At 73.8% G+C, this 54,340-nt stretch carries 54 protein-coding genes and 1 tRNA gene (1 of these 55 cut by a window edge); 24 read left to right on the top strand and 31 right to left on the bottom strand.

Going from position 1 to position 54,340, the window contains the following annotated elements; genetic code table 11:
• Nucleotides 1-110: 110 nt before the first annotated feature.
• The 6 genes from ACFRCR_RS00005 to ACFRCR_RS00030 form a co-directional block, all read right to left on the bottom strand.
• Complete coding sequence (locus tag ACFRCR_RS00005; protein WP_377674355.1) at nucleotides 111-557, bottom strand: arsenate reductase ArsC; 447 nt, start codon at nucleotides 555-557, stop codon at nucleotides 111-113.
• Nucleotides 558-582: 25 nt separating this feature from the next.
• Nucleotides 583-1,593, bottom strand: coding sequence for a metalloregulator ArsR/SmtB family transcription factor (locus tag ACFRCR_RS00010; RefSeq protein WP_377674357.1), 1,011 nt, complete (start codon nucleotides 1,591-1,593; stop codon nucleotides 583-585).
• A complete protein-coding gene (gene arsB / locus ACFRCR_RS00015; RefSeq protein ID WP_377674359.1) occupies nucleotides 1,590-2,711 on the bottom strand; it encodes an ACR3 family arsenite efflux transporter in 1,122 nt (373 codons plus the stop codon). The genes ACFRCR_RS00010 and arsB overlap by 4 nt, the downstream gene beginning before the upstream one ends.
• 118 nt (nucleotides 2,712-2,829) lie before the next feature.
• Nucleotides 2,830-3,111 carry a DUF2510 domain-containing protein gene (locus ACFRCR_RS00020; protein WP_377674361.1) on the bottom strand — a complete coding sequence of 94 codons (282 nt, stop codon included), beginning with the start codon at nucleotides 3,109-3,111 and terminating at the stop codon, nucleotides 2,830-2,832.
• 34 nt (nucleotides 3,112-3,145) lie between these two features.
• A complete protein-coding gene (locus ACFRCR_RS00025; RefSeq protein WP_377674363.1) occupies nucleotides 3,146-3,592 on the bottom strand; it encodes a hypothetical protein in 447 nt (148 codons plus the stop codon).
• A gap of 123 nt (nucleotides 3,593-3,715) precedes the next feature.
• A complete protein-coding gene (locus tag ACFRCR_RS00030) occupies nucleotides 3,716-4,666 on the bottom strand; it encodes an alpha/beta fold hydrolase (protein WP_377674365.1) in 951 nt (316 codons plus the stop codon).
• A gap of 169 nt (nucleotides 4,667-4,835) precedes the next feature.
• Here ACFRCR_RS00030 and ACFRCR_RS00035 point away from each other — a divergent pair, with 169 nt between their 5' ends.
• Entirely contained in the window at nucleotides 4,836-6,014 is a 1,179-nt protein-coding gene (locus tag ACFRCR_RS00035) for a sensor histidine kinase (protein ID WP_377674367.1), read from the top strand.
• Nucleotides 6,011-6,679 (top strand): response regulator, encoded by a 669-nt coding sequence (locus tag ACFRCR_RS00040; RefSeq protein ID WP_377674369.1) that lies wholly within the window; start codon nucleotides 6,011-6,013, stop codon nucleotides 6,677-6,679. The genes ACFRCR_RS00035 and ACFRCR_RS00040 overlap by 4 nt, the downstream gene beginning before the upstream one ends.
• Nucleotides 6,680-6,766: 87 nt before the next feature.
• Here the strand turns inward: ACFRCR_RS00040 and ACFRCR_RS00045 are convergent, their stop codons facing one another.
• The gene (locus tag ACFRCR_RS00045; protein WP_377674371.1) at nucleotides 6,767-7,378 is read right to left on the bottom strand and encodes a histidine phosphatase family protein; all 612 of its coding nucleotides are present in this window, start codon (nucleotides 7,376-7,378) and stop codon (nucleotides 6,767-6,769) included.
• Entirely contained in the window at nucleotides 7,375-8,676 is a 1,302-nt protein-coding gene (locus ACFRCR_RS00050) for a PEP/pyruvate-binding domain-containing protein (protein ID WP_377674373.1), read from the bottom strand. Before ACFRCR_RS00050 ends, ACFRCR_RS00045 begins: the two co-directional genes overlap by 4 nt.
• 57 nt (nucleotides 8,677-8,733) lie before the next feature.
• Between ACFRCR_RS00050 and ACFRCR_RS00055 the strand changes: the two genes are divergently transcribed.
• From ACFRCR_RS00055 to ACFRCR_RS00075, 5 genes are all read left to right on the top strand, one after another.
• A complete protein-coding gene (locus ACFRCR_RS00055) occupies nucleotides 8,734-9,165 on the top strand; it encodes a DNA-binding protein (protein ID WP_377674375.1) in 432 nt (143 codons plus the stop codon).
• Nucleotides 9,162-9,797 carry a transcriptional regulator gene (locus ACFRCR_RS00060; RefSeq protein WP_377674377.1) on the top strand — a complete coding sequence of 212 codons (636 nt, stop codon included), beginning with the start codon at nucleotides 9,162-9,164 and terminating at the stop codon, nucleotides 9,795-9,797. Before ACFRCR_RS00055 ends, ACFRCR_RS00060 begins: the two co-directional genes overlap by 4 nt.
• Nucleotides 9,798-9,907: 110 nt before the next feature.
• Entirely contained in the window at nucleotides 9,908-10,360 is a 453-nt protein-coding gene (locus tag ACFRCR_RS00065) for a hypothetical protein (protein ID WP_377674379.1), read from the top strand.
• 81 nt (nucleotides 10,361-10,441) lie between these two features.
• Nucleotides 10,442-11,128, top strand: a complete 687-nt coding sequence (locus tag ACFRCR_RS00070; protein ID WP_377674381.1) for a DUF6766 family protein — start codon at nucleotides 10,442-10,444, stop codon at nucleotides 11,126-11,128.
• 103 nt (nucleotides 11,129-11,231) lie between these two features.
• Complete coding sequence (locus ACFRCR_RS00075; protein WP_377674383.1) at nucleotides 11,232-11,810, top strand: Dps family protein; 579 nt, start codon at nucleotides 11,232-11,234, stop codon at nucleotides 11,808-11,810.
• A gap of 75 nt (nucleotides 11,811-11,885) precedes the next feature.
• On the opposite strand, the gene helR is transcribed toward ACFRCR_RS00075, so the two are convergent.
• The 6 genes from helR to kynA all read right to left on the bottom strand — a co-directional run bounded on the left by helR (nucleotide 11,886) and on the right by kynA (nucleotide 22,277).
• Entirely contained in the window at nucleotides 11,886-14,084 is a 2,199-nt protein-coding gene (gene helR, locus ACFRCR_RS00080) for an RNA polymerase recycling motor ATPase HelR (RefSeq protein WP_377674385.1), read from the bottom strand.
• A 182-nt stretch (nucleotides 14,085-14,266) separates the two neighbouring features.
• Complete coding sequence (locus tag ACFRCR_RS00085; protein ID WP_377674387.1) at nucleotides 14,267-16,654, bottom strand: ATP-binding cassette domain-containing protein; 2,388 nt, start codon at nucleotides 16,652-16,654, stop codon at nucleotides 14,267-14,269.
• 125 nt (nucleotides 16,655-16,779) lie between these two features.
• Entirely contained in the window at nucleotides 16,780-18,933 is a 2,154-nt protein-coding gene (locus ACFRCR_RS00090; protein WP_377674389.1) for an MMPL family transporter, read from the bottom strand.
• A gap of 112 nt (nucleotides 18,934-19,045) precedes the next feature.
• Nucleotides 19,046-20,323, bottom strand: coding sequence for a kynureninase (locus ACFRCR_RS00095; protein ID WP_377674391.1), 1,278 nt, complete (start codon nucleotides 20,321-20,323; stop codon nucleotides 19,046-19,048).
• On the bottom strand, nucleotides 20,320-21,417 hold the full coding sequence (locus ACFRCR_RS00100; RefSeq protein WP_377674393.1) for an amidohydrolase: 1,098 nt from the start codon (nucleotides 21,415-21,417) through the stop codon (nucleotides 20,320-20,322). The genes ACFRCR_RS00095 and ACFRCR_RS00100 overlap by 4 nt, the downstream gene beginning before the upstream one ends.
• The gene (gene kynA / locus ACFRCR_RS00105) at nucleotides 21,414-22,277 is read right to left on the bottom strand and encodes a tryptophan 2,3-dioxygenase (RefSeq protein WP_377674395.1); all 864 of its coding nucleotides are present in this window, start codon (nucleotides 22,275-22,277) and stop codon (nucleotides 21,414-21,416) included. The genes ACFRCR_RS00100 and kynA overlap by 4 nt, the downstream gene beginning before the upstream one ends.
• A gap of 76 nt (nucleotides 22,278-22,353) precedes the next feature.
• On the opposite strand from kynA, the gene ACFRCR_RS00110 reads away from it, so the two are divergent.
• Together ACFRCR_RS00110 and ACFRCR_RS00115 are read left to right on the top strand one after the other, a co-directional pair.
• A complete protein-coding gene (locus ACFRCR_RS00110) occupies nucleotides 22,354-22,902 on the top strand; it encodes a GNAT family N-acetyltransferase (RefSeq protein ID WP_377674396.1) in 549 nt (182 codons plus the stop codon).
• Nucleotides 22,903-23,195: 293 nt separating this feature from the next.
• A complete protein-coding gene (locus ACFRCR_RS00115) occupies nucleotides 23,196-24,404 on the top strand; it encodes a beta-ketoacyl-[acyl-carrier-protein] synthase family protein (RefSeq protein ID WP_377674398.1) in 1,209 nt (402 codons plus the stop codon).
• A gap of 57 nt (nucleotides 24,405-24,461) precedes the next feature.
• On the opposite strand, the gene yidC is transcribed toward ACFRCR_RS00115, so the two are convergent.
• Nucleotides 24,462-25,415: a membrane protein insertase YidC gene (gene yidC / locus ACFRCR_RS00120; RefSeq protein ID WP_377674400.1), complete on the bottom strand. Its 954-nt coding sequence runs from the start codon at nucleotides 25,413-25,415 to the stop codon at nucleotides 24,462-24,464.
• Nucleotides 25,416-25,523: 108 nt separating this feature from the next.
• Nucleotides 25,524-25,901: a hypothetical protein gene (locus ACFRCR_RS00125; protein WP_377674402.1), complete on the bottom strand. Its 378-nt coding sequence runs from the start codon at nucleotides 25,899-25,901 to the stop codon at nucleotides 25,524-25,526.
• A gap of 138 nt (nucleotides 25,902-26,039) precedes the next feature.
• On the opposite strand from ACFRCR_RS00125, the gene hrpB reads away from it, so the two are divergent.
• The 4 genes from hrpB to mgtE all read left to right on the top strand — a co-directional run bounded on the left by hrpB (nucleotide 26,040) and on the right by mgtE (nucleotide 30,848).
• Nucleotides 26,040-28,511, top strand: a complete 2,472-nt coding sequence (gene hrpB, locus ACFRCR_RS00130) for an ATP-dependent helicase HrpB (RefSeq protein WP_377674404.1) — start codon at nucleotides 26,040-26,042, stop codon at nucleotides 28,509-28,511.
• Between the two features lie 66 nt (nucleotides 28,512-28,577).
• Nucleotides 28,578-28,802 carry a hypothetical protein gene (locus ACFRCR_RS00135; protein WP_377674406.1) on the top strand — a complete coding sequence of 75 codons (225 nt, stop codon included), beginning with the start codon at nucleotides 28,578-28,580 and terminating at the stop codon, nucleotides 28,800-28,802.
• 49 nt (nucleotides 28,803-28,851) lie between these two features.
• On the top strand, nucleotides 28,852-29,412 hold the full coding sequence (locus ACFRCR_RS00140) for a dihydrofolate reductase family protein (RefSeq protein ID WP_377674408.1): 561 nt from the start codon (nucleotides 28,852-28,854) through the stop codon (nucleotides 29,410-29,412).
• A 107-nt stretch (nucleotides 29,413-29,519) separates the two neighbouring features.
• Complete coding sequence (gene mgtE, locus ACFRCR_RS00145; RefSeq protein WP_377674410.1) at nucleotides 29,520-30,848, top strand: magnesium transporter; 1,329 nt, start codon at nucleotides 29,520-29,522, stop codon at nucleotides 30,846-30,848.
• A gap of 19 nt (nucleotides 30,849-30,867) precedes the next feature.
• Here the strand turns inward: mgtE and ACFRCR_RS00150 are convergent, their stop codons facing one another.
• Together ACFRCR_RS00150 and ACFRCR_RS00155 are read right to left on the bottom strand one after the other, a co-directional pair.
• Nucleotides 30,868-31,995: a CAP domain-containing protein gene (locus tag ACFRCR_RS00150; RefSeq protein WP_377674412.1), complete on the bottom strand. Its 1,128-nt coding sequence runs from the start codon at nucleotides 31,993-31,995 to the stop codon at nucleotides 30,868-30,870.
• Between the two features lie 150 nt (nucleotides 31,996-32,145).
• Complete coding sequence (locus tag ACFRCR_RS00155) at nucleotides 32,146-32,430, bottom strand: Ada metal-binding domain-containing protein (RefSeq protein ID WP_377674414.1); 285 nt, start codon at nucleotides 32,428-32,430, stop codon at nucleotides 32,146-32,148.
• Between the two features lie 190 nt (nucleotides 32,431-32,620).
• Between ACFRCR_RS00155 and ACFRCR_RS00160 the strand changes: the two genes are divergently transcribed.
• From ACFRCR_RS00160 to ACFRCR_RS00175, 4 genes are all read left to right on the top strand, one after another.
• On the top strand, nucleotides 32,621-34,402 hold the full coding sequence (locus tag ACFRCR_RS00160; protein ID WP_377674416.1) for a SulP family inorganic anion transporter: 1,782 nt from the start codon (nucleotides 32,621-32,623) through the stop codon (nucleotides 34,400-34,402).
• A 160-nt stretch (nucleotides 34,403-34,562) separates the two neighbouring features.
• Nucleotides 34,563-35,231 carry a GAP family protein gene (locus tag ACFRCR_RS00165; RefSeq protein WP_377674418.1) on the top strand — a complete coding sequence of 223 codons (669 nt, stop codon included), beginning with the start codon at nucleotides 34,563-34,565 and terminating at the stop codon, nucleotides 35,229-35,231.
• 298 nt (nucleotides 35,232-35,529) lie between these two features.
• Nucleotides 35,530-35,628: transfer RNA gene (locus ACFRCR_RS00170), tRNA-OTHER, on the top strand.
• A 68-nt stretch (nucleotides 35,629-35,696) separates the two neighbouring features.
• Nucleotides 35,697-36,158, top strand: coding sequence for an HNH endonuclease (locus ACFRCR_RS00175; RefSeq protein WP_138824454.1), 462 nt, complete (start codon nucleotides 35,697-35,699; stop codon nucleotides 36,156-36,158).
• Between the two features lie 3 nt (nucleotides 36,159-36,161).
• Here the strand turns inward: ACFRCR_RS00175 and ACFRCR_RS00180 are convergent, their stop codons facing one another.
• Nucleotides 36,162-36,362 (bottom strand): hypothetical protein, encoded by a 201-nt coding sequence (locus ACFRCR_RS00180; RefSeq protein ID WP_377674420.1) that lies wholly within the window; start codon nucleotides 36,360-36,362, stop codon nucleotides 36,162-36,164.
• Nucleotides 36,363-36,509: 147 nt separating this feature from the next.
• Here ACFRCR_RS00180 and ACFRCR_RS00185 point away from each other — a divergent pair, with 147 nt between their 5' ends.
• Nucleotides 36,510-37,238: a PAS and ANTAR domain-containing protein gene (locus tag ACFRCR_RS00185; RefSeq protein ID WP_377674422.1), complete on the top strand. Its 729-nt coding sequence runs from the start codon at nucleotides 36,510-36,512 to the stop codon at nucleotides 37,236-37,238.
• Nucleotides 37,239-37,320: 82 nt separating this feature from the next.
• Here the strand turns inward: ACFRCR_RS00185 and ACFRCR_RS00190 are convergent, their stop codons facing one another.
• The 3 genes from ACFRCR_RS00190 to ACFRCR_RS00200 form a co-directional block, all read right to left on the bottom strand.
• Nucleotides 37,321-38,085: a GAF and ANTAR domain-containing protein gene (locus ACFRCR_RS00190; protein WP_377674424.1), complete on the bottom strand. Its 765-nt coding sequence runs from the start codon at nucleotides 38,083-38,085 to the stop codon at nucleotides 37,321-37,323.
• 116 nt (nucleotides 38,086-38,201) lie between these two features.
• Nucleotides 38,202-38,621 (bottom strand): cyclic nucleotide-binding/CBS domain-containing protein, encoded by a 420-nt coding sequence (locus ACFRCR_RS00195; protein ID WP_377674426.1) that lies wholly within the window; start codon nucleotides 38,619-38,621, stop codon nucleotides 38,202-38,204.
• A 147-nt stretch (nucleotides 38,622-38,768) separates the two neighbouring features.
• Nucleotides 38,769-39,569 (bottom strand): SDR family oxidoreductase, encoded by an 801-nt coding sequence (locus ACFRCR_RS00200; protein WP_377674490.1) that lies wholly within the window; start codon nucleotides 39,567-39,569, stop codon nucleotides 38,769-38,771.
• A gap of 287 nt (nucleotides 39,570-39,856) precedes the next feature.
• Between ACFRCR_RS00200 and ACFRCR_RS00205 the strand changes: the two genes are divergently transcribed.
• Nucleotides 39,857-41,692, top strand: coding sequence for an FAD-dependent oxidoreductase (locus ACFRCR_RS00205; RefSeq protein WP_377674428.1), 1,836 nt, complete (start codon nucleotides 39,857-39,859; stop codon nucleotides 41,690-41,692).
• Between the two features lie 171 nt (nucleotides 41,693-41,863).
• On the opposite strand, the gene ACFRCR_RS00210 is transcribed toward ACFRCR_RS00205, so the two are convergent.
• Complete coding sequence (locus ACFRCR_RS00210) at nucleotides 41,864-42,616, bottom strand: endonuclease/exonuclease/phosphatase family protein (protein ID WP_377674430.1); 753 nt, start codon at nucleotides 42,614-42,616, stop codon at nucleotides 41,864-41,866.
• Between the two features lie 100 nt (nucleotides 42,617-42,716).
• Between ACFRCR_RS00210 and ACFRCR_RS00215 the strand changes: the two genes are divergently transcribed.
• Together ACFRCR_RS00215 and ACFRCR_RS00220 are read left to right on the top strand one after the other, a co-directional pair.
• Nucleotides 42,717-43,337 carry an L-threonylcarbamoyladenylate synthase gene (locus ACFRCR_RS00215; RefSeq protein WP_377674432.1) on the top strand — a complete coding sequence of 207 codons (621 nt, stop codon included), beginning with the start codon at nucleotides 42,717-42,719 and terminating at the stop codon, nucleotides 43,335-43,337.
• 69 nt (nucleotides 43,338-43,406) lie between these two features.
• Nucleotides 43,407-44,816, top strand: coding sequence for a UTP--glucose-1-phosphate uridylyltransferase (locus ACFRCR_RS00220; protein WP_377674434.1), 1,410 nt, complete (start codon nucleotides 43,407-43,409; stop codon nucleotides 44,814-44,816).
• Between the two features lie 179 nt (nucleotides 44,817-44,995).
• On the opposite strand, the gene ACFRCR_RS00225 is transcribed toward ACFRCR_RS00220, so the two are convergent.
• On the bottom strand, nucleotides 44,996-45,667 hold the full coding sequence (locus tag ACFRCR_RS00225; protein ID WP_377674436.1) for an IMPACT family protein: 672 nt from the start codon (nucleotides 45,665-45,667) through the stop codon (nucleotides 44,996-44,998).
• Between the two features lie 117 nt (nucleotides 45,668-45,784).
• Between ACFRCR_RS00225 and ACFRCR_RS00230 the strand changes: the two genes are divergently transcribed.
• Nucleotides 45,785-46,441: a tyrosine-type recombinase/integrase gene (locus ACFRCR_RS00230; protein WP_377674438.1), complete on the top strand. Its 657-nt coding sequence runs from the start codon at nucleotides 45,785-45,787 to the stop codon at nucleotides 46,439-46,441.
• A 25-nt stretch (nucleotides 46,442-46,466) separates the two neighbouring features.
• Here the strand turns inward: ACFRCR_RS00230 and ACFRCR_RS00235 are convergent, their stop codons facing one another.
• From ACFRCR_RS00235 to ACFRCR_RS00265, 7 genes are all read right to left on the bottom strand, one after another.
• Complete coding sequence (locus tag ACFRCR_RS00235; RefSeq protein ID WP_377674440.1) at nucleotides 46,467-46,919, bottom strand: VOC family protein; 453 nt, start codon at nucleotides 46,917-46,919, stop codon at nucleotides 46,467-46,469.
• A gap of 222 nt (nucleotides 46,920-47,141) precedes the next feature.
• Nucleotides 47,142-47,699: a hypothetical protein gene (locus ACFRCR_RS00240; protein ID WP_377674442.1), complete on the bottom strand. Its 558-nt coding sequence runs from the start codon at nucleotides 47,697-47,699 to the stop codon at nucleotides 47,142-47,144.
• On the bottom strand, nucleotides 47,696-49,033 hold the full coding sequence (locus ACFRCR_RS00245; protein WP_377674444.1) for a DUF58 domain-containing protein: 1,338 nt from the start codon (nucleotides 49,031-49,033) through the stop codon (nucleotides 47,696-47,698). The genes ACFRCR_RS00240 and ACFRCR_RS00245 overlap by 4 nt, the downstream gene beginning before the upstream one ends.
• Nucleotides 49,030-50,019: an AAA family ATPase gene (locus ACFRCR_RS00250; protein ID WP_377674446.1), complete on the bottom strand. Its 990-nt coding sequence runs from the start codon at nucleotides 50,017-50,019 to the stop codon at nucleotides 49,030-49,032. The genes ACFRCR_RS00245 and ACFRCR_RS00250 overlap by 4 nt, the downstream gene beginning before the upstream one ends.
• 72 nt (nucleotides 50,020-50,091) lie before the next feature.
• Nucleotides 50,092-50,631 (bottom strand): hypothetical protein, encoded by a 540-nt coding sequence (locus ACFRCR_RS00255; protein ID WP_377674448.1) that lies wholly within the window; start codon nucleotides 50,629-50,631, stop codon nucleotides 50,092-50,094.
• On the bottom strand, nucleotides 50,628-51,392 hold the full coding sequence (locus ACFRCR_RS00260) for a DUF4129 domain-containing protein (protein WP_377674450.1): 765 nt from the start codon (nucleotides 51,390-51,392) through the stop codon (nucleotides 50,628-50,630). Before ACFRCR_RS00260 ends, ACFRCR_RS00255 begins: the two co-directional genes overlap by 4 nt.
• Nucleotides 51,389-52,561 carry a DUF3866 family protein gene (locus tag ACFRCR_RS00265; RefSeq protein ID WP_377674452.1) on the bottom strand — a complete coding sequence of 391 codons (1,173 nt, stop codon included), beginning with the start codon at nucleotides 52,559-52,561 and terminating at the stop codon, nucleotides 51,389-51,391. Before ACFRCR_RS00265 ends, ACFRCR_RS00260 begins: the two co-directional genes overlap by 4 nt.
• Before the next feature lie 119 nt (nucleotides 52,562-52,680).
• Here ACFRCR_RS00265 and ACFRCR_RS00270 point away from each other — a divergent pair, with 119 nt between their 5' ends.
• A complete protein-coding gene (locus tag ACFRCR_RS00270; protein ID WP_377674455.1) occupies nucleotides 52,681-53,655 on the top strand; it encodes a helix-turn-helix transcriptional regulator in 975 nt (324 codons plus the stop codon).
• A protein-coding gene (locus tag ACFRCR_RS00275; RefSeq protein WP_377674456.1) for a helix-turn-helix transcriptional regulator crosses the window boundary here: on the top strand, nucleotides 53,648-54,340 show its 5' portion. The gene runs 312 nt beyond the window's last position; the window shows 693 of its 1,005 coding nt (coding positions 1-693); its start codon is at nucleotides 53,648-53,650; the stop codon falls past the right edge of the window. The genes ACFRCR_RS00270 and ACFRCR_RS00275 overlap by 8 nt, the downstream gene beginning before the upstream one ends.

Consider the following 54,340-nt stretch of genomic DNA (forward strand, 5'->3'; position numbering starts at 1 on the left):
TCCCCGCCCACGCCGGGGGGGGGGGGGCGGACCCCACGCCCCCACCAACGTGGTTCGGCCCTCCCGAGGGCCCGCCCCCCCGCCCCCCCGCCCCTTCGGTGAGCCTGGGGTCAGGCGGTGGCGGGGGCCTCGACGGGCTCGACGCCGAGCTCGGTGAGCAGGGTCAGGATGCGGGTGCGGATCTCGTCGCGGATGTGGCGCACGGACTCGATGCCCTGCCCGGCGGGGTCTTCGAGCTTCCAGTCCTCGTAGCGCTTGCCGGGGAAGATGGGGCACACGTCGCCACAGCCCATGGTGATCACGACGTCGGAGGCCTGGACGGCTTCGGTGGTCAGGACCTTGGGTATCTGGGTGCGGATGTCGATCCCGGCTTCGAGCATGGCTTCGACGGCGACGGGGTTGATCTGGTCGGCGGGCATGGACCCGGCCGAGCGGACCTCCACGGCCCCGCCGGACAGGGTGCGCAGGAACCCGGCGGCCATCTGGGAGCGGCCGGCGTTGTGGACGCAGACGAACAGGGCGGACGGCTTGTCGGCGGGGGTGTTCCGGGTGGTCATGAGGTTCTCCGGGAGGGCGGTGTGGTCAGGCGGGCAGGCCGAGGTCGGGCAGGAGGTCGGTGAGCAGGGCACGGACCCGGGTGTCGAGCTCGTCGCGGATCGCGGCGACCCCGGTGGGGGAGGCCAGGGCGGGGTCTCCGACGAGCCAGTCCTCGTAGCGCTTGCCGGGCAGGACCGGGCACACGTCGCCGCAGCCCATGGTGATCACGACGTCGGCCGCGCGGACCGCGTCGTCGGTCAACGGCTTGGGGAACGCGTCGTGAGCGGAGCCCAGGTCGTCGAGGGCTGCGCGGACCCCGGCGTGGATCTCGGCGGCGGGGGTGGAGCCGGCCGAGCGGACGGTGACGCGGTCACCGGCGTAGTGGCGCACGAGCGCCGCGGCGAGCTGGGAGCGGCCGGCGTTCGCGACGCACACGAACAGCACCTGAGGCTGGCCCGTCGGCTCTCGGGTGGTGTCGGCCAGTCGTTGGTGGGCGAAGCGCTCGGTGAGGGGGACCAGGTGAGCGGAGGCCCTCGCCGAACGCGCCAGGTCGGTGTAGGACTCGCGCACGACGCGTTGGACGACGTCGAGACGCACGCCGGGGAACGTGGTCGCGAGCTCGGTGGCCAGGTGGTCCAGGGCCGGGTCGACGTCCTTGAGCCCGCCAAGGACTTCCTGGGTCACCGATGCCTCGAGCGCGGCGGGGGCGAAGGAGTCCAGCAGGGTGGTCACGGCCGCCTTGTAGCCGGGGGTGATGCGGTACCAGACCCACGTGCCGCGCCGCTCGGAGGCCAGGACCCCGACGTCGCGCAGCACCCTGAGGTGGTGGGAGACGGTCGGCTGGGACACGTCGGTCAGGGCCGCCAGGTCGCACACGCACGCCTCCCCGGCCGGGGCGGTGGCGATGAAGGACAGCATGCGCAGTCGCAGCGGCTCGGCCAGGGCCTTGAGCACGGTCGCGACGACCGTGGCGATGTCGGCGCCGATGGCGTGGGACTCGAACTGGGGGCCGCAGTCCGGGTCGCGCACCGTCAGGGGCAGGGGAGCGGTGGTCATGGGGTCACCTTCTCGGGTTCGGCCACCGGTGCGGTGGCGTAGGGGTCGACGGCGAACCAGCGGCGGGCGATCCACAAGGAGACGTAGACCAGGCCCACCAGGACCGGGACCTCGATCAGTGGCCCGACGACACCGGCCAGGGCCTGACCGGAGGCGGCACCGAACGTCGCGATCGCCACCGCGATCGCGAGCTCGAAGTTGTTCCCGGCCGCGGTGAAGGCCAGGGTCGTGGACTTCGCGTACCCCAGGTGCAGGACCTTGCCGGTGACGATGCCCACGCCCCACATCACGGCGAAGTACACCAGCAGCGGCAAGGCGATGCGGGCGACGTCGAGCGGGTGGGAGGTCACGGCCTCGCCCTGCAGGGCGAAGAGCAGCACGATCGTGAACAGCAGCCCGTACAAGGCCCAGGGGCCGATCACGGGCAGGAACGTGTCCTCGTACCAGGCCCGGCCCTTGGTGCGCTCACCGATCAGACGCGATGCGAACCCGGCCACGAGCGGGATTCCGAGGAAGACCAGGACGTTGAGCGCGATCTGCCCCATGGAGATGTCGAGCCCGGCGGTGTCCAGGCCCAGCCAACCGGGCAGGATCGTGAGGTAGAAGTAGCCCAGCAGCGAGAACGCGAGGACCTGGAAGACGGAGTTGATCGCGATCAGGACCGCCGCGGCCTCTCGGTCCCCGCAGGCCAGGTCGTTCCAGATGACGACCATCGCGATGCACCGGGCCAGGCCCACGATGATCAGGCCGGTGCGGAACTCGGGAAGGTCCGGCAGGAAGATCCATGCCAGGGCGAACATCAGCGCGGGGCCCACGAGCCAGTTCAGGACCAGGGACGAGACCAGGAGCTTCTTGTCTCCGGTGACCGAGGCGACCTTGTCGTAGCGGACCTTGGCCAGGACCGGGTACATCATCACGAGCAGGCCGATCGCGATCGGCACCGAGATCCCCCCGACCTCCATCGAGGCCAGCACGTCCGACAGGGCCGGGACGAACCGGCCCAGCAGCAGGCCGGCGACCATCGCGAGACCGATCCACACGGGCAGCCACCGGTCGAGCGTCGACAGGCGCCCGGCACTCGGATTGCTCGTGGACGTGGACATCTGCACGGCTTGCATCGACATATCTCTATATTGGCATGTATCAATATAGATCGCCAAGGCTCCGTCGAGATCGGACCCGGCAGGCTGTGTGCTTCGGGATCCGCCGGCGAACGTCTGCCGCTGGCGTGAGGATCTAGGTGCAGTAGTGCGGGGCCTCGCCGCACACGACCCCTTGGACGATGTCGGCGAAGCCTGCGAGCACGGCGACGACGGCGACGACCACGAGCACCATCGCCACCAGGAGCACGAGTGCGCCGATGACGACGAGCGCGATCGTGCCACCGCTCATCGTCCGCGGCCGTGCGGGGCGCGCGACCGTGGCTGGCTGCCAGTGCTCGGTCCAACGGTTCCCGTCGAACCAGCGCACCCGCCGCTGATCCTGAGGGTCGGGATACCAACCCGGCTGGTACGTCACGTGTCTCCTCCTCGCCTCCACGTCATGGAGCGGCTCACGATCGTTCGTCGGTCGCGGGGTCGTCGCCGCCTCGCCGTCGTGCTCGACGCCTGTCCATGATCGTCGAGACCGTGACGGCCACGAAGACCACGAGGGTCCACAGGGCGAGCATCTGGGCCTCGCCGACAGTGTCGGGCGCCTTGCCCGAGCCCGGCGAGACCAGGACCGCCGGAACGACGAGACCGAACACGACGACGCAGGCGAAGAACGCCACGATGCACGCTCGCCCGAGGAACTCCGCGACCCGGTACAGGCGGTCGCGGTGCGGCGAGGGCAGCGTCAGGGCGACCGATCCGGTCGTCCCGACCAGGCAGAGACCGAGGAGGAAGAGCACCGCGAAGTTGCCCGACACGATCTCGTCCCCGCCCCGCCAGACGACGAGAGCGCCGAGACCCACACAGACCGCGGTCGTCAGCAGGCCTGCCCGGCGCGTCTGCGCCACGGGGGCTAGCGGTCGTCGACCGACCGTGCGTCCTCGTCTCGTTCCCCGTCGGGGCGATCGTCCGTCCACCCGCACACGGTACCCGCCGTTCCGGGAGCGCCCTGCGCCGTCGCGCCACAACGCTCAGCTCGTCGTCAGCCCGCGGTCAGCCGCCCACTCCCGGAACCCGGCCGCGATGTCCGGTGCGTGCGTGTGGTGCAGGTAGTGCTCTCCGGGGACGGGAACCACGGTGCCGTCGTCGACGGTCGCGGCCTGCTCCTCGTGCAGCGCCAGCCAGTCCGGGTTGTTGGCGTTGTCGGCCTCGACGAACAGCAGCAGCGGCAGGTCCGCCGGGAACGTCGTCCCGAGAGCGCGCTCGAAGTTCGAGCCGATGTGCTCCATCTCGTCGAGGTACGTGGGGCGCATCGAGTTCCGGTGCGTGAACATCGTCATCTGCTCGCGTGCGTGGTCGGAGTACACGGAGCCGTCGAGCGCGCCGTCACCGAATGCTGTGACGACACGGAGCAGGCCGAGGTTCTTGGCCGCGGCCAGGAGGCCCGTGGGGAACTCGGTGTCCATGTTCGGCTGCCCGGGGACGCTCGTGTCGATCCCGACGAACGCCGTCACCTCGTCGGGGTAGCGCGCGGCGTACTCGATGCCGTAGATCCCTGCGATCGAGTGCCCCATGAGGACGTAGCGGTCGAGGCCGAGCTCCTGGAGCGCCGCGTGCACCTCGGTCACGACGTTCTCCGTGGTCCGCTCCACGTCGGTGCCGTCGCTCAGGCCGTAGCCGAAGGGTTCGACGACGACGACCCGGTGGTCCTGGGCGAGGTCCGAGACGAGCGGCTCGAAGTCGAGGACGGGCGAGGGGGTCCCGAACCCTGGCAGGAGGACGACGTCCACCGGGCCGTCCCCGGTGACGAGGACGTTCATCTCCCGTCCGTCGACCGTCACCTTCTGGCCGTAGGACTCGATCCGGTCGCTCTCGCGGCCGGTCGCGACGGCGTTCACGACGCTCGTCGTGGCCAGGGTCACGGCCACCACGGCGCCGATCGCGGCCACGGTCACGAGCGCTCTCTTCACAGGCTTCTTCACACGTTCCTCTCCACGGAGCACCCGGTGCGCCCCGCCGTCGGTCCAGCATCGAGGCCAGGCCGTCCGTGCGCGTCAGCCCTGCGCGGACACCTGTGTACCGCGATCGCGGTACGCGCACGTCACCCTCGCGGGCGATCCGCGGGCCCGGACGGGCCGGGATACTGGGGAAGTGACGTCTCCTCGCTCTTCCGCAGCAGCGGTCCCCGTCGGCGACGTCGTCGCGATCGCCGTCGTCGTGCTCTTCGGTGTCCTGCCGTTCCCCGACGAGGACTTCCGCACGCGGGGTCTGCTCGTGCTGATCGCGCTCGTGCCCGTCGCAGTGGTGCCGCTGCGCCGACGACGGCCGATCGTCTCGCTCGGGGTGAGCGTCCTGTGCACGGTCGCGGTCGCGCTCGCGGGCACGATGGCCCCGGGGGCGCTGGTCGCCGTCATGATCACGGCCTTCTCGGTCGCGAACAGGACGCGCCGCACGGTCGGGCTCGCGTGCGTGGGCATGGCCGCGCTCGTCGTGTTCCTCGTGAGCGCCGTCCCGTTCGACGGCGAGTACTTCGACCCGGGGGCGACGCAGTTCGTCACGCTCGTCGTCCTCGCCGGAGCCATGGGTGATGCGACCAGGTCGCGGCGCGAGGCGCTCGCGGCCGTCACGGAGCGGGCGGAACGTGCGGAGCAGGGGCGTGACGACGAGGCCCGACGCCGCGTGGTCGAGGAGCGGGTGCGCATCGCCCGCGACCTGCACGACGTCGTCGCGCACCAGATCTCCGTGATCAGCCTGAGCGCGGGCGTGGCGTCGTCGTCGCTCGAGACCCGGCCCGAGCGTGCGCGCGAGGCGCTCACGACGATCCGCAGCGCGTCACGCACGGTCCTCGCGGACATCGGCGGACTCATGGCCCTCCTCCGCGCGGAGGGAGACGGCGAGCGGCAGAGCCTCCATCCGCAGGCCGGGCTCGACCAGCTCGACGCCCTGGTCGCACGGTTCGCCGACGTCGGCCTGCACGTCGACCTCCGGAGAGGACCAGGGAGCGGTGCACTCTCCCCGGCGAGCGACCACGTCGCCTACCTCGCCCTGCAGGAGGGGCTCACGAACGCCCACAAGCACGGCGCGGGCGACCGGGCCGTCGTGGAGGTCCGTCACCGCGACGGCGTGCTCGCCCTGACCGTCACGAGCCCGCTGCGCGTGGGAGTCGCCGAGGTCCTCACCGGCGGGCACGGGCTGCGCGGCCTGCGCGAGCGGGTCGCGTCGGTGCGGGGACGGGTCGAGACGTCGAGCGCCGACGGCGAGTTCCGGCTCGACATCGAGATGCCCGCCGAGCGGACCGCGGGCATCGCAGCGAGCGGGTCGCAGCGATGATCACCGTGCTCGTCGTCGACGACCAACCGCTGGTGCGCCAGGCCGTGCGCGACATCCTCACCGACAGCGGCGGGATCCTCGTCGTCGGCGAGGCGTCGAACGGCCGGGAGGCCGTCCGGGCCGCCGCGGCGTCGGCCCCCGACGTCGTCCTGATGGACATCCGGATGCCCGAGCTCGACGGGATCGCGGCCACCGAGCAGATCTGCGCGAGCCCGGCGGGCAGCGCGACGCGGGTGCTCGTCCTGACGACCTTCGAGGAGGACGAGTACGTCGTCGCGGCCCTGCGCGCGGGCGCGAGCGGATTCATCGGGAAGGGCGCCGAGCCCGAGGACATCGTGCGTGCCGTGCACACGATCCACCTGGGGGACGCGTTGCTGTCGTCGGCCGCGACGCAGGCGCTCGTCCAGCGCTTCGTGCACCGGCGGACGCCGCGAGCGGACGCGTGGGAGGGCGGGGGGCTCGCCCGCCTCACCGAGCGCGAGCGCGAGGTGTTCCTCCTCGTCGCCCGCGGGCTGACGAACCAGGAGATTGCGACCGAGCTCGTGATCTCGACCCACACCGCCAAGACGCACGTCAACCGCATCATGGCGAAGGTCCACGCGCGCGACCGCGCGCACCTGGTGATCCGGGCCTACGAGTCAGGGCTGGTCACCGCAGGGTCATGAGGCCCGACGGCGTCGCACGGGTCGCGCGCCCACGCCTCGCTCGCGGGAGCGCGACGACCTGGGGCGGCGGTACGTCCACGTCGCGAGCTAGGGCCGCGTCTCGCCGCCCGGGAACCCCGTCCAGCGCAGCTCGTCCGGCAGGTGGCTCAGGTCGTTGAACATCACGAGCGTCGGTGGCACGCCGGGACGGAGCTCGATCACCGTCAGCGCCGTGTTCGCGCTGTTCAGGCCGAGCCACCGCTCGGGCGGCGCGCCGAGCGCGTGGCGCACGAGCCAGGCGACCGGGTAGTCGTGCGTGATCAGGACCTCGTGGACGTCGGCGCTGCCCGCGCCGGGGTCCGGTGGTGTCGCGAAGCGCGCGACCAGCGCATCGGCCGTCCGCCGGCCCACCGCCGCGTCGGCCTCGTCCCAGCCGTCGAAGAACCCCGCCCAGGACGCCGGCGTCTCGGAGCGCGGGGGGACGTACGGCACGTGGTCGACGAGCTCGGCCGCCTCCGCGACCCTCGCGCCCGGCAGGTGCTGCGCGACGACGGCGGCGCTCGCGGCCGCCCGGGGGAGCGGCGAGTGCCAGACAGCGGCCACGGGCACCCGCGCGAGACGCTCGCCCAGCAGGTCCGACTGTCGGCGCCCGACGTCGGTCAGCTCACCGAAGGCGTCGGCCGCCCCGTGCTGAGCGAGGTAGAGGTGCCGGGCGCTCATCGGGGTCCTCCTGGGGTCGACGGGCCGTCGTCGCCCCGGGGCGGTGACGACAGGGTGCGTGGGTCCGCGACGGCGACCGTCCCGGCCTCGCCGTCGACGGTCAGCAGGCTGCCCTCGGCGATCAGACCGGTGGCCCCCGCGACCCCCAGGACGGCGGGGATGCGGCGCTCGCGGGCCACGATCGCCGCATGGGACAGCGCCCCTCCCGTCTCCGTGACGACGCCCGCGGCGAGGCGCAGCAGGGGAGTCCAGGCGGGGTCGGTGACGGGGCAGACCAGGACGTCGCCGGGGCTCACGCGTGAGAAGTCGGCCGGGCCGCGGACGACCCGGGCGGGTCCCGTCGCCACGCCGATGCTGCCCGCGGTCCCGCGCAGCAGGCTCCTGTCGCCGAGCCGTGGCGCGCTTCCCGCGACGTCGGTCGACGGGGCCGGGAGCGACGCCGTGACGGGGCGGGCCTGCACGATCCAGAGCGTGCCGTCCGCGAGCGCCCACTCGACGTCCTGCGGCCCGCCGAGGAGGTCCGCTGCACGCCACCCCAGCCGGGCGAGGCGGAGGGTGGTCGCGTCGTCGAGCGTGGGGCGTCGCCGGTGGTCGGGGGGCACGTCGCGCGTGACCAGGCGGGTGCCGTCCCGGTCGAGACGTGTCCGCTTGTCGGCGACGTCGCGCGAGGCCACGCGAACGGCCCTGCGACCGAGGGTCCCGTGGGCCGCGACGCGGTAGGTGTCCGGTGTGACGGCGCCGCCCACGACCGAGGGTCCGAGCCCCCAGGACGCCTCGATCACGGTCGTGCCGCCCGGACTGTCGGTCGCGAACATGACCCCGGAGACCTCGGCGTCGACGAGGCGTTGCACCAGGACGGCCATGGCCGGCTCGTCGGAGGCCGAGCCCGCACGGTCGCCCGTCGCGCCGCCTGCCTCGCCGTGCGTCCCGCCCTCGAGCCCTGCCCGGTAGTCGACCGCCCGGGGCGAGTGGAGCGAGGCCCAGCAGGTGCGGACGGCGCGCGCGACGTCGTCGGGACCCTGGACCGCGAGCACGCTCTCGTGCTGCCCAGCCGCCGATGCCTGGGTCGTGTCCTCGCCCGCTGCCGAGGACCGGACCGCGACGGGTGGTGAGCCGAGGGCGTGCAGGGCGGGGGCGAGCGCGTCGCGCAGCACGTCGTCGGGGAGCGCTGCTTGGTGTGCGTCGAAAGGGACCACGAAGCCGTCGGGGACCGGTAGTCCTGCCCGCAGGAGCGCGCCGAGCGCGGTGGCCTTGCCGCCGCACGTCGCGCGTGCGGCCTCTTGCAGTGGAACGAGCACGTCGACCGCCTTCAACAGATCGTTGACAACATTTCGTTGATTGTGCAGGATCGTCGCATGCCACGCAACGACGACACCGCTCCCGAGGTTCAGGACGCGCCGACCGCGCGGGCCGACCGCACCACACGGGCCGACCACGCCCAGGCCCGACGCGAGCAGGACGCCCGCAACCACCTGCTCGCTCGGGGCGCGGACACGCTCGCCCCCCGGCCGTGGCAGCCGTCGTCCGTGCCGCCGTCGGCCGTGGACCTGGCACGGTTCGCCCTCTGGCGGTCCGCCGACCTGCCGCCCGGGCACCTCCTCGACGCCCTCGCGCTGCTGCCCGCCGCGCGCGCCGAGATCGACGGCCTCGAGAGCGGCCTGCTGTTCACGGCCCGCAGCGCAGGCCTGACGTGGGCCCAGATCGCCGACGCGATGGGTTTCAACTCCCCGCAGGCGTGCCAGCAGCACTTCCACCGTCTCTCGGCACGGCAGGAGGGCCGCTCATGACCCAGGACTCGCCGGTCGACCTGCTCGTCCTGCACGCGGTCCGCGTCTGCGGGTTCGCCGACGCCGCGACGCTCGCCCGCCGCTTCGCCCTCGACCCGGCAGAGACCGACGAGCTGCTCGGTGACTTCGAGGCGTACGGGTGGGTGCAGCGGTCCGCGTTCGCGGACCTGAGCGGCTGGTCGCTGACCGAGGCAGGGCGGGGCGAGGGCGAGCGCCGCCTCGCCGCCGAGCTCGCCGCCACGGGCCGGGCCGACGACGTCCGCGACGCCTACCGCGAGTTCCTGCCGCTCAACGCGCGTCTCCAGCGGGCGTGCACCGACTGGCAGCTGCGGCCCGTGCCAGGAGCGCGACTCGCCCCGAACGACCACGCCGACCCCGACTGGGGCGCCGCGGTCCTCGACGAGCTCGCCGCGACCGGCGACGCCCTCGCCCCGCTCGCGCGTCGGCTCTGCGGCGTCCTCGCCCGGTTCGGCGGCTACGACGACCGTTTCTCGGCGGCCCTGTACCGGGCCCGCGCGGGGGAAGGTGGCTGGGTCGACGGGACGGAGGTCGACTCGTGCCACCGTGTCTGGTTCGAGCTGCACGAGGACCTCGTCGCGACGCTCGGGATCGACCGCGGGTCCGAGCCGTAGGATCCCAGGATGGGTGAGCGCAGGCTGCGGGCGGTCGTCGTCGGAGCGGGCCACACCGGACCGCGGCCCTTCGTCGGGCGGAGGGTCGCCCGGGCCGCTACGGTCCGGGTATGTCCGTCCTGAGGCGTGAGGGGCGAGGGCGCGCCGCCTTCGCGGGGGTGACGGTGGGCGTCGTGCTCGCCGGGTGCAGCCCGGGGCCGACCGCCGACGACGCCGTCGCGGTCGCCCAGGAGTTCTTCGCGGCGTTGACCGCCCACGACCCGTCGACGGCGTGCGGCCTGCTCGCCCCCGCGACGCGCGAGTCGTTCGAGCAGGATGCGGTGTCGTCGTGCGACCAGGCGCTGCTCGACGGGGAGACGGGGCTCGTGCTGGGCCCCGTGGCCCGGCGCGTCGAGGAGTCGCCGGCCGACTCGTCCGTCACCGTCGCCGGTCGCCAGGCGCAGGTCCTCCTGGGCGGCGAGGTGACGTTCCTCGCCGCGTCGGGGGACTCGTGGCGCGTCACGGCGACCGGGTGCGTGGCGCGTGCCGACCGCCCCTACGACTGCCTCCTGGACGGGGGCTGACGTGCGCGGCGTCTTCTTCGGGCTCCTGGGCGGGATCCTCCTCGCCCTCGCGTGCTTCCTCACGATCGGGCTTCTCCAGCGATGAGCGCGCACGTGCCGGCCGCGTTGCGGAGCAACGGGCTCACCCTCGTGTTCGTCACGATCTTCGTGCTCGCCCTGGCCGGGCAGGCAGTGTTCGGGGTCGCGCTCTACAACCAGGAGCAGGTCTCGGCCGGCCTCGACCCGATCACGCTCGGGCAGTACGTGACGACGTCGGCGTTCGCGGTGGACGTGACCGAGAACTGGCAGTCGGAGTTCCTCCAGTTCCTGCTCTACATCCTTGCGACCGTGTGGTTCGTGCAGAAGGGCTCCCCGGAGTCCAAGCCCCTCGACCAGGCCGGGCGGGAGTCCGACGAGGAGCAGCGCGTCGCCGAGTTCTCGACCCCGCAGTCACCGCCGTGGGCGCGGGTCCGCGGTTGGCGGCTCGCGCTCTACTCCCGTTCGCTGAGCCTGGTCATGGGGTCGATCTTCGCGCTGAGCTGGCTCGCCCAGTCCGTCGCGGGGGCGGTGACGTACAACGAGGCGGCGATGCGTGACCTCGAGGACCCCGTCACCTGGGGCCAGTACCTGACCCTGCCCGACTTCTGGGGCCGGACCTTGCAGAACTGGCAGTCCGAGTTCCTCGCGGTGGGGTGCATGGTCGCCTTCTCGATCTATCTGCGCGAGCGCGGGTCGCCCGAGTCCAAGCCCGTCGGGACGTCCCACACGGCCACGGGCGTCGAGGGGTGAGCGGTGACGGCGGTCACGACGCCTCGACCTGCGAGTGCACGGCACCCGGGCCACGATGGAAGGAGCGCAAGGCGCTGATGGACCGAGCACCGAGGAGGAATTCATGGCTGTCCGCAAGGAGCTGCCCGAGTACACCGTCCCGTCGCTGACCCTGAAGGACGGGGGGAAGATCGCCGCGATCCTGCAGAAGCGTCTGCACGCGCTCAACGACCTGGCACTGACCCTCAAGCACATCCATTGGAACGTCGTGGGACCGCACTTCATCGCCGTCCACGAGATGATCGACCCGCAGGTCGATGCCGTCCGCGCCATGGTCGACGCCACGGCGGAGCGCATCGCCACCCTCGGCGTCCCCCCGCGCGGCACGCCGGGCGCGATCGTCGCCGAGCGTAGCTGGGAGGACTACAGCCTGGGCCGCGCGTCGACCATCGCCCACCTGGGTGCGCTCGACGAGGTCTACCAGGGGGTCATCGCCGACCACCGCAAGGCGGCCGCCGACACCGAGGAGCTCGACACCGTGACCAACGACCTCCTGGTCGGTCACCTGCACGAGCTCGAGCTCTTCCACTGGTTCGTCCGTGCGCACCTCGAGTCCTCCGGTGGCGAGCTCTCGACCTCGGGGGCGACGACCGAGACCGGCGCGGCCCGCAAGGCGGAGTCCGCAGCCAAGAAGGAAGCCTGACCGACCACTCCCGAGCCCCTCTCCCCGCACGGGGGGAGGGGCTCGGTGCTGTCCGCGTCGCAGGTGCGCGCGGGCTCAGGCCGACGACGGCGTCTCCCCAGGGGTGAGTATCACGAGCTGTTGGGTCGCGCGGGTCATCGCGACATAGCGGTCGACCGCGCCCGCGATGCTGTCGTCGCCCTCGCCGAACGACGCGGGGTCGACCAGGACCACGAGGTCGAACTCGAGCCCCTTCGCGAGCACCGGGGTCAGGGACCGCACGCGCTCGGTCGCCCGGAACGCGGGGTCCCCGACCACGCACGCGACGCCCTGGTGCTCCGCGAGCCAGGTCTCGAGGACGGTCCCCAGGTCCTCGGGAGCGCCGTGCAGGACCGGGGCGTGGCCGCTGCGGACCGACGTCGGCACGTTGGCGTCCGGCAGCGCGGCCCGGATGACCGGCTCGGCCTCGGCCATGACCTCCTGCGGCGTCCGGTAGTTGATGGTCAGCGACGCCACGTCGACGTGCGACAGGCCCACGCGTTCGAGCCGCTCGCGCCAGGACTCGGTGAACCCGTGCCGCGCCTGCGCACGGTCGCCGACGACCGTGAAGCTGCGCGACGGGCACCGCAGGAGCAGCATCTGCCACTCGGCGTCCGTGAGCTCCTGCGCCTCGTCCACCACGACGTGCGCGAACGGCCCCGCGAGCCGGTCGGGTGACACGTTCGGCAGGGACGCGTCCTCGACCAGGGCGTCGCGCAGGTCCTGGCCGCGCAGCATCGACATGACCTGCAGCTCGGAGTCGTCGGACTCGACGAGGTGGTCGACGACGTTGCTCATCTCCGCGCGCTCCGCCGCGACCTGCGCCGCGTGCTGCCGACGTCGGCGCGACGCCTCGGGGTCGCCGAGCCGCTGCCGTGCCGCGTCCAGGAGGGGCAGGTCCGAGACCGTCCAGGCCTGCGGCTCGTCGCGCTGCAACGACCGGACCTCGTCCGGCGTGAGCCAGGGCGCGCACATCCTGAGGTAGGCGGGCACGTCCCACAGGTCCCCGACGAGGTCGGTGGGCTCGAGGAGCGGCCAGGCCTTGTTGAGTGTCTGCGCCAGGTCCCCGTTCGTCGTCAGGGAGCGGCGGACGAGGTCGAGCGGCAGGTCGCCGTCGTCCTGCGCATCCCCGAGCCGGTCCACCAGGATCTCGATCAGTGCCTCCCAGACCTCGTCGCGTGCCTCGTTGTGCGGCGTGCCGGGGTCGGGGGCGTCGAACGCCTCGGCCCAGTCGTCGGGGCTGAGCCAGAGGTCGAGCCACGGTGTCTCGACGGTCGTGCCCGTCCGGGGAGGACGCTCGTACAGGCGCACCGCGGGCTCGATCGCCCCGACCATCCGGGCCGAGGCCTTGAGGCGGGCCACCTCGGGCTCAGCCTCGGCCGCGGCCTTCGCGCCCTCGGGGACGAGGTCCCGCAGCGTGCAGGTCTGCACGCCCTCCTCGCCCAGGCTCGGCAGGACGTCCTCGACGTAGTCCAGGTACGGCTGGTGCGGCCCGACGACGAGCACCCCGCCCCGGTGCCGGCCGACGTGCGGGTCCGCGTACAGCAGGTACGCCGCGCGGTGCAGGGCCACCACGGTCTTGCCCGTTCCCGGCCCGCCGTCGACCACGAGGGCACCGTCCGACCCCGCACGGATGATGGCGTCCTGGTCGGCCTGGATGGTGCCCAGCACGTCGCGCATCCGGGGGGTCCGCTCGGCTCCCAGGCTCGCGATGAAGGCCGACTGGTCGTCGAGGGTCACGTGGGACGCGAGGCCCGCGGCCGTGCCGTCGGCCGTGAAGACCTCGTCCCAGTAGTCGCTGATGCGCCCGTGCGTCCAGCGGTACCGGCGGCGGCTCGCGAGACCCAGGGGGTGGGCGCTCGTCGCGCTGAAGAAGGGTGCGGCGGTCGGGGAGCGCCAGTCGACCAGCAGGCGGCGACCGGCGCGGTCCGTGAGGCCCAGACGCCCGACGTACACGGGCGCGGAGCCGTCCGCGGCGACCATGCGGCCCAGGCACAGGTCCACGCCGTAGCGGCGCAGCGTCCGTAGCCGGGAGGAGAGGCGGTGGATCTCCTGGTCGCGCTCCAGGGCGAGCGTCCCGCTGCCGCCGGGGGACCTGCGGGCCGCGTCGAGGCGCGCCGAGACGTCCCTGGTCGTCTCGTCGAGGGTGGCGGCGATGGCTGCGAAGTGCTCCTCGTCGCGGTCGACCAGGGCAGGGTCGGCCTTGGCGGAGAGGCGGGGTGGGAGGGAGAACACGCTCGTGCTCGAGGGGGTCATGGCTGTGGCTCGTTCCGTCGTTCTGGCCTCGGGCCGACCATCTTCCGCCTCCACCGGGGCCTTGCCGCAAGCCCCCTGGTGCGTTATAGATTGACAGTGGCGGGAGGTCCGAGGACCTGCCCGCCACTCTCGTGCTCGCCGTGAGCGCGCCCGCCCGGAGTGCTCACCCCTCGCACGGGCGGTCAGCCGCCCACGTACGTCGCGAGGTGCTCGCCCGTGAGGGTCGAGCGGTCCGCGACGAGGTCCGCGGGGGTGCCCTCGAAGACGATCCGCCCGCCGTCGTGCCCGGCGCCGGGACCGAGGTCGATGATCCAGTCCGCGTGCGCCATGACGGCTTGGTGGTGCTCGATCACGATGACCGACCGGCCCGCCTCGACGAGCCGGTCGAGGAGCCCCAGGAGCTGTTCGACGTCGGCCAGGTGCAGGCCCGTGGTCGGCTCGTCGAGGACGTAGACGTCGCCCTTGGCGCCCATCTGCGTCGCGAGCTTGATGCGCTGGCGCTCGCCGCCGGACAGCGTCGTGAGGGGCTGGCCCAGGCTCAGGTACCCGAGACCGACGTCGACGAGCCTGCTCAGGATCGAGTGGGCCGCGGGGATGCGCCCGTCGCCCTCGGCGAAGAACTTCTCCGCGTCCGTCACGGACATCGCGAGCACCTCGGCGATGTTGCGCCCGCCGAGCGTGTACTCGAGCACGGCGGCCTGGAACCGCTTGCCGCCGCACTCCTCGCACGTGGTCTCGACCGTGGCCATGACACCGAGATCGGTGTAGATGACGCCCGCGCCGTTGCAGACCGGGCACGCGCCCTCGGAGTTGGCGCTGAACAGCGCGGGCTTGACCCCGTTGGCCTTGGCGAACGCCTTGCGGATCGGGTCGAGCAGGCCCGTGTAGGTCGCGGGGTTGCTGCGCCGCGAGCCGCGGATCGCGCTCTGGTCGATCACGACGACGCCCTCGCGGCCCGCGACCGACCCGTGGACGAGCGAGCTCTTGCCCGACCCGGCGACGCCCGTCACGACGCACAGCACGCCGAGCGGCACGTCGACGTCGACGCCGCGGAGGTTGTGCTCGGTCGCGTCGCGGATCTCGAGCTGCCCGCGCGGGGAGCGCACGCTCTCCTTGAGCGAGGCGCGGTCGTCGAGGTGGCGGCCCGTGGTGGTGTCGGAGGCCCGGAGACCGGTGAGCGTGCCCTCGAAGACGATCTCGCCGCCCGCCGTGCCCGCGCCGGGGCCGAGGTCGACGACGTGGTCGGCGATCGCGATGGCCTCGGGCTTGTGCTCGACGACCAGGACCGTGTTGCCCTTGTCCCGCAGCTGGAGCAGCAGGGAGTTCATGCGCTCGATGTCGTGCGGGTGCAGGCCGATCGTCGGTTCGTCGAAGACGTACGTGACGTCGGTGAGCGAGGAGCCCAGGTGGCGGATCATCTTGGTGCGCTGGGCCTCGCCGCCCGACAGGGTCCCCGACGGCCGGTCGAGCGAGAGGTACCCCAGCCCGATCTCGGCGAACGAGTCGAGCAGGTGCTGCAGGCCCTTGAGCAACGGGGCCATCGACGGCTCGTCGAGGCCGCGGACCCACTCCGCGAGGTCCGTGATCTGCATCTGGCACGCGTCGGCGATGCTCTTGCCCGCGATCTTCGACGACCGGGCCTCGGGGCTCAGGCGCGTCCCGTGGCACTCGGGGCACGTCTGGAACGTCACGGCCTTCTCGACGAACGCCCGGATGTGCGGCTGCATCGCGTCGACGTCCTTGGACAGGAAGGACTTCTGGATCTTGGGGATCAGGCCCTCGAACGTGACGTTGATGCCGTCGACCTTGATCTTGGTCGGCTCCTTGTACAGCAGGTCGTGCAGCTCGCGCGTGGTGAACGTGCTGATCGGCTTGGTCGCGTCGAAGAAGCCCGAGCCCCGGTAGATGCGACCGTACCAGCCGTCCATCGAGTAGCCGGGGATCGTGAGCGCGCCCTCGTCGAGGGACTTGCTGCCGTCGTAGAGCGCGGTCAGGTCGAAGTCGTTGACGCTGCCCATGCCCTCGCAGCGCGGGCACATGCCACCGAGCTGGTGGAACGTCGCCTTCTCGGCCTGCGTCTTGCCGCCCCGCTCGATCGTGATGGCGCCGCTGCCGGACACCGACGGCACGTTGAACGAGTACGCCTGGGGCGAGCCGATCTGTGGCTGCCCGAGGCGGCTGAACAGGATGCGCAGCATCGCGTTCGCGTCCGTGACGGTCCCGACCGTCGAGCGCGGGTTGGCCCCCATACGCTCCTGGTCGACGATGATGGCCGTCGTCAGCCCTTCGAGGTGGTCGACCTCGGGCCGCGAGAGCGAGGGCATGAAGCCCTGCAGGAAGGCGCTGTACGTCTCGTTGATCATGCGCTGCGACTCGGCCGCGATCGTGCCGAACACCAGGGAGCTCTTGCCCGAGCCGGAGACCCCGGTGAAGACCGTGAGCCGGCGCTTGGGGATCTCGACGCTGACGTCCTTGAGGTTGTTCTCGCGCGCACCCTGCACGCGGATCATGTCGTGGCTGTCGGCAAGGGGCAGTGCGGACGACTCGTCCGTCCTCGTGACCGTGCTCATGGTCTCTCCATCTGTCGGGTCGGCAGGCACGCGGGAGCCTGCGGCCGGGCATGTCGTCTCTCGTCCGCCCCAGCCTAGGTCCCGGCACCGACGGGACGAGGGCGCACGGTGTCGCGAGGCGTCCGTCAGCCCGACGGCGCGACGTCCGCGGGAGCGTCGGCGGGCCCCGCCTCGGGCTCGGCCCGGGGGAGGCCGACGACGGCCCGCCGCGTGGGCCACCAGAACGCCCGTCCTTCGAGTGCGGCGAGCGCGGGCACGAGCAGCGGTGCCATGAGGAAGGCGGCCGCGACGATCCCGACCGCGACGCCGAACCCGAGCTGCGCGAGGTTGGCGATGCCCGTGAGCATGAGCGAGGCGAACGTGCAGGCCAGGATGATCCCGGCCGCGGCCGCGGTCGGTGCGTCCTGGGTGATCGCGACGCGCGCCGCCTCGCGCGAGGTCGCGCCCGCACGGTACTCCTCGTGCATGCGCGCGGCGACGAGGATGTTGTAGTCGGTGCCGATCGCGACGACGAACAGGTACAGCACGATGGGGATCGAGAAGTCGATGCCGGCGTACCCGAGCGCGTGCAGGTAGAGCAGGACGACCGCGCCGAGGGTCGCGGTGAACGTGAGCGCGACGCACACGAGCAGGTTGACGGCGCCGAGCACGGCGGTCAGGAGGAGCCCGAGTATCACGACGATGATGACGGCGGCGATCGGGAACACGCGGCCGGTGTCGGCGCGGAGCTGGTCGCGCACGTCGACGAACGCCGACGTCTGCCCGCCGACGTAGACCTGCGCGCCGGGGACCGACCCGTGCGCGGCGTCGCGCAGGGGGCCCTCGACCGTGGCCATCGCGGCGTCGGAGTACGGGTCGTCGGCGAGCACCACGGTGACGGGGGCGGCCGTGCCGTCGGTCGTGGCCGTGGGTGGTGCGACCGACGTGACTCCCGGGACGGCGGCGAGGTTCGTCGCGAGCGTGGTCAGCGCGGTCGGGTCGAGCGGCGTGGTCCCCACGACGTAGACCTGCGTGGGGCTCAGCGCGCCCGCGGGGAAGGACGCGTCGAGGGTCGTGTAGGCCTGGCGGGAGGCGGTGTCCGCGGGGAGCTCGTCGAGCGTGTCGTACGTCGCCTTGTACCCCGAGGCGAACAGCGTGAGGACCACGAGCACGGCCCCGACGGCGAGCGCCGGGACGACGGGGCGGCGGGCCGTGAACGACCCGAGAGCCGCGAACGGGCTGCGCCGGGCGTCGTGGCCCGGGCCGAGGGGCCAGAAGAGCGCCCGGCCGAGCAGCACGAAGATCGCCGGGACGAACGTCAGGGCCGTCACGAGCATGACCGCGACGGCCACGATCAGGCCCGGCGCCAGGGTGCTCAGCGACTCGAGCCGCGCGGACAGCAGCGCCGCGAACGCGCCGATCACGGTGAGCGCCGAGGACGCGACGACCCTGCCCACGACCCCCACCGAGGCCTCGAGCGCCTCGCGGTGGCTCTCGCCCCGGCGCAGGTGCTCGCGGTAGCGGAACAGGACGAACACGATGTAGTCGGTGCCGATCCCGAACAGGACCACCACGAGGATCGGCTGGAGCGTGTCGCTGACCTGGAAGTCGAGCAGGTCCGCGAGCCACGCCGTCAGGCCTGTGACGACCGAGAGCACCACGCCGATCACGACGATCGGGATGACCGCGATCACGGGGCTGCGGAACACGAGGCCGAGCAGGATCACGATGAGCAGGACGGTAGCGATCGTGATGGTCCGCTCGGCCGCGGCGTAGGCGGTGGTCGTGTCGACCTGGATCGCGGCGTTGCCCGTGCGCGCGCCGGTCAGGTCGGTGCCCTGCAGGGCTTCGTCGGTCGCGGTGCGCAGCGCGGGCACCGCGTCGTCGACCACGTCGTCGCCGGGCTGGCCGTCGAACGCGACCGACAGGGCGGCGGTCTGCCCGTCCTGCGAGAGGGACTGCGGGGTCTCGTTCACCGAGACGACCCCGGGGACCGCGTCCCCCTGGAGCGTCGTCACGAGACCGGTGATGGTGGTCTGGTCGTCCGCGGTGAGCGCCGCGCCGTCGGTCCGGACGACGACCAGGCTGCCCGTCGCCCCCGACTGCGCGGGGAAGTTCTCGTCGCCCGCCTCCTGCGCCTCGACCGACTCGAACGACGCGGGCAGGAACGACTGCTGGTTGCCCGTCGTGTAGTCGTCCAGGCTCGGCGAGAAGACGACGACCGCGGCCGCGAGGAGCACCCAGACGCCGATCACGCGCCACGGGTGAGCGATCACCGTCCGAGCGATGCTGCCGAACATGGGTGCGCCTTCCCTGGCGGGTCCCGGGTCCACGACCACTCCAGCGTGGCACCGGTGCCCGGGGGCGACAACCGGGAGCGGCGGCCGACCAGCACCCGGCGGGCCGTGCCCCTCAGGCGCTCGCGGTCTCGTCGAGGAGCGCCGCGCGCACCGCCTCGACCCCGACCTGCACCTCGGCGAAGCTCGTCGACAGGGGCGAGAGCCCGAGGCGCAGACCGTCGGGGCGACGGAAGTCCGGGACGACGCCTTGCGCCCACAGCCGCCCGACGACGTGCTCGAACGCGGCGTGGTCGATCGTCACGTGGCTGCCGCGCCGTGCCGGGTCGCGGGGCGAGGCGACCCGCACCCCGAGAGGCACGAGGAGCTCGTCCACGAGGTCGAGCGCGAACCCGGTGAGCCGGACCGACTTGTCCCGCACGGCATCGGCTCCGGCGACGTTGCAGGCCTCGTCGAGCAGGTCCAGCATGTCCTGCATCGCGAGCATCCCGACGACCGCGGGCGTCCCGCTGAGGAATCGCCGCACGCCCGTGTGCGGCGCGTACTCGGGCCCCATCTCGAACGGCGCGTCGCTGCCCATCCAGCCCTGGATCGGCTGGGTCAGCGCCGCCTGGAGGTCCGCGCGCACGTACCCGAACGCAGGTGACCCGGGCCCGCCGTTGAGGTACTTGTAGGTGCAGCCCGCCGCGAGGTCCACGTCCCAGGCGTCGAGCGCGACGGGCACGGCCCCCGCGGAGTGGCACAGGTCCCACAGCACGAGCGCCCCGGCGTCGTGGGCGACGCGCGTGATCGGTCCGGCGTCGGCGAGGTACCCGGACCGGTAGGCGACGTGGCTGAGCACCACGAGAGCGGTCTCCGGCCCGACGGCGTCCGCGACCTGGTCCGTGGTCACGCCCGCGTCGGGGTCCGGGGAGAGCCAGCGCAGCGTCGCGCCCCGTTCGGCCGCGATGCCCTGGAGCACGAACCGGTCGGTGGGGAAGTTCCCGGTGTCGACCACGATCTCGGTGCGCCCCGGGCGGGCGTCGAGGGCCGCGCGTACGAGCTTGTAGAGGATCACGGTCGTCGAGTCGCCCACGAACGTCTGGCCCGGTGCGGCGCCGAGCACGGTCTCCCCGATCCGGTCGCCGATCGCGAGCGGCAGCTCGTACCAGGACTCGTCCCAACCGCGGATGAGACGCGAGGCCCACTCCTCGGTCGCGAAGCGCGCGAGCCGTTCGGCGCTCGCGCGCGTGGGACGCCCCAGAGAGTTGCCGTCGAGGTAGGCGACGACGTCGGCCGACGGGACGAACTCCTCGCGGAAGCGGGCGAGCGGGTCGGCCGCGTCGAGCGCTGCGGCGCGCTCGGTGGGACCAGGGGCCGCCGAGCGACGGACGGGTGGGGTGGTGCTGGTCACGGGCGGCCTCCGGGGGACGGTCTGGGCTGGTCTGGGCTGGTCAGGGCGGGTGCGGGGCCCAGCAGGTCGTGAGGCCTGAGCACGCGTGCCTGCGCGAGCCACGCGGCGACCTGCTCGGGCGGGGCGCCCGGTGCCGGGCGGGGCCCGGGCAGCAGCGTGAGCGCGACCGGCACCGGACCCGACGTCAGGGCGTGCAGCACACCGTCCGGGGTCAGCCCGGCGGCGAGCAGAGCCACCAGCTCGCGCTCGTCGACCCCGACGGGCAGCGGTCCGTTGCCCTGGTCGGTCCCGTAGGCGACCGCCCCACCCGCGGCGACGAACCGCGTGAGGTTGTCGAGGGCCACCGCGTACGGGGCCGTCGGGGTACCCCAGCCATGGACGTCGAGCGTGCTGACCCAGGTCTGGGTGCGCGCCGCCGCCGTCACCAGGTCGTCCGGCAGTCGCTCGCTGAACGGGCAGTGCGCGAGCCGGTCCACGCCGGCCACGAGCGCCCGGCCTGCCTGGCCCGCGCCCTCGGTGTGCGCGACCACGGCCCGGCCGCGCTCGTGCGCCCGCCTCACGAGCGCGCGGAGGGTCGCGTCGTCGGGCACGGGACCCGCGCCCGCGTGCAGGACGACCTTGACGAAGCTCGCCCCGGCTGCGACCTGCCGGTCGACCGCGGCCACGGCCTGCTCGGGGTCGGCGACCTCCTCGACCGATCCTGGCGGGGCCCACGACCGGTCCGACGGGTAGCCGCCGGGAGCGGTGAGGAAGGCCCCGGCGAAGCGGGCCTCGGGCAGGGCTTCGGCACGGCCGGATCGCACGGCGAGCGCCGCCAGCACCGCAGGGTCACCGCCCAGGTCGTCGACCGCGGCGAGGCCGCCCTGGAGCAGTGCCCCGGCGTCGACCAGCGCCAGGTGGACGTGGGCGTCGCGGAAGCCGGGCAGCAGGGCGCCCTCCAGGTGACGGGTCGGGGCAGGGTCGGTGCCCACGCGCGAGCGGAAGCCGCCCCGGGTGGCGACGACCGCCGTCGGGCCGGTCCATCCCGTGCCACGATCCCAGCGGGCGTCGACCGTGAAGGTGACCGCAGCGCGCCCGTCCGGTCCAGCGCTCACGACCGGCCGATCTCGGTGCGCACCGCGAACAGCTCGGGGAAGAACGTCAGGTCGAGGGCCTTCTCGAGGAAGCCCACACCGCTCGACCCGCCCGTGCCGCGCTTGGTCCCGATGATGCGCAGGACGGTCTTCATGTGGCGAAAGCGCCAGAGCTGGAAGTTGTCCTCGAGGTCGACGAGCTCCTCGCAGCTCTCGTAGGCGAGCCAGTTGCCCTCGGGGTCGTCGTAGATCGCGCGGAAGGTCTGGACCAGGTCCTCGTCGAGCGTGTAGCCCTGCGTGACGTCGCGGTCGAGCACGCGGGCGGGCACGTCGTGACCGTGCCGCGCGAGGTAGCGCAGGAACTCGTCGTAGACGCTCGGCTCGTGCAGCAGTCGCTCGAGCTCGGCGTGCGCCGCGGGCTCGGCGTCGAACACCGACAGCATGCGCGCGTTCTTGTTGCCCAGCAGGAACTCGACCGCGCGGTACTGCCACGACTGGAACCCCGACGTGTGACCGAGGAACCCGCGGAACTGCGCGTACTCGCTCGGCGTGAGGGTCGCCAGGACGGACCACTGCTCGGTCAGCGTGCGCTGGACGTGCTTGACCCGCGCGATGCGCTTGAGCGCGGACTGGAGGTCGTCGGCCGCGATGAGTGCCCGCGCCGAGACCAGCTCGTGCAGGACGAGCTTGAGCCACAGCTCGGTCGTCTGGTGCTGCACGATGAAGAGCATCTCGTCGTGGTGCGCGGGCTCGCTGACCGGGGCCTGGGCGTCCAGCAGCGTCTCGAGGTGCAGGTACGAGCCGTAGGTCATCTGCTCGCGCAGGTCGGTCACGATGTCGGGCTCGAGCGGGCGCTCGCTGCCCGGTGACGGCGTTGTCATCCCCCGAGAGTAGGTGCCGTGGGCGACGGGTGCCACGAGTCCCGTGACGGCGCCCGCCCGGGGGTACGGTCGCCGGGTGGATACCCAGTCCGGTCGGACCAGCAGCACGCTCCTCGACGACCTCGCGCGGGACCCGGCGTCCCGCGAGGAGGTGCTGATCCGGTTGCGCGGGGTCACGGCCGCGCCCGGGCAGGACCGGTTCGTGTCGTCGGCCGCCGAGATCGTGGCCCTCGCCGAGGCGGACGCGGGCCGCCACCTCCTGGTCGCCTCATGCGGAGACGAGGTCGCGGGGCTCGGCGTCCTGCACCCCGGCGGCGCGCCCACCGAGGTCGTCGCCCTGCTCGACGGGCCCGCGACCGGCGACGTCGTGCTCTTCCGCGGGTTCCTCGTCGACCGGGCGCACCAGGGGCAGGGGGTCGGCACGGCCGTGACCGCCGCGCTGCCGGCGCTCGCGGCCCGTCTTGCCACGCGCCTGGGGCGCGGGCCGTTCGAGGTCGTCGTGCTGACCGTCAACGAGGAGAACGCCGCCGGGCTGCGTGCCTACGCGCGCGGCGGCTTCGTGGACCGCGGGCGCTACCTCGGCGGTGATGCCGGGCCGCAGCGCGTGATGGCGCGCACGCTCTAGCGACACGCGCTCCAACAGGGCGCGCTCTGGCAGCGCGCGCCGCGAGGCGCGGAGGCGTCGAGGGTCTGTCGCGCGATGCGGGCTCGTGCCGAACATGCGGTTGTCGTCGGCCGAGCACGGGGTCGGCCGTCGAGATCCGGTCGGATCCGAGCGACAACCCCATGCTCGGCACCGCTCGTGGCCCCGTGGACTCGTGGGCCCGTGGGCAGCGGGGTTGGGACGTGCGTCCTACAGTGCAGGCAGGCGCACGCGGGAACCTGACCGGGGCCGCGGGCAACGACCGGGGAGGCACCATGACTCGAGCGGTGGTGACGGGGCTCGGCGCGGTGACACCGCTGTCGTCGACGGCCCCGGGGACGTGGGACGCGCTCGTGCGCGGGGACCAGGGCGTCCGGGCGATCACGGACGGGTGGGCACGCGACCTGCCCGTACGGATCGCCGCGCGCGTCGACGACGCGTTCGCCGAACCGCTCGGCGTGCGCCTGCTGCGTCGCACCGACCGCGCGGAGCAGCTCGCGCTCGTCGCGGGCCGGGAGGCCTGGGCCGACGCCGGGAGCCCCGACGTCGACCCCACCCGCCTGGCCGTGGTGGTCGGCTCTGCGAACGGCGGCATCGCGACGACCCTCGCCCAGAGCCGCCTCTTCGACGCCCACGGCCACCGCCAGGTCTCCCCGCACGCCGTGACCATGCTCATGGCCAACGGCCCCGCGGCCTGGCTGTCGATCGACCTGGGCGCCCTGGCTGGCGCCCGGGCCCCGGTCAGCGCGTGCGCCGCAGGCAGCGAGGCCATCGCCACGGCGCGCGAGATGATCCTCGCGGGGACCGCCGACGTCGTGGTGTGCGGGGGAGTCGAGGCGGGGGTCCAGGCGTTCTCCCTCGCGGCCTTCGCCCAGGCGCGGGCCATGTCGACGCGCAACGACGAGCCCGGACGTGCCTCGCGCCCGTTCGACGCCGCGCGCGACGGGTTCGTCATGGGCGAGGGGGCCGCGGTCGTCGTCCTGGAGAACGAGGAGCACGCCCGGGCGCGCGGGGCACGCGTGGTGGGCGTGGTCTCGGGGGCCGCGCTGACCTCGGACGCCCACGACATCGTGGGCGGCGACCCCCAGAACCAGGCCCGCACCGTGACGCTCGCACTGCGTTCGGCCGGACTGTCGCCCGGCGACCTGGGGCTCGTCCACGCCCACGCGACCTCGACCCCCGTGGGCGACCGCAACGAGGCCGACGCGCTGCGCGCGGCCCTGCCCGAGCCGCCGCCCGTGACCTCGACCAAGGGCGCGACCGGGCACCTGCTCGGAGCCTCGGGATCGCTCGGCGTCGTCGTCGCGCTGCTCGCGCTGCGCGACGGTGTGGTGCCGCCCACGCTCAACGTCGACCACCTGGACCCCGCGATCGACCTCGACGTCGTGCGCGGGACCGCCCGCCCGACGACGGCGCGCCACGCGCTGGTCGACGCGTTCGGCTTCGGCGGGCACAGCGTGAGCGTCGTGGTCTCGCGCGACTGAGGACACCGGGCGGCAGACGAGCCCGCACCGAGCGGTGCGTCCGGCGCGGCGCCGGTTTCAGCCCCGGCGTGCCTTCCTCGCCGTGCCGCGACGCGGCTGCGGTCGCTGCCCGCCGGCGCGCGCGGCGACAGCGTGTCCGGTGGGCTCGCCGACCGGGACCTCGGCCACGGTGGGACGCGACGCCCCCGCCACGTCCAGGTCGCCCGGCGGCACGAGGCGACCGATCACGAGCTGCTGGCCGAGCCCCCACAGCGACGACGTCGCCCAGTACAGGACCACGCCCACGGGGAAGCCCACGGCCACGACCGCGGAGACCGCGGGCAGCACGAACGCGAACACGCCCTGCTGCCGGGCCAGGGGGGTGGTGTCGACCGGGTTGGCGCGCGCGCTCAGCCGCTGGGTCAGGACCTGCGCGGCGTACATCACGACGATCAGCACGGCGGGCACCAGGGCGCCGGCCAGGCCACCCGTCGCAGCGCCGCCCGTGAACGCCCCGGTCAGCGTCCCCGACAAAGGGGCGCCGAGGAGCGTCGCGGCGTCCGCCTCGCGGACCAGCTCACCGGTCAGCGCCCCGACGGGCACCTGGCGGCCGATCCCCGAGAGCACCGAGTACAGCGCGAACAGGACCGGCGCCTGCACGAGCATCGGCAGGCAGCCCGCGAGCGGGTTGGCGCCGGTACGCGCCAGGAGCTCCTGCTGCTCGCGGCGGGCCGCGTCCCGGCTCGCCGGGTCGCCCTTGCCCCGGTACCTCTCCTGGATCCGGCGGATCTCGGGCGACGCCAGGCGCATCGCCCGCATGCCCCTGACCTGCACGACGACGAGCGGGACGAGCACGAGCCTGACGATCACGACCAGGCCGACGATCGCGAGGCTCCACGCGGCACCCCCGGCAGGGTCGAGGCCGAGCGCGGTCAGCGCCGAGTGGAGACGGACGAGGATCCAGGCGACCACCAGCTGGATCGGGTGGACGAGCGTGGAGAGGGTACGGGTGAGGGCATCGACGACGGGCACGGAGGACTCCTGCGGCTGGAGGGGAGGGGAGCGTGGAGCTCCCGCGCCGGCTCCGCAGGGACCGGCAGGGCCCCCGGGCCGACGACGGCTCGGAGGAGTGCTGGAGGTTCAGGCGGTGCGCGGGAGCGGGCTCGCTCCCGGCGCTCGCGGCTGGGGCCGTCCGGGGGTCGTGGGGCTGTGCTGGCGCACGGGTGCCGGCAGCGGCACGGGCTCGGGACCGACGGGCACCGCGAGCAGCAGCAGGACCGCGACCGCGACGCACGCGAGCGCGACCCCGAGCGCACCGGCGGTGGCGGCGAGCGTCGCGGCACCGAGCAGGGAGAGCACGCCGCCCAGGGACGACGAGCCGAACGACTGCCCGACGGCGAGCGCCAGCACCGCCAGGAGCGGCACCAGGGCCACGGCACGGGCCGAGGACGTCGAGGTCAGCCGGTCGTAGCGCTCGCGCAGCGAGGCGGTGCCCCGCACGACGTGTTCTGCCTGCACGTTCCCCACCTCCTGCTCCGGTCGTCGGTCGTTCGTCCAGCCCAGGGTAGCGCTCCGCCTGCGGGCGCACGGGGCAGGCTCGACGCCCGCGTGCTGCCCGCGGGCCCTCGCGGTCGAGGCGCGGGGGAGAATGGCCCCGTGGACCCGGACCCGATCGCCCGACTGCTCGCCTCGCCGCCCGATCTCCCGGTCCGCCATCACCTGGCCGAGCTCACCGACGCCGTCCGGGACCGGGGCGTCGTCGTGCTCCAGGCACCTCCCGGCACAGGCAAGACGACCCTCGTCCCGCCGGCGCTCGCGGCTGCTCGGCCTGCGGGGCGTGTCATCGTGACCCAGCCGCGCCGGATCGCGGCCCGGGCTGCGGCGCGCCGTCTCGCCCACCTGCTCGGTGATCCCGTCGGACGCACGGTGGGCTTCTCGGTGCGCGGCGAGTCCCGGACGGGGCCCGAGACGCGCATCGAGGTCCTCACGACCGGCGTCCTGCTGCGCCGCCTGCAGCGCGACCCGGAGCTGGCCGGGGTGGGCGTCGTCGTGCTCGACGAGGTCCACGAGCGTCACCTCGACGCCGACCTGACCCTCGCGCTCCTGGTCGACGTCCGGACCGCTCTGCGCCCAGACCTGGCGCTCGTCGCGATGTCCGCGACGATCGAGGCCGAGCGCACCGCGAGCCTCCTGGGCGACCAGGTCCCCGCCCCGGTCGTGGTCGCGGACGGCAGCCTGTTTCCCGTCCAGGAGGTGTGGGCGCCCTCGCCCGGGCCGCGGCTCGACGAGCGCGGCGTGCCGCGCGCGTTCCTCGACCACGTCGCGGCGACCGCACGCCGGGCGCTGGCCGAGCAGGCCGGCGACGTGCTGGTCTTCGTGCCCGGCGCGGGCGAGGTCGACGGCGTCGCTCGCCGCCTGGCCGGCGTGGAGGCCGACGTCCGCCCCCTGCACGGGCGGCTGCCCGCGCGCGAGCAGGACCTGGCCCTGACGCCAGGGCCGCGCCGCAGGGTCGTGGTCTCCACGGCCGTCGCCGAGTCCTCGCTCACCGTGCCCGGGGTGCGGGTGGTCGTCGACGCGGGCCTGTCCAGGGAACCGCGCACCGACCACCGGCGCGGCCTCGCGGGTCTCGTGACGGTCCGCGTGAGCCGTGCGGCGGCCGAGCAGCGCGCCGGGCGCGCTGGACGCGAGGGGCCGGGGGCGGTGTACCGCTGCTGGTCGCCGGGCGAGCACGCCCAGCTCGTCGCGCACCCGACGCCCGAGATCCTCACTGCCGACCTCGTCGCGTTCGCGCTCGAGCTCGCGTGCTGGGGGAGCCCGGACGGGACGGGGCTCGCGCTCCTCGACTCCCCGCCCGCGGCCGCGATGACGGTCGCGCGCACGACGCTCGAGGCGCTCGGCGCGGTCCACCCGGACGGCACGGTCACCCCGCGGGGACGCGAGATCGCCCGCGTCCCGGCCGACCCCCGGCTCGCGCGCGCCCTCCTCGACGCGAGCGACGTCGTCGGGCCGCGGCTCGCTGCCGAGGTGGTCGCCCTCCTGTCCGACGACGTGCGCGCGCCCGGGGCGGACCTCGTCGCGGCCCTGCGGGACGCCCGGCGGGGTGGTCCGGCGAGCGGCGCGTGGCGCGCGCAGGCCGAGCGGCTCCAGGGGCTCGTCGCCGCGCCAGGGCGGAGCCGCCGGGAGGACCTGAGCCTGGACCTCGCGGTCGGGCTCGTCGTCGCGCTCGCGCACCCGGACCGGGTCGCGCGGAGGCGGCCGAACGGGTCCACGTACCTCATGACGTCGGGCACGGGGGCCGCGCTGCCGCCAGGCTCCCCGCTCGCGGGCTACGACTGGCTCGCCGTCGCGGACGCCGACCGCGGCGCCGGCAGGCGTGACGCGACGATCCGGTCGGCCGCGCCCGTCGACGAGGACCTCGCGTACGAGGCCGCGTCCTCAGCCCTGCGCGAGGACGAGACCGTCACGTGGACCGACGGGCGCGTCCAGGCGCGGCGCACCACGCGGCTCGGCGCGATCGAGATCGCCTCGCAGAAGGTCGCCGACCCGCCCGCCGACCAGGTCGTGGCGGCGCTGCGGACCGGGCTCGAGCGCGAGGGCCTCGACGTCCTGCCCTGGCGCGAGCCCGCACGCGAGCTGCGGCACCGCCTCGCGTTCCTGCACCGGGCCCTGGGCGACCCGTGGCCCGACGTGTCCGACGAGGCCCTGCTCACGGGCCTCGACACGTGGCTCGGACCTGACCTCTCCAAGGTCCGCAGGGCTGCCGACCTCCAGCGCCTCGACGTGACCAGCGCCCTGCGACGCCTGCTGCCGTGGCCCGCCGCGGGCAGGCTCGACGAGCTCGCCCCCGTGCGCGTCGACCTGCCGGGGGGCCGCAGCGCCCGCCTCGACTACACCGCGGACCAGCCCGTGCTCGCCGTCAAGGTCCAGGACGCGTTCGGGTGGCGTGCCACGCCCCGTGTCGCCGACGGACGCGTGCCCGTGCTGCTGCACCTGCTGTCCCCGGCCAGGCGGCCTGCGGCGATCACCGCCGACCTCGAGTCGTTCTGGGGCACGGGGTACGCGCAGGTGCGCGCCGAGCTGCGCCGCCGCTACCCCAAGCACGACTGGCCCGAGGACCCCACGGCATGACCTCGACCCCGTGCAGGCCGACCCGCCCGGAGTAGGCTGAGTACGCGCCTGCCCGAGGAGGGGCCCATGTCCAGTTCCAGCGGACCCAGACCCGTCGGCAACGTGCTCTGGCTCGCGCTCGGCGCGTTCGTCCTCGCGGCCGTGCTGATCGCGACCGGCGCCCCCGTCCTGCCGTTCCTGCTCCTCGTGCTGGCCGTGATCTGGGGCACGGTCGGCCTCACGCGCTACCTGCGCGCGCGGCACGGCTCCCCGCCCGGACACGTCCCGCCCGGCCGGGCGCAGCCCCGCTGACCCTCTCCGCCGACCTCCGCCGACCTCCGCCGACACCTAGGAGTGCACCGTGGCGCTGCTGACCTGCACCGGCATCATGTCCCTCGACGGCTACGTCGCCGACGCCTCGGGCTCGTTCGAGTGGAGCACCCCCGACGAGGAGGTGCACACGTTCGTCGACGACCTCGAACGTTCCGTCGGGACCTTCCTCCTGGGACGCCGGGTCTACGAGGTCATGCGCGTGTGGGACGACCCCGCCATGCTCGACGACGAGTCGCCCGCCGTCCGTGACTACGCGCGCATCTGGCGCGACGTGGACAAGGTCGTGTACTCGACCACGCTCGACGACCCGGGCGTCCCGCGCACGCGCGTCGAGCGGACCTTCGACCCGGCCGCCGCCCGCACCCTCGTCGACCGCGCCGAGCGAGAGGTCGGCATCGCCGGCCCGACGCTGGCGGCGCAGGCGCTCGCGGCGGGGATCGTCGACGAGCTGCGCGCCTTCGTGCACCCCGTGCTCGTGGGCGGCGGGACGTCCTTCTATCCGGCGGGCGCCCGGCTCGACCTCGAGCTCCTGGACGAGCGCCGCTTCACGGGCGGCGTGGTCTACACGAGGTACCGCGTGGCGCGCTGAGCCGTCGCCCCGTGCCCGGGCCGCGCCCGGACGCGGGGCGCCGTGGGCCTCGTCACGTCGCGCGACTCCACCGGGCCGCCCGTCCGCCGCCCTGAGAAGGTGGGGCCATGCGCGCACACTCCGAGCCCCGGACCGAGCGACCCCACGACCTGGAGGACCTGCAGCACCGCATCGCGAGCATGGACACCCAGGAGGTCGTCGACGAGCTCGGGCGCCTGGGCGACCAGCGGCGCGCGGTCGCGTTCCGTCTGCTGCCCAAGGGGCGCGCGGTCGAGGTCTTCGAGGACCTCGACCCGGCGATCCAGGCCGAGCTCGTCGAGGCGTTGCGGTCCGAGGCGACCGCGGAGATCTTCGCGGCCCTCGACCCGGACGACCGGGCGTCGCTGCTCGACGAGCTGCCCGCGGGCGTCGCGGCCCGGCTCCTGGGCGGCCTGGGTCCCGACGAACGGGCCCTGACGACCGCGCTGCTCGGGTATCCCGAGGACAGCGCGGGCCGGCGCATGTCGCCCCGGGTGGCCTCGGTGCGGCGTGGCACGAGCGTCGCGGGGGCCCTCGACGCGCTGCGCCGGGCGGGTGACGACGTCGAGACGATCTACACCGTGCCGGTCCTCGGTGCCGGGCGGGTCGTCGAGGGGGTGGTGTCGCTGCGCCGGCTGCTCGTGAGCGACCCGGGCACCCCGGTCGAGGACGTCATGTCCCCGGCCGTGACGGTCGAGGCGACCGACGACCAGGAGCACGCGGCCAACGTCGTGCGCGACGGCGGGTACGTCGCGGTGCCGGTGGTCGACCACGAGCGCCGCCTCCTGGGCGTGCTGACGGTCGACGACGCGATGCGCATCCTCGAGGCCGAGGACGACGAGGACTCGGCCCGCGTGGGTGGCTCGGAGCCGCTGCGCCGCCCGTACCTGACCGTCTCGGTCCTGGGGCTGGTGCGGGCACGTGTGGTCTGGCTCCTGCTGCTGATCGTGGCGGCGAGCCTCACGGTCGGGGTGCAGAGCTACTTCGAGGCCGAGCTCGACGCGGTCGTGGCGCTCGCGCTGTTCATCCCGCTGCTCATCGGCACGGGCGGGAACGCGGGGTCGCAGGCCGCGACGACCGTGGTCCGCGCCCTGGCGGTGGGCGACATCCGCCGCGGAGACCTGCTGCGCGTCGTGGGGCGCGAGATGCTCACGGGCCTCCTGCTCGGGACGGTGCTCGCCGCGGTCGGCTTCGGTCCGGCGGCGTGGGTCGCGGGCGTGTCGATCGCGCAGGTGCTCGCGATCACGGTCGTGGGCGTGTGCGTGCTCGCGACGACGGTCGGGTCGAGCATCCCGATCCTGGCCCGCCGCGTGGGCATCGACCCTGCGATCGTCGCGGCGCCGTTCATCTCGACGTTCGTCGACACCCTAGGGCTGGTCATCTACTTCTCGGTCGCGAAGGTGGTCCTGGGCATCTGAGGTCCCCTCAGGTCGGCGCTCAGTCCTGTGGCGGACGCGCGCCGCGGACCTGCGCGGAGCGACGGCGCGCACCGACGACGCTCAGGGACGTCGCGGCCAGGACCGCGAGGGCCGCGATCACCCAGCCGTAGGCCGGGACGTCGGGCGTCGTGCCCGTGCCCGTGCCCGGCGGGGTCGGGCTCCCGGAGGGCGTCGCCGAGCCCGACGGCGTCGCACCCGTGACCCGTGCGGCCGCGGCTCGCGTGCCGGTCGCATCACCCGTCCCGTCCGCTGCCCCGTCCGCCGGGTCGGCACCGGACTCGGTCCCTGCGCTCTCGGCGCCGGTGGCATCGGGAGCAGCGGGCTCGGGTGCCGCAGCGGGCGGCGGGTCGAGGGCGAGCGCCGCCGTCGTCGCCGGCCCCACGACGCCGTCCGTCGCCAGTCCCCGCGCGCCCTGGAACGCGACGACCGCGGCGGCGGTCGCGGGGCCGTACGCGCCGTCGGCGGCGAGGTCCCGGCCGTGGAGGCGCAGGCGTTCCTGGAGGGCCATGACCTCGGGGCCTGACGCGCCGAGCACGAGGCCGACGGGGGAGCGCGGGCGGCCTGCCGCAGACCTGCCCGTCGTGTCCGTCCCGCCCGCCGTGCCGGAGGCTCCCGGCGAGCGGGTCGACCGGTCGGGGGCCGCCTGGGCCTGGGCCTGCGCAGGAGCAGCCGGGGCCGCACCGGGGTAGGCCGCGAACACCTCGGCGACGTACGCGCCCCCGGCGGCGTCGGTCGCGTACCCGACGCCGATCGACGTGAACGCCGAGGACAGGATGTTGGCCCGGTGCCCCGAGGACCCCATGAGGCTCGCGTGCAGCCCGGACGGCGACGGGTCGCTCGACCAGGCGACGTTCTCGCCCCAGGTGGACCACCCGCCCGGGATCTGCGCGCCGGTCGACGGGTTGTGGCTCATCGAGCCGTTCGCCGCCATCCGCTCGGCCCACGCCTGAGCGACGTCCGCGAGCCCGGCGTCGTGCGCCAGGGGCGCGAGACCCGCGGACGAGCGCGCGCCGTTCACGAGCCCCGCCACGTCCCCGGCCCCCGAGGCGTGAGCAGGGGCGCTCGTGCCCAGGCCCACCGGCACCGTCAGGACGACGGTCGCGAGCGCGACGAGGAACGTGGTCAACCGGCGTGCGCGCACGGGACCTCCCGGGTGGTCGGGCAAGGACGGGTCGGGTCCACTGTGCCTTCACCCGGCCGATCGTGCGCGCGGGCGCGGCGCGGCTGTCCCCCCCGGTGCTGTGCTCGGCCAGGTGCTCGGCCAGGTGCCCGGTCCTCAGCCCTGCGGCTCCGGAGCGACCCGGGCCTTCCACTCCCGGTACTGCTCGCGCAGGCACACGGCGCACGGCCGGTAGCCGGCGGCGACCGCGGTCTCCTCGTCGGCGAAGAACACGCGATGGGCCACGTAGCCCCCACGGGCGATCGCCCGTGCAGCGCCGGGGCAGTCGAGCCGGCCGTAGACCCGGGAACGCCGGTGGCCGCCGAGCGTCCCGGGGACGGGGCTGAGGGTCGGCACCCGGTCGGGTCCGAGCAGTCGGTAGAGCCTCGGTGTCGCGCTCATGAGGGTGCTCCCGGGGTGCAGGCAGGTCGGGCGGGCATGCTCCGTAGACGCCCGCGCCTCGAACGACGTGAGGTGGAAGAACGGCAGCGGCGCCGTGGGGCAGGACGGGCCTTCCTGATGCCGACCGCGGCGCGCGCGGATACGTTCGCCCCTGAGGCGCGCGCGGCGCCCACGGGCGAGAGGCGGGCACATGCCGAGCACCAGGGCCACCACGGCCACCACGGCGCGGCGACCGTGGTTCGTGTTCTCGTCCCTCCAGGGGTACCGCGGGGCATGGCTGCGGGGCGACGTGATCGCGGGCCTGACCGTGTGGGCCGTCCTGGTGCCCGAGTCGCTCGCCTACGCGACCATCGCGGGCGTCTCACCCGTCGTGGGCCTGTACGCCGCCGTGCCCTCGCTGATCCTGTACGCGGCGTTCGGCAGCTCGCGCCACCTGGTCGTGGGGCCCATGTCCGCGACCGCGGCGCTGTCCGCGAGCGTGGTCGCGGCCTTCCGGCCCGGCGACGACGCCGCGTTCGTCGCACTGACCACGGCCGTGGCGCTCGTGACCGGTGTCCTGTGCCTCGTCGCGGGCATCGCACGCCTCGGGTTCCTGGCCTCGTTCATCTCCGAGCCCGTGCTCAAGGGGTTCATCGTGGGCCTCGCGCTCACGATCGTCATCGGGCAGGTACCCGCCCTGTTGGGCGTCGACAAGGGCGAGGGGAACTTCTTCGAGAAGCTCTGGGCGATCCTCACCGAGCTCGGCACCGCGCACCCTCTGACCGTGGTCCTGGGCCTGGGCTCCCTCGCGGCGGTCCTCGCGATCAAGCGCTGGCTGCCCCAGGTGCCCGGCTCGCTCGTCGTGGTCGGGATCGGGATCGCCCTGGTCCTGCTGCTCGGCCTCGACGACGACGGCGTCGACATCGTCGGACCCATCCAGGCCGGGCTCCCCGCGCTCGGGCTGCCCACGGGCATCGACTGGAACGCCTACACCGACCTGATCGGCCCGGCCGCGGGCGTCATGCTCGTGGGCTTCGCCGAGGCCCTCGGGGCGGCCAAGACGTACGCCTCGCGCGAGGGTTACGACATCGACGCCGACCGGGAGCTCGTCGGCATGGGCGCCGCCAACCTCGGCTCGGGTCTCGCGTCCGGGATGGTCGTCAACGGCAGCCTGTCCAAGACCGCGGTCAACGGCGGTGCCGGGGCCAAGAGCCAGGTCTCGGGCCTCGTCGCGGCCGCCCTGACCCTCCTGACCCTGCTGTTCCTCACGCCCGTGTTCGAGTCCCTGCCCGAGGCCACGCTCGCAGCCGTCGTCATCGCGGCCGTGATCGAGCTCGTGGACGTCAAGGCCCTGCGCCGCCTGTACCGCCTGGCGACGCCTCGATCCAAGGCCCTGTACGGGGGAGCGGCCCGGCACGACTTCTGGGCGGCGCTCGCGGCCATGGTCGGCGTCCTGGTGTTCGACACCCTGCCCGGCCTCGTGCTCGGGATCGTGCTCTCGCTGTTCCTGCTCCTCGGTCGTGCCTCGCGCCCTCACGTCGCCGTGCTCGTGCGCAGCTCGCACGGCGTGTGGGTCGACCGGGCGCGGCGCATCGCCACGGGCAAGGACGGTGGGACCAGCGTCGAGGGGGCGCTCGTGGTGCGCGTCGAGTCGGGCCTGTTCTTCGCCAACGCCGACACCGTGCGCGCGGCCGTGCGCCGCCTGGCCGCGGACACCTCGCCGCGCGTCGTGGTCCTCGACGCCGAGACCGTGCCGTTCCTGGACGTCGAGGCCGCCGAGATGCTCGGGACCCTGGCCCGCGACCTCGACCGGGTCGGCGCGCGACTGGCCCTGGCCCGGGACGTGGGCCAGGTGCGGGACGTGCTGCGCGGCGCCGTCGGGCCGGACGAGCTGCCACCCACCTACCCCGACGTCGACTCCGCGCTGAGCGACCTCCTGCCCGCCGTGGCCGGGAACGCCGGCGAGGCCCCGGCGCCCGCGCCGCCCGCCTGACGCCCGCCTGCCCGACGACGCCGCTCACCTCGCGCTGGCACGCCGCCCTTCCCGCGCGGTCGGTAGGGCGCGGCACTACGGTCGGGGTGACCGGTCCCGCGAGCAGCCGCGAGACCTGGAACGCGGCGCCGGGCGGCGGCGCACGACGAGAGGAAGTGCCGTGGGTCCAGCCGTCGGTCAGTCCCTGCCCATCGCGGTAGGTGTCCTCATCAGCCCCATGCCCATCGTGGCGGTCGTGCTGATGCTCGTCAGCAGGAAGGCGAAGGCCAACGGCTTCTCGTTCCTGCTGGGGTGGATCGTGGGGATCGCGGCCCTCGGGTCGGTCGTGCTGCTCGTGGCCGGTGCGGCCACCCCCGACGCGGCCGGGCCGCCCGCGTGGGCGAGCGTCGTCAAGATCGTCCTGGGCGTCCTGCTGCTGCTCCTCGCGTTCGGCCAGTGGCGTGGACGTCCACGCGAGGGCGTGAGCCCGCAGACGCCCAGGTGGATGAGCGCGATCGACGCGTTCACGCCCGTCAAGGCGTTCGGCCTCGCGGTCCTGCTCGGGGCGGTCAACCCCAAGAACCTCCTGCTCGTCGTCTCGGGGGCCGCGGCCATCGCCGCCGCGACCTCCCAGACGTCCGAGCAGCTCGGGGCGCTCGCGGTGTTCGTCGTGGTCGCGAGCCTCGGGGTCGCCGCCCCCGTCGTGATCTACCTGGCGATGGGGTCCCGGGCCGCGACGATGCTCGACGGTCTCAAGGCCTGGATGATCCAGAACAACGCCGTCATCATGGCCGTGCTGCTCCTGGTGCTCGGGGCCAAGATGATCGGGGACGGGATCACGGCGCTGTGAGCGACGACGTGGGCGTACTGAGCCTGTCCGCGCGACCCGCGCGTGATCTCCCCGAAAAACCCTTGCCCTGGCCCGGGGGCGGGCCGCTACTGTGGTGCACGTCCGGTCAGGAGGCCGGGCGCCGGTCGGGTCAGCCCGCACGGCGTTCGCTCCTGACCCGTTCTCGTGAGGTGCCGCTCCGGCGGCCCGCACGAGCTGACGCACACGAGACCGCGCCACAGTGGTAGCGCGGCGAGCCAGGCACATGAACCTGGCCACGACGGGGACCCGTGGTGTGCGTGGAGGTTCCAAGTCGCCCGGACTGCAGTCGGGCGGCACCCCTGGAGAGGCATGTGCCAAGGACGGCGACGGGGCGCACCAGCGCCTCGTGGGGCGGGTTCGATTCCCGCCCTCTCCGCAGACGACGTGGGTGGCCCGCGGCGCCGAGGATCTCGGTACCGCGGGTCGCAGACAGGGAGTCGGTCGATGAGCGAGGTCCTCATCTACAACCTGGGCGGTGGGCAGGTCCTGGGGCGCGTCTCGCTCGGGCACGCGATCCGCATGCTGCACCGCCGGGTCGCGGCCGTGCGCGAGGCGGTCGAGGGGGAGACCTTCGGCCCCTACCAACGCCCCCTGTCGGTCGAGCTGGTCCGTTATGTCCACTCCCGCTGGGTCTACGAGCGCACGGGCCGCGTGCCGTACTCGCGTGCCGCGCTGATGCGCCGTGACAAGTTCCGCTGCGGCTACTGCGGGGCTCCTGCGACGACCATGGACCACGTGGTGCCCCGGTGCCAGGGCGGGACCACGACCTGGCTCAACGCCGTGGCGGCGTGCGAGCCGTGCAACAGCGCCAAGGCCGGTCGGACCCCCCAGGAGGCGGGCATGAGGTTGCGCTCGCGGCCGTTCGAGCCCGTGCTCGCCGACGTCTACCCGTACGGCAAGCGCTGAGCCTCAGGGCTGCGGGGAGTTCTCGACCCTGATGGTCCCGTCGTCGTCCAGGACCAGTCGGTGCGGGTCGCCGTCCGCGAGGACCAGGGCGTGCTCGAGCGCGATCCGTGGCACGTCCGGGGCCCAGTCCGGCAGGTAGCGGTGAATGCGCAGCGCGTCGAGGATCGGGCCGGGCGGGACGCGGCGGGACGTCAGGTCGGACACGACTCCAGGATCCCACGTCGGCGGCCGGCGTCTCGCGGTGCTCGCCCCCCGGACGAGGGTTGGTCCCGTGCGCGGGGCGGACTAAGGTGGGGCTCCTAGGAGTCAGGAAGCGGCCCCTCGACACGCACGTGCTGAGAGCGAGCCATCATGACCACCGACCCGTCCCCTCGTAGGCGTCGCCGCGACCCGCTCGCCGAGGCGTTGAGCCTCGGGCGAGCCCACCCCACCGGCCAGTACCGGGTCGACCTGCGCACCGGTGAGTGGTGGTGGTCCGAGGAGGTCTACCTGCTGCACGGCCTGGCGCCCGACTCGGTCGTCCCGAGCGCGGGCCTCCTCGCCCAGCACAAGCACCCCGACGACCGCGACACGGTCCTGCGCGACCTCGCGCTGCTGCGCACCACGGGGCGCCCGTTCAGCACCAGCCACCGCATCGTGGACGCGCGCGGCCGGACCAAGACCGTCACGGTCACCGGCCAGGCGCGCCGCGACGCGTCGGGCGCCGTGGTCGAGGTGATCGGCATGATGATCGACACGTCCGCCGCGCACGAGGACGCGTTGCGCCGCGAGGTCACCCGCCAGGTCGCGGTCGGCCTCCAGGACCGCGCCGTCGTCGACCAGGCCAAGGGCGTCATCATGGCCTCGCACGCCCTGGACCCCGACGGCGCGCTCGACCTGCTCGTCGTTCACGCGAGCGAGAGCAGCCGACGCCTGCCTGACGTGGCACGCGAGCTGATCGACGCGATCGCTGCCGGCGGCGGGCTGGGCGGGCGTGCCAAGGACCGTGTCGACGCGTGCCTCGCAGCCCTCGAGCCGGGCAGCGTGAGCCGTCCCGGCGGGGCGCAGCTCTTCCGGCGCAAGGGAGCCGTGACGGGCTGAGGACGGTGCCCGGCAGGGGCGGTCGGCCGAACAGTGGGGGCGTGGCGGGCGCACGGACCGGTGGCCCGCCGCGCCGGGCGGCCTACGTCGTCGGGAACCGGCGCGTCTCGACGACCTCCCGGGCGAGGTCGTAGAGCTTGACGTTCGAGTCCTGCGAGACGCGGCTCAGGACCGAGAACGCGCGCTGCGCGGAGAGCTGGTACCGCTCCATGAGGATGCCCTGGGCCTGGCCGATCACGGTGCGGGTCTGCACGGCGCTCGTGAGCTGCTCCTCGGTGCGGGCGGCGGTCAGGGCCGCGGCGGCGACCGCGGCGAACGTCGAGACGATCGACAGCGCCGTGGCGGGGAACGCCCCCGTGGAGCGTGAGTACAGGTTCAGGGCGCCGTGCGAGGTCTCGCTCGTGAAGAGCTGCACGCACAGCATCGAGCGGACCCCGAGCTCCTCGTGCACCTGGTCGGCCCACCGCTGCCAGCGCGGCTCGGCCGCGAGATCGTTGGTGCGCACCAGGTCGGTCTCGCGGATCGCGTCGAGGCACGGCCCCTCGTTCAGCGCGTACTGGAGCTCGTCCCCGCGCCGGGCGAGGTCGTGCGACGCGGCGGGGGTCTCGATGCCTCCCTTGCGGGTCACGAGCGAGATCCCCGCCGCGTCGCAGCCCTCGACCATCGCGACCGCGAGCTCCACGGTACGGTCGAGCGTCTCCTGGAGGCTGGGCTCCTCGGCGAGCGTCCGCGCGGCCGACGCGATCGAGGACTCGATGGCGGTGGCCGGGGTCGCCCCCGTGCCGTACTCGGCGCTCGTGGGGACGTCGAGGGTGTCGTCCTTCGTCTGCTGCAGATCCTGCGTCATCGGCCGTTCCCGTTCGTGCTCGGAGGTGGACGGTCGGCGGCGCACGACCGCGCCGTTCCTCCACCTGTCGAGGACAACGCTACGCGGTCCGTGGACGACGAGGGTGCGCGCCAGGGTCACGCGTGCGCCGCGTCCTCGGTGTCGCGGGCACCGACCGAGACCTGCCCGCGCTCGATCGCGGTGACGAGGTCGGAGAGGCGGACGATGCCCACGAGGTCCGGCCCGACCATGACGGGCAGCCGCAGCAGGGCGTGGCGCTCCATGATCCGCACGGCCTCCCTGGCCGGGTCCTGGGGGCTGAGCACCACGAGGTCCTCGGTGCACAGGTCGCCCACGGGGTGCTCGGGCGAGGCCTGGGCAGCCACGGCCCGCACGATGCTGCGGTCCGTGAGGATGCCCATCACGTCGCCGTCGTCGAGCACGACCGCCTCGCCGGAGTCGTCGTCGATCATGGTGCGTGCGGCCTGCGCGACGGTCGCGGTGCGCTCGACCGTGCAGAACGCCGTGGACATGAGCTGTGCGATGGTCGTCGGCATCGTCGCCTCCGGGATCACTGCCAAGGACGTCGGGCCGCTCCTCGACCCGGTTCTCACCCTAGCCCCGGAGCGGACGGGCGGGGCTCGTCGCCGACCCTCGAGAGCGCTCGTGCCGCCCACGGGGCCAGGGCACCCCGCGCGGGCGGGTCAGAACACGGGCTTGCCGCCCGTGACGCCGAGGACGGTCGCCGAGACGTAGCTCGCGTCGGTGGGCGAGGCGAGGAAGACGAACGCCGGTGCGACCTCGGCGGGCTGCCCGGCGCGCCCCAGCGGTGTGTCGGCCCCGAACTGCTCGATCTTCTCCGGCGGCTGCGTCGCGGGCTGCAACGGTGTCCAGATCGGTCCCGGCGCCACGGCGTTGACCCGGATGCCCCGCTCACCGACCTCGGCCGCGAGGTTGACCGTGAAGTTGTTGATCGCGGCCTTGGTCGACGCGTAGTCCAGGAGCGAGGTGGACGGCTGGTACGCCTGGATCGAGGACACGTTGATGATCGTCGCGCCCTCGCCCAGGTGCTCGAGCGCGGCCTGCGTGACCCAGAACAGCGCGTACAGGTTGGTCCTGAGCACCCGGTCGAGGTCCTCGCTCGTCACGTCGGCGATCGACGACCGCCGCGCCATCTGGAAGCCCGCGTTGTTCACGAGCACGTCCAGGCCGCCGAGCTGCGCGACGGCGTCGGCGACGATCGCGCGGCACGCGCCCTCCTCGCGCAGGTCCCCCGGCAGCAGGACGGCCGTGCGGCCCGCCTCACGCACCCAGCGCGCGGTCTCCTCGGCGTCGACCTGCTCCTCGGGCAGGTAGCCGATCGCGACGTCGGCCCCCTCCCGGGCGAACGCGATCGCGACGGCGCGCCCGATGCCCGAGTCGCCCCCCGTGATCAGGGTCCGCAGGCCCGTGAGCCTGCCCGTACCCCGGTAGGACGACTCACCGTGGTCGGGCAACGGGTCCATGGTGGACGTCAGGCCGGGGGGTTCCTGCTGCTGGGCGGGGAAGGCGGGGGTCTGGTCGGGCACGGGATCCTCCTTCAGGTCGCCGCACGCGCGCACGCCGGTCGGCGGCCGCTGCGGGCGAGGTGTACTCGGGTCCCGTCCACGCTAGGTCGGCGCTCGCGGACTCGCAGCCCGGGCGGCCGGTGAGCCGGTGAGCCGGGACGAAGGCCCGGTGTGCCGCGCGGCCCCGGTGGCAGGATGGGCACCTGCCGGGCGCGACGGAGCGCCCGAGGATCGAGGTGGCCACGATGACCCAGGACGAGCGCACGGGCGAGGGCGCCCACCGGCGCCGCGCCCCCGAAGGAGCCCACGACGTCGACGTGCTCGTGGTCGGGTCCGGGTTCGGCGGGTCCGTCGCGGCCCTGCGCCTGACCGAGAAGGGCTACCGCGTCGCGGTCCTGGAGGCAGGCCGACGCTTCGCGGACGAGGACTTCGCCGCGACGTCGTGGCACCTGCGCGACTTCCTGTGGGCCCCGCGCCTCGGCTGCCTCGGGATCCAGCGCGTCCACCGCCTGCGTGACGTGCTGGTCCTCGCGGGCGCCGGGGTGGGCGGCGGTTCCCTCGTGTACGCCAACACCCTGTACGAGCCCCTCGACGCGTTCTACACCGACCCCGCGTGGGGTCACCTGACCGACTGGAAGGCCGAGCTCGCCCCGTACTACGACCAGGCGCGGCGCATGCTCGGCGTCGTGACGTACGCGGGCCGCACCCCCGCCGACGAGGCCATGGCCCAGGTCGCGCGCGAGATGGGCGTCGCGCACACCGTCACACCCGCCCCCGTGGGCGTGCTCTTCGGCGCCCCCGGGGTGTCCGTGCCCGACCCGTTCTTCGGCGGCGCCGGCCCCGAGCGGCGCGGCTGCCTCGAGTGCGGGCAGTGCATGACCGGGTGCCGACACGGCGCCAAGAACACCCTCGTCAAGAACTACCTCCACCTCGCCGAGCGCGGTGGGGCCAGGATCCACCCTCTGACGACCGTCACCCGCATCGAGCCGTCGCCCGGCGGCGGCTACGAGGTCACCTCCCGGCGCACCGACCGCCCGTACGCCCGGCGCACCCGGTGGACCGCCCAGCACGTCGTCCTCGCCGCGGGCGCCCACGGCACGCAGCAGCTCCTGCACGCCCAGCGCGACGCCGGCACCCTGCCCGACCTCTCACCTCGGCTCGGCATGCTCACGCGCACCAACTCCGAGGCGCTACTGGGCGCGACCGCCGACCGGCCACGCCCCTCGGGCGCCCCCTTGCCCGACTACACGCGCGGCGTCGCGATCACCTCCTCCTTCCACCCCGACGCCCACACGCACGTCGAACCCGTGCGCTACGGCCACGGGTCCAACGCCATGGCTCTCCTGCAGACCGTCCTCGTCACGCCCCGCGGCGCTCGCGGCCTGCGCCCGGGCAGCACGGAGCCCGACGGCGTCGCTCACCCCGGTCCGTCGCCGTCGCCCGCCGGATGGTTGCGGGAGCTGTGGGCCCAGCGGCGTCGGCTGCCGGCCATGCTCGACCTGCGCGGCTGGTCCGAGCGCACCGTGATCGCCCTGGTCATGCAGAGCCACGACAACTCGCTGACGACGTACACGCGCCGCTCCTGGACGGGCCGTCGTCGCATGACCTCGCGGCAGGGGCACGGGGCCCCGAACCCGGGGTGGATCCCCACCGCGCACGAGACGGTCCAGCGGCTGGCCCGGGTCATGGGCGGGGCGCCCGGCGGGAGCATCGGGGAGCCCTTCGGCATGCCCCTCACGGCGCACTTCCTGGGCGGGTGCGCGATCGGCGCCTCACCGGGGACCGGGGTGGTCGACGCCTACCAGCGGGTGTTCGGGCACCCGGGCCTGCACGTCCTGGACGGTTCGGCCGTGAGCGCGAACCTGGGCGTCAACCCGTCGCTGACGATCACGGCACAGGCCGAGCGGGCGGCGGCCCTGTGGCCCAACCGCGGCGAGGCCGACCCCAGGCCACCGCTCGGGAGCGCCTACCGGCGGGTGGCCCCGGTCGCGCCTCGCTCCCCGCTCGTCCCGGCGGACGCCCCCGCCGCGCTGCGTCTTCCCGTGGTCCGGGTGACGCACGGGCGCACCACCCTGAGGTGAGGTCGCCGCGGGGGAGAGGTGCTCTCGGTCCACGGGTGGGCACGACGTCGAACACGTGTTCGAGCAGATGTGCTGGGTGCGGCAACCTGCGTCGAACTGGTGTTCGAGTCGACGGGGCAGCGTGGGCGATCGGCTTCGAACGCCTGTTCGACACCGTGGGCGAGGGGCCGCTCAGGAGGGGGTCGCGCCGTCGAGCTCGACGTCCACGACCACCGCCCGGTGGTCCGACAACCCGGTGTCGACCGCCCGCGCCGGTGCCAACGGACGCACCCCGCCGTCCGCCAGGACGTGATCGATCTGCAGCGTCGGGTGCGAGACCGGGTAGGACCGTGCGACGGCCAGCGGGGTCCACCCCGTGATGGTCGCAGGCACCTCCGAGCGCAGGTTCAGGTCCCCCATCAGGACGAGCGGCCGCGGAGCCCCCTCCAGACCCCCCACGAGCCGGTCGAGCTGGTGCTCGCCCCACCCGTCGAGAAAGCTCAGATGGGTCGCCGCCACCGTCAGAGGGCCCTGAGGTGTCTGCACGACCGCCACCACAGCCGTGCGCGGCTCGTCGAGCCGCCACCGACGCGCCCGCTGGTCGGAGGCCCGGGGCAGAGGCCGCCACCACGGGCGGCGCGGCAGGGGCAGCACCCTCCACTCGAGCACGGGGAACCTCGACAGCAGGGCCACACCGTACTGCGACCGGCCGCGCGCCGACCGCTGGTCCAGCGTAGGAGCGAACCGGTGGTCGACCGCCCCCATCGCCTCCGCCGCGACCCGTGCCAGGTCCGCCCGTCCCGACCGGCGCTGGTTGCGGTCCACCTCCTGCAACGCCAGGACGTCCGCGTCGAGCTCCGCCACGGCACGGGCGAAACGGTCCACGTCGACCAGGTCGTCCACCGTGGACCGGCCGTGCAGGATGTTGAAGGTCACGAGTCGCATCGCACCGATTGTCCCCCCGCGCGCGCCGCCGCGCTCGCCATCGGGCACGAGCACCAGCCTCCCGGCGGCAACCCCACCCCGGCAGGCCTAGGCTCACGCCATGGCCAAGTACCTCGACGTCCACCCCGTCGACCCCCAGCCCCGCGCGATCGACCAGATCGTCACGCTCCTGCGCGACGACGCCCTCATCGCCTACCCCACGGACTCCTGCTACGCCCTCGGCGCCCGCATCGACTCCCACAGCGCCACCCAACGCATCCGCGACATCCGCCACCTCGGCGACAAGCACCACTTCACGCTCGTGTGCGCCGACTTCGCCCAGCTCGGCCAGCTCGTCAAGATCGACAACGCCGCGTTCCGCGCCATCAAGGCCTCCACGCCCGGCAGCTACACGTTCATCCTGCCCGCGACCGCCGAAGTGCCCCGACGCCTCGCCCACCCCAAGAAGAAGACCGTCGGCGTCCGCATCCCCGACCACGCCGTCACCCAGGCCATCCTGCGCGCCCTCGGCGAACCTCTGCTGTCCAGCACGCTCCTCCTGCCCGGGGAGGACGAACCCATGACCCAGGGCTGGGAGATCAAGGAAGCCCTCGACCACCAGGTCGACGCCGTCGTCGACTCCGGCGACTGCGGCACCGAACCCACCACCGTCGTCGACTTCTCCTCCGGCGCCGCAGAGGTCGTCCGCGTCGGAGCAGGAGACCCCACCCGCTTCGAGTGACCACGGACGTGACCGACGCCCCACGAGCCCGCCCAGCACGAGCAGGCACCCAGACCTAGCATCGACACCATGAGCAGCCAGGGCCTCACCCACTCCCAGCACAAGATGGCCGACGCAGGCGTCCACCCCACCGCGATCGACGTCTTCAGCCGCTTCTACGAGCTCCTCGACGGCGGCGCCACCGGCACCGTCCCCGAGACCGACGTCGACCCCCTCACCGACGTCACACACCGCCACGACCTCGACATCAGCCCCGACGACGCCGCCACCGCCCTCTCCCGCACCGCACTCGTCAAGCTCAACGGCGGCCTCGGCACCTCCATGGGCATGGACCGCGCCAAGTCCCTCCTCACCGTCCGCGACACCAGCGACGGCCCCCTCACCTTCCTCGACATCATCGCCGGACAGGTCCGCGCCGCCCGCGCCGCCACCGGCGCACGCCTCCCGCTGCTCTTCATGAACAGCTTCCGCACCCGCGACGACACGCTCGCGGCGCTCGCGGCCTACCCGGACCTCGCGGTCGACGGCCTGCCGCTCGACTTCCTGCAGAACCGCGAGCCCAAGCTGCGGGCGGACGACCTCGAGCCGGTCGAATGGCCCGCGGACCCTGACCTGGAGTGGTGCCCGCCTGGCCACGGGGACCTGTACACGGCGCTGGTGACGTCGGGGGCGCTCCAGCAGCTCCTGGACGCGGGCTACCTGTACGCGAGCGTCTCCAACTCGGACAACCTCGGTGCAGCCCCGGACGCGGCCATGGCCGGCTGGTTCGCGGCGTCGGGCGCCCCGTTCGCGGCCGAGGTCGCCCGCAGGACGCCCGCAGACCGCAAGGGCGGTCACCTCGTGGTGCGACGCTCGGACGGCCGCCTGGTCCTGCGCGAGACCGCGCAGACGCCCGAGGAGGACCTCGCCGCGGCCGGGGACATCGAGCGTCACCGGTACTTCAACACGAACAACCTGTGGCTCGACCTGCGCGCGCTGGCCGCCGAGCTCGACCGCACCGGGGGAGTCCTCGAGCTTCCCCTGATCCGCAACCCCAAGACGGTCGACCCCACCGACCCGTCCTCGACGCCCGTGATCCAGATCGAGTCGGCGATGGGCGCCGCGATCGAGGTCTTCGAGGGCTCGACCGTCATCGAGGTCGACCGCAGCCGCTTCCTGCCCGTCAAGGCGACGAGCGACCTGCTGCTGCTGCGTTCGGACGTGTACGAGCTCGGCGACGACTTCACGCTCACGGCCCAGGTCGAGGCGCCGCTGATCGACCTCGACGCCGCGCACTACAAGCTCGTCGGCGACTTCGACGCGCGGTTCGGTCAGGGCGCTCCGTCGTTGCGTGCCGCTCGGGGGCTCACCGTGCGGGGGGACTGGACGTTCGGTCGCGGCGTCGTCGCCGAGGGGGACGCGGTCCTGGAGGACGCCGGTGAGCCGTCGACCGTCCCGGACGGGGCGCACGTCGGCCCCGAGGGGATCAGGACCCGCTGACGGGATGCGGCGAGGTCCCGCGGAGCCTCCCGCCCGTGGGTGCGGCGCGGACGTACCCACGGGCGGCCCACGAGACCGCTGACGGCCCGTGGAAGGCGCGTGGCGCCGTCGAGCATCTTCCTGGTGCCCGACGACGCCGCGCGGCCCAGGAGGGGCCTTGGCCGTGCGCTCGGGGCCGCTCAGGCGGGGACGTCGACGACCCGGCTGTCGCCGAGGGCGGGGGAGATCGCTCCGCTCGACGCCGACGCGACGTCTGCGTCGAGCTCGGCGAGATGTCCCGGCGGGACCAGGAGCCGGAACGTGGCCACTGCCGCGTAGTCGGCGCCCTCGAGCACTGCGCCGTGGGTCTGGCACCACTCGTGGAGGATGTTCCCGATCCGGCCCGCCTCCGCGTGCGGGACGTCGACCGTGACCTCGACCATGATCGCGCGGCGCAGGACGGGCGCGAGGTCGAGGGTCTCGCTCACGGCGTTCGAGTAGGCGCGGACGAGCCCGCCCGCCCCGAGCAGCACCCCGCCGAAGTAACGCGTGACGACCGCGACCAGGTCGGTCACGTGGCGGTGACGCAGGACCTCGAGCATGGGGATGCCGGCCGTGCCCGAGGGCTCACCGTCGTCGCTCGAGCGCTGCTGGTCGGCGTGCGTGCCCACGACGAGCGCCGTGCAGTGGTGCCGCGCGTCCCAGTGCTCCTTGCGGACCCGTGCGATCACGGACTCCGCCTCGGCGACCGACTCGACGGGGTGCAGGAGCGTGAGGAAGCGGGACCTCTTGACCACGAGCTCGTGCTCGACAGGGCGGGCGATCGTCGACGGGAGCGGCACGCTCCGAGGGGAGTGCTGGAGGGAGTCCATCGACGCCCAGCCTAGCCAACGGGCGGGACGTGCTGGTCTCGAGAGCGGGACGACGTCGAGAGCGGCACGTCGTGCGGCATGATTGAAAATAGTGTGCCAAGCGGATAGGTTTCCTCCATGGTCACCGATGCTGCCGACTCACCGCCCACGGCCTCGACGGGCGAGGGGCGTCCTGACGTCGACCCCGCCCGGGGGCTCGCGCCGCGCTACCCGCGCCCACCCGTCACGCGCGACGAGGCCGAGTGGGTCTGGCGTGAGCTGTCGGTCGGCGCCATGTACGCGTCGACCAAGCCGGAGCTGGTCCGCCTGGCGGTCATCGTCGGCCTGACCCGCGCGACGGGGGCCAGGTACTCCGACCTGCTGCGCTGCACGGTCGACTCGCTCGACCTGGGGCCCACGGGCGCCCAGGCGGGGGAGGGGAGCGTCGTCGTCCAGCACGGCAAGCACCGCACCGTGCGCGAGCACCGCCTCGAACCGGGTGTGGTCATGGTCCTGCGCCGCTGGATGGACGTCCGGGAGGAGCTGTGCTCCGAGCTGGAGGGGTCGGTGCCGCGCGCCCTGCTCCTGACGGTCCACCACACGCACGACAACGGCATCACGGTCGCGAGCGGGCTGCCCATCACGAAACAGGGGCTGGTGCTGTCCTGGCGGCGGTTCGTGCAGCGCACCAACGCGCGGTACGGCGGGGTGCGGCCGCCGCTGCCGACGCGCTTCGAGCAGGTCCGACGGGCGTGGCACACGGAGGTCGCCGACGGGCAGGCCGGGCAGGAGTAGCCTCGGGGCCGCCCGACGGCGGAGGTCACTCCTCGCGTGGATCGTCCGCGGGGGAGGGTGCGGCCTTCGTGTCGAGCTCCTGGAACACCGTGATCTGGAGACCGGCCGGGGCGTCGAGGCGTGCGTTGAGCGAGTCCCACGGGGTGCGGACGGGCGGCGCCACGAGCGACGCCCCTGCGTCGACCAGGTCGGCTGTGACGCCCCCTGCGTCGGTCACCTCGAACGCCACGCGCAACCGGGGAGCGACCTGCCGGCCCACCTCGACGTCGTCGATCATGCGCTTCTGCGCGGGGTTCGCGATCTCGAGCGTGGCGCGGCCAGCGTCGAGGATCGCGACCCGCGAGTCGCCCTCGCCGGCGTACGCCTCGAGCTGGGGGAGGCCCAGGGCGTCACGGTAGAAGGCAAGGGCTTCCTCGAAGTCCTGCGCCTCGACGACCAGGCGCAGCTGCAGGACGGGGCGGGCGGGGGTGTCGGCCATCCGGCCACGGTAGGTCAGACGCTCGGATGCTGCGCGCCGATCTCCTTCGCCTCTCGTGGACAAAATAGTGTGCCAAGCGTACAGAGCACGCATCTCGTCCACGCGGTCGACTCACCGACCAGCCCGGACGAGCCGGGCCGTGCCTCGCGGACCCGCCGCACGACGACGGCCCCTGCTCCAGCCGGGAGAGCAGAGGCCGTCGCACCGCGTCGCGAGGTCGTCTCAGCGCCACCAGGCCCGCGGCACGACGAGGACGACGAGCCCGATCAGCGCGACCGAGGCCACGACGACGAAGAACCCGTTCCTGTCCAGGGTCGAGGCCGCGAAACCGACGAGCGCCAGCCCTTGGCACGCGAGCTGGATGACGGCTGTGCGGCGCAGCTCCGGGACGAGCACCACGCGCTCGACGCGGCCCTTCCGCGGCACGCGCGCCGCCCACCACGAGGAACGCAGCACGACGTGGGCGAACGGGAGGAGCAGGAAGACGACCGGGTCGAACGACGTGTCGGCCCCGAGCGTCGCGAGGGCGCCGACGAACAGCACCGCGTGCGGCACCGGGGTGTGCGGGCGCGCCGCGACGATGGCGGCCAGGACCAGGGCGACCGCCACGCTCCCCAGCAGCGACGGGACGAGCTGGAGCACGGCGAGGAGGCCGAACACGAACGTCGCCCCGGTCGCGACCGCACGCAGGACGCCGCCCGAGACGGTCGGGCCGGTGCTCACCTCGGTCGCCGGTGGTCCCGCTGGTTTCTCGGGCGGGGCGGTGGCGTGCGCGCTCATCGGGTCGTCCCTCGCTGGCTGTGGCGTTGACGGCGGGCCGCGAGCTCGAGCGCTGCACGGGCTCCGCCCCTGTCGTTCATCGAGGGGGTCCAGGGGACCACCAGGACGCCCTCGCGGCGGATCGCCTCGAGACGCTGCTCGCGTTCGAGTCGCGTGATGCGCCACGCGAGCACGACGCCCGGTTCGTCCCGGGGGACGTCGACGGTCGGCAGGATGTCGACCGCGACCACGGGGTGTCCTGTCGCTCGCCAGGTCTGGGCGATCATGGCGCTCTCGTCGTCGAGGAAGGTCGAGAACATGTACACCAGCGCCGACGCCGGGATCTGCGGCGGGCGCGTGCGCTTTCGAGGCTCACCGATCGGGTGGGCGAGGGCGAGGGCGTGGACGATCCGCTGGAGCTGGCGCTTGCCCGCAGCCGGCGGGAGCGGGCGACGGATCCACCCGAGGTCCTCGAACCCCACCCGGTCCCCGCCGTCGAGCGCGGTCTGGGCGACCGACGCCGCGGCGTGCCGGGCGATGTCCAGGGACGTCGCCCGGTCCATCGGCAGCGGGCCGCGCCCTCGCCACGTCGTGACGTCGGGGCCCACCTCGTCCCGCGAGTCCAGGACCAGGACGACCGTCGCCTCGGCCGTCGCCTGGGTACGCCGGACGTACAACGTCTCGAGCCCGGGCGACCGGCGTGCGGTCGCCCGCCAGTCGATGCGGCGCAGACGGTCCCCGGGGGCGAACGGGTGGACGTCCCGGAGCTCGGTACCGTCGCCGAGACGACGGGTCGTGTGCGGACCCGTGAGCCCGGCGAGCTGGCGCGGCAGGGGGAGGAGACCGAGGGGTTGCGCGGTCGGCAGGACCAACGTTCCCGGGGACTGGACCGCGCCCGGTACCGACTCGACGACGCCCTCGGGCCCCGACGCGACGTGGTCGACCCGGAACATCCGGTGCGGTCCAGTCCTCGCCGAGTGCGTCGTGAGGTCGAGGGTCCGGGTCCGGTCGACCAGCACCGTGACGTCCGCATCCTCGTTCCCAGGGCTGGTGACGCGCAGGCGGACCGGTGTGGCGCCGTCGGGCACGTCGAGGCGGAGCCGTGCCCTGAGCTCCCCGGGACGCGGGTCGACGTCGGTCGCCGGCTCGAACGTCGCGACCACGGCCTCGCCCCGCGGCCTGGCGCTCCACCCCCACACCGCGCCGAGCAGCGCAGGAGCGCCCAGGACGGCGATGTCCGCGCGCCCCGCGAGGAGACCCGCGCCGAGGAGCACCAGACCGAGCACCACCCCCGCGGCAAGGCTCGTCGTCTGCTGCCAGCTCGTCAGACGCGAGGCCGTGGCGAGCGAGGTCATCGCGTCGTGGTGGCGACCGCAGCGGGGCCGGGGACGCGGTCGAGGATGGCGCGGACGACGGTCTGCGGCTGCGCGTTCGAGGCCCAGGCGGTCGGGGTCAGGGTGAGGCGGTGCGCGAGCACCGGGACCGCGACCCGCTTGACGTCCTCGGGCAGCACGTAGTCCCGGCCGTCGAGGGCGGCCACCGCACGGGCGAGCAGCACCAGGTTCTGCGACCCACGAGGTGACGCCCCCACCTCGAGCTGGGAGTCGGCGCGCGTGGCCGCGACGAGGTCCACGCAGTACGTGAGGACGTCGGGGTCGACGTCGGTGGCCTCGACCCCCGCCTGCATCGCGAGGACTGTCCGTGCGTCGACGACCTGGCTCACCTCGGCCTGCTCCTGGCGACGGTCGAGACGACGCCGCAGGACCTCGCGCTCCTCGTCACGACCGGGGTACCCGACGCCGAGACGCACCATGAACCGGTCGAGCTGGGCCTCGGGCAGCGGGTAGGTGCCCTCGTACTCGACGGGGTTCGACGTGGCGAGGACGTGGAACGGCCGCTGGAGCGGGTACGTGCTCCCCTCGATCGACACCTGCCGCTCGGCCATGGCCTCGAGGAGTGCCGACTGCGTCTTGGGTGCCGTGCGGTTGATCTCGTCCGCCAGGAAGATGCCCGTGAAGACCGGCCCGGGGCGGAACACGAAGTCGGTCGTGGCCGGGTCGTACACCGACGACCCCGTGATGTCCGCGGGCAGGAGGTCCGGGGTGCACTGGAGCCTCGCGAAGTCGAGCCCCAGGGCGGTCGCGAGACTGCGCGCAGCGAGGGTCTTGCCGAGCCCGGGCACGTCCTCGAACAGGACGTGGCCGCCCGCGAGGATCGTGGCGAGCGCGAGCTCGAGCGAGTCCCGCATGCCGACGACGGCCGTACCGACCTCGTCGAGGATGCGGCGGCCGTGCTCGGCCACCTCGGGGATGCTGAGCGCGGGGGCAGGGGAGTCCGTCATCGGGTTCGCCTCTCGGTGCGGGTGTCTACGGATGCTGGGGGATGCCGGCATCGGTGCCGGCGGTCGTGCTGGTCAGGCGTCGCTGCGGGTCCGCTGCCGGCCGGTGCCGCGGCTGCTCTCGCCGGCGGGCGAGCCGTCGGAGAGGTGCTCGATCGCGCTCACCCACGAGCGCAGGACCTTCATGGTCGGCGGGCGCGGGTCGGAGGTCATCTGCTGGTGGACCTGCGAGCCGAGCCGTTCCGCGGCTGCCTGCACCTGAGCCGGGTCTGTGCTGTGGAGGTCGATGCCCTCGTCGGCGAGAGCCGTGGCCGCGAGCGCCCGCACGCGTTGGTGTGCGCGTTCGCTGACGCGTCCGTGGCTTCCGTGCATGGCCCAGGTGAGGTCGGAGAGGTCGCGGCGTGCGCCGTCTCGGTTGGTGTCTGGCAGTGCGCGGTGCTGGGGGTCGTGGCCGGCGTCGATGCGTCGGGAGAGGACGAGGGCGATGAGGAGGGCGACGGTGAGGGCGATGGCGTGGGGGAGGTCGAGTCCGAGGTAGGCGAGGGCGATGCCGGTGGCGACGAGGAGTGTCGCGGGGGTGAGGATCTTCTTGTCGGTGGTGAGCCGGAGCTTCATCGCGTCTCTCCTCGGGCGGCAGGCGTGCCGGTGGTTGCCTGGTGCTGGGGGTCGTCGCGGTCGTCGGTGACGGGCGGCGTGAAGGCGATGGCGAGGCGTTCGAGGCAGTCGCGTGCGGCGTCGACGTCCTGGGGGGTGAGGGGGTGGGTGGTGAAGCGTGCCCGCTGGTAGAGCCCGAGGAGGGTGGTGACGGCGTCGGGGTCGGCGGGGGTGGCGTCGAGGACGGTGGTGGTGAACTCGGTGGGGGTCTGTGCGGGGTGTCTGCGGTGGCCGGTGTCGGCGGTGGCGTCCTCGAGCGCTATCCAGGCGGCGGTGACGGCGTCGCGGGGGGTGGCGGCGGTGTCGAGGAGGTGCCGGGCGTGCTGGACTCCGCGGCGGAGTGCGGGGAGCTGGATCGTGAGGGTGGGGGTGGCGATGCTGGCGCCTGCTGCGACGTGGTCGTGGGGGGTGGGGGCCTCGGGGGCGGGTTCGCGGGTGCGGCGGCGCAGGCGCACGATGGCGACGATGGTGAGGACGGCGGCGACCAGGGTGGCCAGGTAGGTCATGTACTCGCCGATGCTGAGGCCGGCGGCGCGTTCGTCGAGGCCTTCGAGGAAGAGCGCGGTCTCTTCCGAGCGGAGCACGGGTGGGGTGGGGGCGACGGTGCTGGGTCTGGTGGTGACGGGCTCGAGCCGGAAGCTCCAGCGGTTCCCGGCGGCGGCGCCGACGAGGACGAGGGCGATCAGGACGACGACACCCCCCAGTCGCGTCCGGTTGCTCATGCTGGTCGGTTCCTCTCGGCGTACAGGCCGGCTGCGGCGGCTGTCAGGAAGGCGGCGGGGTCGTCGTCGAGCCCGCGGCCCATGGTGGAGAGCCCGACGGGGGTGGTGCGCAGGGCTCCGAGGAGCGGGGCGTCGGCGTCGGCGTGGACGAGGCGGTGGCGTCCGTGGGGTGCGGCGAGGTGCGAGGCCTGCTCGGTGATGCGTGCGGTGAGGGCGGCCCCCCACCCGGGGAGGGCTTCGACGTCGGCGCTGGGGCGGGGGACGACGACGTCGCTGGCCGCGAGCGCCACCCGGCCGTAGGCGGTCAGTGAGTGGTGGGAGATGCCGAGGTGGCGGTCGCGGGGGTCTGCGCCGGAGACGCGCAGGGATGCGACGGGGCGTCCGCCGAGGGTGGCGGCGGCGTTGAGGGCTTCGCCGGCGGCGACGCCGGAGAAGCCCCAGCGGGTGCCGGTGCCGAGGTTGCCGGGGCCTTGGGTGACGATGGCGAGGTCGGCGCCGGTGACGTGGCGGGCGGCGAGGAGCCCGGTGTGGACGGTGACTGCTTCGTGGTCTCCGCCGTAGGCCTGGCCGACGGTGAGGCAGGTGTGGAGCCAGTCGGCGTCGCGCAGTGCGGCGATGGTGCGGGAGAACGCGGCGGGCAGTGCGCCGCCGTCGGTCATGACGTAGGCGATGCGGGGGGCGGGGCGTCCGTCCTGGGCGGCGGCGAGGCGTGCGCCGGCGGCGATCGCGGGCAGGGCGGAGTGGAGGTCGGCGACGACGACGGGCATGGCGTGGAGGTCGTCGGCGTCGCGCAGGGTGTCGTGGTGGGGGGACTCCTGCTCGTCGACGCCCAGCACGAGGGCTTGCAGGGGGGTGTAGCGGGCTTTGACGAGGTGTCCTGGCCCGGGGGCCGGGTCGGGGGGCAGTGCGCCGGGCAGGGCGACGACGAGGGCGTATCCGCCGGTGCCGAGGCCGCGGGCGAGCGCGGAGACGTTGAGGAGGGCCTGGTCGCCGACCTGGGGTTCTCCGACGAGCTGCGGGTAGGCGAGGGCGCGCACGGTGCGGGGGCGTTCCTCGGCGCCGGGGGCGGTGCTGGCGGGCAGGGGTTCGTCGAGCTCGACGGTCACTTCTTGCGCGCCTTGCCAGTTCCGCCCGCGGGAGATCACCCTTGCACTACGCCACGTCATCACACGGGTGAGGATAGCGTTCGTTAGCGTGGGTGCCGATGCCTGATCAGACGAGTCAACCAGTCAACCCTGCCACGAGGCTCTTGAACCTCGTGATCGCCCTCGTGAACACGAGCGTGTCGATGACGAAGCAGCAGATCCGTACGAGTGTCGCGGGGTATGCCGACGCGCCGTCTCCAGAGGCGTTCGAGCGGATGTTCGAGCGCGACAAGGATTCGTTGCGCGACCTCGGGATACCGATCGTGACGGTCGACGCCGGGGGGCACAGCGACGACGTCGGGTACCGGATCGACCAGGACGCGTACGCGCTGCCTGCGGTCGACCTGACGCCTGCGGAGTTCGGGGTGCTGTCCCTGGCGGCGCAGTTCTGGCAGGACAAGACGTTGCGCACGGACATCTCGCGCGCCCTGACGAAGCTGCGGGCGGCGGGGGCGGGCGAGGTCGCGAACGACGCGGTCGCGGGGCTCGCCCCGCGGGTGCGGGCCGTGGGCGACGCGTACGGTCCCCTCCTGGACGCGATCGAGGCGCTGCGTCCGGTGTCGTTCACGTACCGGGCAGCCTCCACGGGCGAGGTGCGGGACCGCACGGTCGAGCCGTGGCGCATCGCGGCGCGCCGCGGCGGCTGGTACCTCCTCGGGTTCGACCGCGAGCGCCAGGCGCCGCGGGCCTACCGGTTGAGCCGTATCGAGGGCCGGGTGCGTCTGCTGGGGCGTGCGGGGGCGTTCGCCATCCCGGACGGGGTGGACGTGGACGCGCTCCTGGGCGCGCGGGCCGGGCAGGAGCAGCTGGCGGCCCTGGCGATCGGACCGGAGCGGGCCGAGGCGTTGCGGGCGCGAGGGCGCAGCGACGGCGACGGGCCGGGCACGGGGCCGCGTGCGGACGGGCGCGACGTGGTGCACGTGTCGTTCACGAACCAGCACGCGTTCGCGGACGAGATCGCGGGGTACGGGGACGCGGTCGTGGTCCTGAGCCCCGCGGGGCTGCGGGATGCGGTGGTGCGCCGGTTGGCGGCTGCGGCGGACCTCGGGCCGGCACCGGGCACGACGACGCAGGACCACCCGAACGGCACGACGAGCACGGAGGAGCAGCGTGGCTGAGCGCGCGGACGACCGGTTGGTGCGCCTGCTGGGCATCGTCAGCTACCTGGACGGCGCGGGCGGGGTCCCGGTCGAGGAGCTCGCGACCCGGTTCGGGGTGACGACCCGGCAGATCGTGGAGGACGTCGACGCCCTGTGGGTGTCCGGCACCCCGGGATACTGGCCCGACGACCTGATCGACTTCGACGCGGACTCCCTCGAGCGGGGCGTCGTGCGGCTCACGGAGGCGCGCGGCATGACGAGGCCCCTGCGCCTGGGCACGCGGGAGGCGGTCGCGCTCATCGCGGCACTGCGCGCCATGGGGGAGACCCCGGCGGTGCGCGCGGACCGGGCGCGGGCCGACGTCGTCGCGTCCGTCCTGGACAAGCTCACCGGGGCGACGGGCGAGGCGGCCGCGGCCCTGGACGTGCGCCTGTCTCCCGACGGCGCTCCCGAGGTCGTCGCCGCGGTGTCCTCGGCACTGGCGAACCGGCACCGGCTGCGCGTGCGGTACGTGACGAGCTCGGACGTCGTGTCCGAGCGCGAGATCGACCCCGTCGCCCTGCACACCCAGGACGCGTACTCCTACCTCCTCGCGTGGTGCCACCGCGCGCAGGGGCAGCGCACGTTCCGCCTCGACCGGCTCCTGGCCGCGACCGAGCTCGACGTCCCCACGGGCGACCACGACCTGCCGACCGAGGTCGAC

The sequence above is a fragment of the Oerskovia sp. NPDC056781 genome, assembly GCF_042789955.1.
Lineage (GTDB): Bacteria > Actinomycetota > Actinomycetes > Actinomycetales > Cellulomonadaceae > Oerskovia > Oerskovia rustica.

What these genes read in the sequence shown, in the direction of transcription:
- ACFRCR_RS00060 (WP_377674377.1), top strand. Translation starts at nt 9,162, where the DNA reads ATGACCCAGGACTCGCCGGTCGACCTGCTCGTCCTGCACGCGGTCCGC.
- ACFRCR_RS00065 (WP_377674379.1), top strand. Translation starts at nt 9,908, where the DNA reads ATGTCCGTCCTGAGGCGTGAGGGGCGAGGGCGCGCCGCCTTCGCGGGG.
- ACFRCR_RS00185 (WP_377674422.1), top strand. Translation starts at nt 36,510, where the DNA reads ATGACCACCGACCCGTCCCCTCGTAGGCGTCGCCGCGACCCGCTCGCC.
- ACFRCR_RS00005 (WP_377674355.1), bottom strand. Translation starts at nt 557, where the DNA reads ATGACCACCCGGAACACCCCCGCCGACAAGCCGTCCGCCCTGTTCGTC.
- ACFRCR_RS00175 (WP_138824454.1), top strand. Translation starts at nt 35,697, where the DNA reads ATGAGCGAGGTCCTCATCTACAACCTGGGCGGTGGGCAGGTCCTGGGG.
- ACFRCR_RS00225 (WP_377674436.1), bottom strand. Translation starts at nt 45,667, where the DNA reads ATGGACTCCCTCCAGCACTCCCCTCGGAGCGTGCCGCTCCCGTCGACG.
- mgtE (WP_377674410.1), top strand. Translation starts at nt 29,520, where the DNA reads ATGCGCGCACACTCCGAGCCCCGGACCGAGCGACCCCACGACCTGGAG.
- ACFRCR_RS00075 (WP_377674383.1), top strand. Translation starts at nt 11,232, where the DNA reads ATGGCTGTCCGCAAGGAGCTGCCCGAGTACACCGTCCCGTCGCTGACC.
- ACFRCR_RS00205 (WP_377674428.1), top strand. Translation starts at nt 39,857, where the DNA reads ATGACCCAGGACGAGCGCACGGGCGAGGGCGCCCACCGGCGCCGCGCC.
- ACFRCR_RS00270 (WP_377674455.1), top strand. Translation starts at nt 52,681, where the DNA reads ATGACGAAGCAGCAGATCCGTACGAGTGTCGCGGGGTATGCCGACGCG.
- ACFRCR_RS00190 (WP_377674424.1), bottom strand. Translation starts at nt 38,085, where the DNA reads ATGACGCAGGATCTGCAGCAGACGAAGGACGACACCCTCGACGTCCCC.
- ACFRCR_RS00230 (WP_377674438.1), top strand. Translation starts at nt 45,785, where the DNA reads ATGGTCACCGATGCTGCCGACTCACCGCCCACGGCCTCGACGGGCGAG.
- ACFRCR_RS00210 (WP_377674430.1), bottom strand. Translation starts at nt 42,616, where the DNA reads ATGCGACTCGTGACCTTCAACATCCTGCACGGCCGGTCCACGGTGGAC.
- ACFRCR_RS00085 (WP_377674387.1), bottom strand. Translation starts at nt 16,654, where the DNA reads ATGAGCACGGTCACGAGGACGGACGAGTCGTCCGCACTGCCCCTTGCC.
- ACFRCR_RS00250 (WP_377674446.1), bottom strand. Translation starts at nt 50,019, where the DNA reads ATGACGGACTCCCCTGCCCCCGCGCTCAGCATCCCCGAGGTGGCCGAG.
- ACFRCR_RS00220 (WP_377674434.1), top strand. Translation starts at nt 43,407, where the DNA reads ATGAGCAGCCAGGGCCTCACCCACTCCCAGCACAAGATGGCCGACGCA.
- ACFRCR_RS00045 (WP_377674371.1), bottom strand. Translation starts at nt 7,378, where the DNA reads ATGAGCGCCCGGCACCTCTACCTCGCTCAGCACGGGGCGGCCGACGCC.
- ACFRCR_RS00215 (WP_377674432.1), top strand. Translation starts at nt 42,717, where the DNA reads ATGGCCAAGTACCTCGACGTCCACCCCGTCGACCCCCAGCCCCGCGCG.
- ACFRCR_RS00200 (WP_377674490.1), bottom strand. Translation starts at nt 39,569, where the DNA reads ATGGACCCGTTGCCCGACCACGGTGAGTCGTCCTACCGGGGTACGGGC.
- helR (WP_377674385.1), bottom strand. Translation starts at nt 14,084, where the DNA reads ATGACCCCCTCGAGCACGAGCGTGTTCTCCCTCCCACCCCGCCTCTCC.
- ACFRCR_RS00040 (WP_377674369.1), top strand. Translation starts at nt 6,011, where the DNA reads ATGATCACCGTGCTCGTCGTCGACGACCAACCGCTGGTGCGCCAGGCC.
- ACFRCR_RS00115 (WP_377674398.1), top strand. Translation starts at nt 23,196, where the DNA reads ATGACTCGAGCGGTGGTGACGGGGCTCGGCGCGGTGACACCGCTGTCG.
- ACFRCR_RS00160 (WP_377674416.1), top strand. Translation starts at nt 32,621, where the DNA reads ATGCCGAGCACCAGGGCCACCACGGCCACCACGGCGCGGCGACCGTGG.
- ACFRCR_RS00245 (WP_377674444.1), bottom strand. Translation starts at nt 49,033, where the DNA reads ATGACCTCGCTCGCCACGGCCTCGCGTCTGACGAGCTGGCAGCAGACG.
- ACFRCR_RS00240 (WP_377674442.1), bottom strand. Translation starts at nt 47,699, where the DNA reads ATGAGCGCGCACGCCACCGCCCCGCCCGAGAAACCAGCGGGACCACCG.
- ACFRCR_RS00155 (WP_377674414.1), bottom strand. Translation starts at nt 32,430, where the DNA reads ATGAGCGCGACACCGAGGCTCTACCGACTGCTCGGACCCGACCGGGTG.
- ACFRCR_RS00090 (WP_377674389.1), bottom strand. Translation starts at nt 18,933, where the DNA reads ATGTTCGGCAGCATCGCTCGGACGGTGATCGCTCACCCGTGGCGCGTG.
- arsB (WP_377674359.1), bottom strand. Translation starts at nt 2,711, where the DNA reads ATGCAAGCCGTGCAGATGTCCACGTCCACGAGCAATCCGAGTGCCGGG.
- ACFRCR_RS00235 (WP_377674440.1), bottom strand. Translation starts at nt 46,919, where the DNA reads ATGGCCGACACCCCCGCCCGCCCCGTCCTGCAGCTGCGCCTGGTCGTC.
- ACFRCR_RS00070 (WP_377674381.1), top strand. Translation starts at nt 10,442, where the DNA reads ATGAGCGCGCACGTGCCGGCCGCGTTGCGGAGCAACGGGCTCACCCTC.
- ACFRCR_RS00135 (WP_377674406.1), top strand. Translation starts at nt 28,578, where the DNA reads ATGTCCAGTTCCAGCGGACCCAGACCCGTCGGCAACGTGCTCTGGCTC.
- ACFRCR_RS00260 (WP_377674450.1), bottom strand. Translation starts at nt 51,392, where the DNA reads ATGAGCAACCGGACGCGACTGGGGGGTGTCGTCGTCCTGATCGCCCTC.
- ACFRCR_RS00010 (WP_377674357.1), bottom strand. Translation starts at nt 1,593, where the DNA reads ATGACCACCGCTCCCCTGCCCCTGACGGTGCGCGACCCGGACTGCGGC.
- ACFRCR_RS00195 (WP_377674426.1), bottom strand. Translation starts at nt 38,621, where the DNA reads ATGCCGACGACCATCGCACAGCTCATGTCCACGGCGTTCTGCACGGTC.
- ACFRCR_RS00255 (WP_377674448.1), bottom strand. Translation starts at nt 50,631, where the DNA reads ATGAAGCTCCGGCTCACCACCGACAAGAAGATCCTCACCCCCGCGACA.
- ACFRCR_RS00055 (WP_377674375.1), top strand. Translation starts at nt 8,734, where the DNA reads ATGCCACGCAACGACGACACCGCTCCCGAGGTTCAGGACGCGCCGACC.
- kynA (WP_377674395.1), bottom strand. Translation starts at nt 22,277, where the DNA reads ATGACAACGCCGTCACCGGGCAGCGAGCGCCCGCTCGAGCCCGACATC.